Source organism: Bradyrhizobium sp. CCBAU 65884 (assembly GCF_028128835.1).
In the GTDB taxonomy this organism is placed as follows: Bacteria; Pseudomonadota; Alphaproteobacteria; order Rhizobiales; family Xanthobacteraceae; genus Bradyrhizobium; species Bradyrhizobium ottawaense.
In genome coordinates this window covers 56,742-112,409 of record NZ_LBJU01000112.1, presented here as the reverse complement: position 1 = coordinate 112,409, position 55,668 = coordinate 56,742, and the positions used below count along the sequence as shown (strand labels likewise).

The window sequence follows — 55,668 nt, the reverse complement described above, 5'->3', positions numbered from 1 at the left end:
ATGCCGCGCACCAGCACGCCCGAGGCGTTCCAGGGTGAGGACGCCAGCGCCTGGCCGTCCACCACGGGCGCGGCGAGCCGGATGCCTTTGACCTGGCTGAGGCGGTCGGCGACGTCTTTCCAGTCGGTCAGCGGCGATTCCAGCGGCTGCACCAGGATGTGCCCGTTCAGCCCCAGGATCTTGTCGAGCAGCTCTTTGCGGAAGCCGTTCATCACGGCCATGACGATGATCAGCGTCGCCACACCCAGCATGATGCCGAGAAAGGAGAACCCGGCGATGACCGAGATGAATCCCTCCTTGCGGCGCGCCCGCAAATAGCGCGCCGACAGCATCCACTCGAATGGCGCAAAAGGCGCGGTTTGCACGGTCTCGGTCATGGTCTCATCCATCGCTCGATAATCCCATGATTCGGGGTCAATTGTGGCCGGATTGGCGGCCGCGATATCGCGATGAACAATATTCAGCCGACCAGGCTTATCAGCCCACAAGTCTTGCGACCGCGTCCGCTGGCGACATAGTCTCGCGGGAGCCGTCACTGCGCCGCTTGATCTCGACCTTGCCGTCGGCGAGCCCCTTCGGCCCGATCATGATCTGCCAGGGGATACCGATCAGGTCGGCGGCGGCGAATTTGGCGCCGGCGCGCTGGTCGGTGTCGTCATAGAGCACGTCGACGCCCTTGGCCGTGAGCTCGGCATAAAGCTTCTCGCAGGCCGCATCGACCGCCGCATCACCCTGCTTGAGATTGAGGATCGACACGCGGAACGGCGCGACGGCCTCCGGCCATTTGATGCCGGCATCGTCATGGCAGGCTTCGATGATCGCGCCGAGCAGGCGCGAGACGCCGACGCCATAGGAACCGCCATGGATCGGCACGTCGACGCCGTCGGGGCCCGCCACCAGGGCCTTCATCGCGTCGGAATATTTGGTGCCGAAATAGAAGATCTGCCCAACCTCGATGCCGCGGGTGTTCACCCGCTTGTCCGCCGGCACTTCCTGCTCGAACCGCGCGGCGTCGTGGACGTCCTCCGTGGCGGCGTAGACCGAGGTCCATTGCTTGATGATCGGCGTCAGGTCGCTGTCGTAGTCGACGTCCTCGCCCGGCACCGGCAGGTCGAGCACGTCGCGATTGATGAAAACGCCGGATTCACCGGTCTCGGCCAGCACGATGAACTCGTGGCTGAGATCGCCGCCGATCGGGCCGGTCTCCGCGCGCATCGGGATCGCCTTCAGCCCCATCCGCGCAAAGGTGCGCAAATACGCCACGAACATCTTGTTGTAGGCGACGCGCGCGGCGGCTTCGTTGAGGTCGAACGAATAGGCGTCCTTCATCAGGAACTCGCGGCCGCGCATCACGCCGAAACGCGGACGTTGCTCGTCGCGGAATTTCCATTGAATATGATAGAGATTCAGCGGCAGGTTCTTGTAGGACTTCACATAGGCGCGGAAGATCTCGGTGATCATTTCCTCGTTGGTCGGCCCGTACAGCAGCTCGCGCTTGTGGCGGTCGGCGATGCGGAGCATCTCCGGACCATAGGCGTCATAGCGGCCGCTCTCGCGCCAGAGGTCGGCAAGCTGGAGCGTCGGCATCAACAGCTCCAGCGCGCCTGACCGGTCCTGCTCCTCGCGCACGATCTGCTCGATCTTCTTCAGCACGCGGAAGCCAAGCGGCAGCCAGGCATAGATACCGGCGGCCTCCTGCCGGATCATGCCGGCGCGCAGCATCAGCCGATGCGAGACGATCTCCGCCTCTTTCGGATTTTCCTTCAGGATGGGCAGAAAGAACCGCGACAACCGCATGGTAATACTCTGGGAATCAGTGATGGGTTGCAGTGAAACCGGATTGAGAGCGAAAACACAAGACCGGGAATGAGGAAAAGCCGCTAACGCAACGGAATTCCTGTCATTTTTCCGTCGGACTTCAGGTTCGGCCCAAGCTGCGTCTCACGGCGGCGTGACGTCGAGTTCATCTTCGAGCGTGATCTGCTCGAAGTCGGTCACCAGCGCGTCGATCCGCACGTGCCAGCGGCCGGCAAACGGCAGTTCGACCTTGCGCACATGCCAATAGCCGTCGGGCCCGAGCGAGGCCCTTCGCTCCATCGGCTCGATGCCGCGCTCGGGCAGGCTCAGGGTCAACGTCGCCTCCTTGGACGCCAGCGGCGTCCCCTCGCCGGTCATGAGCTGGAGCACGACATCATTGGCCCCCGCCTTGCCTGGCGAGACCAGGACCTGGAACATCGCCTTGTCGCTATGGATGTGGATCGCCAAGGGTGTCTCCGGCACGATCGTCCGCGGCGGCGGCGTGAAGCGCCAGCCGGCGACCACGGCCAGGATGGCAAGAGCAATCGTACCTTCCAGCACGATCGAGCGCTTGAGCGCGGGCGTCCCTGTCTCGTTCCGGGCCAGAGCCGGAGTCAGCCGGAACCGATTGAGCGCGGCCAGCGCCAGCAATCCCGTGACCAGAACTAGCTTGACCGAGAGGATTAGCCCGTAGCGGGTCCCGACCAGCGCTTCAGGCTTTTCGAGCTGCACGATCGCGAGTGCGAGGCCGGTCAAGGCCAACACGCCGACCGCGAGCGCAGCAATGCGGGAAAAGCGGTTCACAATCGCGAGCGTCGCAATCGTCGGCTTCGACACCAGCGCCACGAGCGGCGCGAGAGCACCGATCCAAATGGTGACACCGAGGCCGTGGAGAAAGATTGCAGGCCGGGTCAACGCCTCCGGCGGTGCCGTTGCGGCGTGCCCGGTCATGGCGAGCGACAGACCGACGCCGACCAACGCCATGATCGCAAGAGCACGCGCGTACCACGCACTGCGCAGCGCCATCAACGCGAATAGCATCGCAAGCAGAGCAACCAGCAGCGCAGGGCCGGCACTGGTCGCGAGCGCGACTTTCCAGGGAGCGGCGGTCGCAAGGGCTGCCAGTGGCAGCCCGAGGAGATCGAGGCCCAACGCGCCGACGGACGCCACCGCGCTTGGGATGCCGATGGCGAGCGCCATGCGCGGCACGGCCATGCCGGTCATCGACCACGCAACCCAGCGCGCGAAGAACACGCCGCCGACGCCAATGAACAGCCCAACGTACAGGCCAACGCGCGCCAGCCAGATCAGCGCGTTCAACCCGCTATAATCAGCGGCGGCAGGCTTCGTCGCGGTCGGCATGCCAATCGAGAAGATCACCGATCCGGTGACAGGATGGCCGTCCTGCGAGATCACGCGATAGCTGACGACCGCGGTGCCCTCAGGCAGATCCACCGGCATCACGACCGAAATCGTCTCGCCCGATGCGCTGACGCGCGCATCATTTCGTGCCCTGCCCGCGCCATCGATCAGCCGGATCGCGCCCGGCGTCACCGCCTCGTTAAAGCGCAGTTCCACCGCCTTGGGCGCGGCCTTGAGTATGCTGCCGCTCGCCGGCTCGACCGAGACCAGCGCCGCATGCGCCGACGCACCGTTTGCGAAGCCGGCAACGAGGAGCAGCGTCGCAAGCGCGGCGAAGAGGCGCATCAGGGTTTTGGCAACAGTTTCACGCCCGGCGCCGGCGACTTGCCCTCGGACTTGCCCTCATGTGAATGCCCTGCCCCCGCCGCCGGAATTTCGATCCAGCGGCTGACGCCGGCCTCGCATTCCTGAACGACGGGGAAGTACAGAACCGTGTTCGGCTTCAGGCTATCGGTCAGGAACGTGCTGAGGACGAACTCGTCATAGTTCTTGTCCGGCAGCTTGCCGCCGGACCACGCCACCTCCTTGACGCCGGAGGACAGCTTGTTGCCGTGATGGTCGTACTCCCCGGCATATTTGCCCTCGACGACATCGATGGTCCAGCCGGCCTTCGGCATCGGCTTCACTGCGATCACCCCTTCCGGAATCTGCACCCGGATCTTCACCGTCGGCGAGCCCGCGCAGCCATGCGGCACGGTGAAGACGGCCTTGTAGGACGTACCGACCGTGGCTTGCTTGGTCTCGATCGACACGTGCGCCGCCGCCGGCGAGGCGGCGAGCGCGGCAACCAGGATCAGGCAGGATTGCTTCGACATGTTCGGCCTCCCGAGAGTCCAGATCCGTTTCATTTCATCTTCATTCCCGAGTGATCCGGCATTTTCTTCATGTCCATATGACCTGAATGCCCGGCATCGCCAGGCGCCTGCGCGCCGACGCCCTGGACGTCGAGGGACACGGCGACCTTGCCGGCCTTCTCGAATTGCAGCGTCACCGGCACCTTGTCGCCCTGCTTGAACGCGCCCTTCAGCTCCTGGAGCATCAAGTGATTGCCGCCGGGCGCGAGCTTCACCGTCTTGCCGGCATCGATCGCCAGCCCCTTGTCGAGCGGGCGCATCTTCATCACGCCGTTGTCCATCGCCATCTCGTGGATCTCGGCCTTCCCCGCGATATCGGCGGACACGCTGACCAGTCTGTCGGCCGCAGTGCCCTTGTTCTCGATGGTCAGATAGCCGCCGGCGACCTTGGCACCGCCCGGCGTCGCCCGGCTCCAGGCCTGCGAAACGACGAGATCGCCGGCCTTGACGTCGTCGGCGACCGCCGGTGCTGCGGAGATCGTGAGAGCGAACGCAGCGAGCAGCACGTTTTTCGAGCTTGTCTTCATATCGGTATTCCTTTTGCAGTCTTTAACTTCAGTGTTTGGAGCGTTGTTGCGCCGACCACTTTTCGAGATCGGCAATTTCGGCCGAGCCTTCGATCGTCGTGACGGTCCCTTCCGGGGAGATGAGCATGGTCCTGGGGATGTCGCCCTGCCAGGCCGGATCGATCTCGAACCGCAAGCGCTCGACAAAGCCGTCGTTGAAGATGAAATTTTCGGTCGACGCCAGACCCGCCTTGTCGAGCATCGATTGCGTTGCGGCCGGCAGGTTCGGCACGAGATCGGCGCTGACCGTGACGACGTCGATCTCCGGATGCTCCTTTGCAAACCGCCCGAGCAGCGGCAGCTCGACCTTACAAGGCCCGCAGGTCACGCCCCAGAAATGCACGAGCACCGGGCGGCCGGCGTGCCCCCTCAGGACGCCTTGCCACGTGCCGCGTTCGAATGGCTTCAGAGCCGGAGATGCGCCGAGCGCCGCCGCCGATCCGATCAGAACAACAAGGCTGGCAATGCCTGCAAATCGAAATCTCATGGTTGGTCCTCGATTGCCGTGAGCCGATAGCCGTCCGCCTTTGTCATCCACGACAGGTAGGTCTGCTTGCCGTTGGAGACCAGCAAAGGGTGATCGGACGTGTCGGTCGTGCTCGATATCGCCTTCGGCGCCGACCACGTCTCGCCATCGTCGCGGGAGACCGTCATCTGGACCGAGGTCTTTTCACCGTCGAACTCCTTCCAGACCATCACCGTTCCCGCCGCGCCCGCGAGCACGAAGGGGCGCGTCGGATTACGATCCGGCCGCCCCAACGCCATCGGCGAAGAGAACGTGCGGCCTTCGTCGCGCGAGTGGGCGTAGAACAATCCCTTCCGCGCCTTCCCGTTGGTGTACCAGGCGACGTGATAGGTGCCGTTCGGGGCAACGGTGAGGCTCGGCCCATGATGTGGGCAGGCATTGATCTGCCAGTCGTCGTTGCTAACCCGACGGACTTCGCCTGGCGTCGCGACGTCCGTGAAGGTCATCACCGCGTGGTCGCGCACGCCGCCCTCAAATATGTTCCTGAAGATCACGACCGGCCGCCCGGACGCAGCGAATGCCAGCCCCAACCGGCAGCATTCGCAGGTGCCCTCACGCGCCAGCTTCGCTTCTGCGTAGGTGGTGCCGCCGTCGCTGGACGAAGTGAAGAACAGCCCGGCTCCCTCGTACTTCTGTCCCGCTTCCTTCGCAAAAATGCGATTGCGCTTGTCCAGCCACGCCGCAAATACTGTTCCATCCTGATCGAGCGCCAGCGCCTCGAAACGTTGGCTCTCGTTGCTGGCGGTGATCGGCTTCAGCTCGGCAAAGCTCCTGCCGCCGTCGGCCGAGCGCGTGGTGAGCACCTGACCGTTGAAGGCCTCGTCCCTGGAGGTCGAGAACGCGAGCGCAATGCCCCCCTTGCGGTCGACCACGATCTTCGGCCGCGCATCCGGCCCCCAATCGAGGTTCAGCCGCGTCGTCGTGACCTGCGTGGGCGTCGAGAAGCTTCGGCCCGCATCCTGCGAACTTGCGACCGAGACCTGCCCTCCCGCCATCCAGACCAGCCACAGCGTGCCGTCAGGACCGAAGGCAGGCGTCGCCTTGGTCGCACAGCGCAGCGTCGGCTCCTCGCACGCGGCTTCGGACGCGTGCTTGCCGTGCATCTGCCCCAGCGCCGCACCTTGCAGGCAGGCGAGAGCGGCTATCGCGAGCAAGCCAGTTCGGATCATGGCCCTATTCCCTTCGAGAGCCCGGATCATTTGAAGGCCACCTTCATACCTGCAACGAACAGGCGTGGCGAGCCCGCATAGATCGATCCGGGCGCCGTGCTTGCGAGCGTGCTCCCTGGAATTTGCAGGCCGGCCGCCGTCACAGTGTTTGCGATGTTGTTTGCCGACGCAACATAGGTGCGATCGAACACGTTCCTGACCTCAAGAAACAGATTGAGTGACTTGAAGGTGTCGGACACCAAGTCGGTCTTGTAATGGACGTTTACATTGACCAGCTCATAGCCCGGCGCCTTCAGCAGATTCGCGTTGTCCATGTAGAAAGAGTCCTTCCACTGGACCTCGACGAAGCCCCCGAGGCCTGCCAGCGGCCCGGCGAACTCGTCGTAGCCGATTCGAGCCGTCAGCTCGTTGGGCGAGATACCGGGAATTTTGTTGCCGGCACGGTTGAAGCTGAAGACGGCGCCATTGGTGATGTTCTCGACATATTCGGTGTAGACCTCGTCGAGATAGGTATAGGCCGCCATGAACCGCCAGCCCGGATAGAACTTCCAATCGGCTGCAAGCTCGATGCCGCGGTGCTCCGACCGCGGCGCGTTGAACGAATAGCTTACGCCCGCGACCGGCGTCGCCTGGTTGACGATCTCGTTACGGAAGAACTCGTAAAAGCCAGTCGCGCTGAGTTTGAGCGCGCTGTTCGGCGTCCAATCGAAACCGAGATCGTAGCCAAGATTCTTCTGGGCTTGGAGCTGGGTATTGTTGCCCGACAATCCTGTCTGAGCGACAAAGAGATTCGAGACCTGCGGTGTGCCATACCCCGTGGCAACGCGTGCCCGGAATAGCCATTCATTACTGAGATTGTAGAGCAGCGCCAACTCTGGTGCAGTATTTTGAAACTGCCGGTCCGCGGTCGTCGGCGTTGTCGTGGTGATGCCGGTTGGACCGGCGTACGAATAGGCCGTATTGGTGCCCTTGAGCAAGGTTGTCTCCCAACCGATGCCTGCAACGGCCGTTAGCGACGATGTAAGCTTGAGCTCTTCCCTGGCACGAACGCCATAATTGGTCGTCTCGCTGTAGAGATTGCTCGACAACCTGCCGAGTGTTGCGTTGCCTCCCGGCATCACGTTTCGCGTGTCGCTCGACGCCGTCAGGGTATTGTAGAAGGCGCCGAAGAACGCGGTGGACTCCAGGCCGAGAATCTCTCCGCGCTTGGTGAGATCACTCATGTAGTTGTACGACGGGAAGTCGCCGATCGAGCTGGTTGAGCCAGTTGGCTGATTGATGTTCCGGTCGTCGAACACGAACTGGTTGCGCCACGTCGTGTTGTTGTCGAAATCGTGCTCCCACCGGCCCCCGACGATGGTGCGGCGGTCGTTGCGGCCGAGCCCGGCCTGCACGGCCGTCTCCGTATCGGTTCCGGCGGTCGCGTTGAAGCCATTGTTGAACAGCCTGACCGTACCGCATCCGGGCGCGGCCGTGGCACCGGTCGCACAACCCTGCTGGAAGGGATTTTGATAGTATTGGTTCAGCGTGGAGCGAAGCGGCAGCCGCGCGCTGAGATCGTTGTTGATGATCTTGACCGTGAAACGGTCGTCCGGCGTCGCCTTGAGCGTGCCGAGGAAGTTGACGGTCTGCGTGTTGAACCAGCTGTTGCCGATATAGCCGTCGCCTCGCGTGTCGCTCGCGAACAGCGAGCCCTCGAAATTCCCGACCTTCTTGCCGGCCGCCAGGTAATTGTTGAGGTAGCCATAACTGCCGCCGTCGACGCCGTATTCGACACCGTCGATCGTGCCGCCCGGCCGCGTTCGAAAATTGAGCGCGCCACCGGTCGCGTAATTGCCGTAGAGCGCCGACGAGGGGCCGCGGATCACGTCGATCGCGCCATAGGCGTGGGGGTCGATCAGGTCGCTGCGCGACAGGCCGTCCGGCTGCGTGACGGGGAAACCGTCGTCGAAGATCACGAGATTGCGGATGCCGAAACCGTTCCGGGCGTTGGACCCGCGAATCGAGATGCCGAAGTCCCGGGGACCGTTGCCCTGCTTGATTGAAATGCCCGGACTGTCCCGCAAGACGTCGCTGACCGAAAACGAGGGCCGGTTGTCGAACTGGCTGCGATCGATGGTCGTCGCGGTCTGGCCGGCCGGCGCCTGATTGAGACCGGCTCGCACTGCGCCGGCGGACATCGTGTTGTTCTGCCCCTGGGCGCCATCGGTCCCGATCGGCGCGACCGGCCTCGCTGCGCGCGCCGCCGAAGCGGAACGCAGCCGCGCTGGCCGGGTGATTGGTTTGGGACGGGACGTCTTAGGCGCCTCGACCGTCACTGCGGGAATCGCTTCCGACGCAGCCTGGGCGAGCGCGTCTGAACCGATCGGGGACACCAGCCCGAAAAGCACGGGCAAGCCCGCACTTCCGATCGCACGAATGCGTAACATCTTTTGAATTCCTGACATCCGGCGCCTCGGCCGGTCCATTGAGGGCGCCATCGGCGGCAACGGCGCGCGCCAACGGTTCGGTTTGTCGCTACGTCAGGAAAATTGAGGTGGGGCGCGGGCCTGAGCGCTCGAACCCCTGGGAGCGGCGATGGCGGACGCATCCGCCGGCTGCCACACCACGCGCGCGGCATGGCGGAAGGGAATCGAGAGTGCCGCGTGCGTCGGCGAATCGAGCGACGCGCCCGCCTGGGCGAGGCAGCACAGGGCGCACGCGCCGGCATGCGCGGTCGGGGTGCCCGTCCGATCGTCGAGGCCACCCTGATCGCTCGCGCTGTGGCAGATGACGGCGGCAGACAGCGGATCGGCGATGGCTTGGCCCGTCGCCCAACAGGCGGCAATCGGCGCCAGCACCTGCATCACCAAGGCGAGCAGGACCAGGGGTAGGAATTTCTGTAACCGCGCGCGCATCTGCCGAACCGTTCGTTCGTCCGCTAACTAAACACCGTGCCGGGCCCAAGTCGAGATCGGTTCCGCCGCCTTCTTGGCCCAGCGCAAATTGGCGAAAACTGTGACCGTGGTACCCCAGCACGGCACCGAGCGGGGGCGTTTGAGGCAAATCAAACGGCCCGGCATCCACAGATTTCTTATATTTGTCATATACTTGCGGGGCCAAGAGCCCGATCATTTCGTCTATTGCTCGAATTTTGAACATTCGTTGCCGAAAATGATGACAAGTGAGAAAAGTTGATCTAGCATCCCCTTGCTCAGGCTGGCCGTGAGGTCGAAGTCTGGTGGTCCAAGTCTCGGGAGGAGCCCCTGGCGCGCAAAACGCAGCGTCGCCCCGTCAATCAAGAGCAAATCTTAGAATCGGGGATAATAGGGTCGACACAATTTTTGAGCGGGGCCAGGGCCCCGCTCTTTTTTTGTCTGCATGGCACTTTCGCCGATGAATATGCCCTCCAATCCAGTCGAACTCAGCTTTGAACTCGCCGCCTCGCGCTGCGCGGATCTCACGCCCCTCGTCTACCAGCGCCTGTTCGACGAGCATCCCGAAACGCAGGCGATGTTCCGCTCGAAGGGCAGCGACCTCGTGAAGGGATCGATGCTCGCGCTGACGATCGAGGCGATTCTCGATTTTGCCGGGATGCGTCATGGGCATTTCCGTCTGATTGCCTGCGAACTTGCCTCGCACGACGCCTATGGCACGTCGCGCCAGTTGTTCACCGCCTTCTTCACCATCATCAGGGATACGCTGCGCGATCTGCTCGGCGATGAATGGTCGATCGAGATTGCGCAAGCCTGGGACAAATTGCTCGTCGACATCGACGCACTCGCCGGATCGACCGCCTGACGCTTTGCGCTGCACCACGCGGCGTACTGCGATGGCGCGTGTGATTGCAGATTGAGTGGCATCAACTCTTGTGAGACACTTTCGACATCGGTTGCGCAATCAATGACGCGCCGACGATAAAATTTATGGGAGCGAGCGATGTCCGGGACGAAAGATTTCTCGACGACGAGGCGCGATCTTCTTCAGGCGGCTGCGACCGCCGGCGCCGGAGCTGCCCTCCTCGGCAGCATGGGCATAAACCCCGCATTGGCCGCCGAGGTCGGGCGAAGCGAGAAGCCGCTGAAGGCGGCGTTCTCCAATGCGGGCCTGCAGGCCACATGGTGCGCGCAAGGAAAGCAAGCCGCCGAATTCTGGGGCAAGCTGTTCAACGTCGAAGTCACCTGGTTCGACGGCCAGCTCGACGCCGTGAAGCAGCGCGCGGCGATCGACAACATGGCCTCGCAGAAATGGGACTTCGTCGCGATCCAGGCCTTCGGCATCGGCACCCTCACCCAGCCCGTGCAGAAGATGATCGACGCCGGCACGCCCGTGATCGACATGGACACGCTGATCGCGCCGCTCGACCAGATCAACGTCCACTCCTTCCTCGCCCCCGACAACGAGTTCATGGGCGCCTCGGTGACCCAGGCGCTGTGCAATGCCATGGGCGGCAAGGGCAAGATCATCATGACGCAGGGCGCGCTCGGGCATACAGGCGCGCAAGGAAGAGCCAAGGGCTTCACCTCTGTGGTCAAGCAATTCCCGGGGATCGAGGTGCTCGACACCCAGCCGGCCGACTGGGACGTCTCCAAGACCGCGCGCCTCTGGGAAACATATCTGACCAAGTATCCGCAGATCGATGCGGCGTTCTTCCACAATGACGACATGGCACTCGCGGCTGCCAACATCATGAAGGCGCGGGGCCGCACCAACATCCTGATCGGCGGCGTCGATGCCATGCCGCCGGCGATCCAGGCGGTGAGCGAAGGCCGCATGTTCGCGACCGTCCGCAATCCCTCCTGCCGCATCCATGGCGGCGCGATCATCGCGGGCGTGTCGGCCGTAGTTGGCGGCGAGAAGAGCGGCCAGGGCATCCCCAAGAACGTCGTCACCGACGGTCCGGTGGTGACCAAGGCCAACGCCGCCGGGATGCAGTGGATGCAGGATCACTTCCTGATCTGAGCTTTCATGCCCGAGGTGCGTTCGCCCATCCTTGAACTGCAGGGCATCACGAAGAGCTTCGGCGGCGTCGAAGCGCTTCGTGGTGTCGACTTCGCGCTCCATCCCGGCGAGATCCATGGTCTCGTCGGCGAGAACGGGGCTGGAAAAAGCACGCTGATGAAGATCATCGCCGGCGTGCACACCGAATTCTCCGGCCGCTTCCTGATCGACGGGAAGGAGACACATTTCCGCTCGGCGCGCGATGCGCATGCGGCCGGCATTGCCATGGTGCATCAGGAGCTCAGTGTCGCGCCTGATCTCACGGTCGCCGAGAATGTCTTCCTGGGCAACCAGCCAACCAACGCCCTTGGCCTCGTGCAGTGGCGGCGCATGGCGCGCGAGGCCGGCGAGCAGCTCGCCCGCTTCGGCATCGACGTCGATCCGATGAGCCGGCTGGGTGACTTGCCCATCGGGCTGCAGCAGCTGATCGAGATTGCGCGCGTGCTGTTCTCCGGGGCCCGCATCGTCATCCTGGACGAGCCGACCTCCGCCCTCTCTCCGCCCGAGGTCGAGCGGCTGTTCGCGACGCTGCGGCGGCTACGTGAAGAAGGCACCAGCATCGTCTTCATCTCGCATTTCATCGAGGACATCCTGCGCGTGTCCGACACGGTGACCGTGTTCCGCAACGGGCGGAAGGTCGCCGAGACGGCAAGCGCCGCAACCAGCAAGGGCGCGCTGATCGAGGCCATGATCGGGCGCGGCGGCGAGGCGCTCGAGCACAGCTACACCGACGACCTTATGCTGCCGCAGCCGAGCGACAGCTCGGTGGTTCTGAAGGTCGACCAGCTGTCACTGGCCCGTAGCCTGAAGGACATCTCCTTCGAGGCGCGCGCCGGCGAGGTGCTCGGCATCTACGGCTTCATGGGTTGCGGCCAGCAGGAGCTATCGAGAATCCTGTTCGGCAAGCTGAAGCCTGATAGCGGCGGGCTTCTCGTCGAGGGTAAGCCAAAAACCTTTGCCAGCACGGCGGCGGCGCGGCGCGCCGGCGTGGCGCTGGTGCCCGAGAGCCGCCGCGACATGCTGTTTCACCAGGAGCCGGTCTACAAGAACATCTCGATCAGCATTCTCGACCGCATCTCGGCGCTGCTGCTCAAGCCGGCGCAGGAACGCGACATCGCGCAGCGCCAGGTCGAGCAGTTGCAGATCCGGCCGCCGGTGGTCGGCCTCGACCTCGGCATGCTCTCCGGCGGCAACCAGCAGAAGGTGGCGCTGGCAAAATGGCTGACCTACCCGCCCAAGCTGCTGGTGCTGTGCGAGCCGACCCGCGGCATGGATGTCGGCGCCAAGAACGACGTCATCAACATCGTCCGCGACCTCCGCGCCAAGGGGCTTGCGATCATCGTGCTGTCGACTGAGCCTGAAACGGTGCTGTCGCTGGCCGACCGCATTCTCGTGCTCAAGCGCGGCGCACTGGTGCGGGAATTCAAGAACGAGCCGGTCAGCAAGGACCGCCTGCTGGAAGCGGCGTGACGGAGAAGCACATGAGCAGCGAAACGGCTTTGGCGGCGGGGCAGCGGGCGCGAGGCGTTGCGCCCTTCCTGCGCTCGCAGATGCGCAACATCGCCCCGTTCCTGACCCTGATCTTCCTGTCCGGCTTCTTCGCCTTCGCAAGCCCCTCCTTCGCGACGCTCGACAATCTCGGCAATATCCTCACGCAAGTGTCGGTCACGGGCATCATCGCGGTCGGCCTCACCTTCGTGATCCTCTGCGCCGAGATCGACCTCTCGATCGCCAGCATCGCCAACGTCACCGGCATCGCGGTCGCCTATTTCACGCTGCAGGAATCCTACGTCAACATCGCCAACATTCCCCTGCCAGGCGCGGTCGCGATCATCCTGTCGATCCTGCTCTGCGCCCTGCTCGGCCTCGTCAACGCGCTGGGGCTGACCGTGATCGGCATCCCCTCCTTCATCATGACGCTGGCGATGATGCAGATCGCCGCCGGCATCTCCGCGCTGCTGGTGCGCGGCCAGATCGCCTACAAGGTGCCCAGCCTGATCACCACGCTCGGCTCGGGCTCGATCGGCGGCATCCCCTGGCTCGTCATCATCGCCGCGCTGATGCTGCTCGGCGGCCATCTGGTGCTGACCTACACGCGCTTCGGCCGTTACGTCTACATGGTCGGCGGCAACCGCGAAGCGGCCGAATATTCCGGCCTCAACGTCAAGCTCATCCTCGGCGCCGTCATGGTGATCTCGGCGGTGTGTTCCGGCATCGGCGGCATGCTGGGCGTCGCCCATTTCGGCAGCGCGCAGCAGAACGAGTTCGACACCTATCTGCTCGACTCCATCGCCGCCGTCGTGGTCGGCGGCACCAGCCTGTTCGGCGGCCGCGGCGGCATCGGCAACACCATCGTCGGGCTTTTCGTGCTCGGTGTTCTCAACAACGGCCTCGACCACGTCAACATCGACAGCTTCCTGAAGATCCTGATCCGCGGCCTGATCCTCTTGGCAGCGCTTGTCATCAACGTCTATGCGCAGCGGCTGAGGGAAAAGGCGGCGGACTAGACGAGCCCAAAACAAAAAATGCGAAAACAACCCCAGGCACAGTAGAAACTGTAAGGAAGTTCAGCTGCTTATCGAAACGTCAAGTGAGGGACTGCCGCAGCGCTGACGTTTACTTGTCGGGCAAAGCAGGGGCAAGACGTCACAATCGCGGCGCGTGCGGGTTTGGAGCGTTCGACAGGAACGTCGCGATAGTGCGCGGCCCTCGATGTGAGTTAATGACGGACTCACCGCCTGCGAACGAGCCCCCGCCTAGCGCGTTTGCCAATCCACATAGCATGCCGGGCAAGGGCATAAGCGGTGAGTAGAACGATCAACAGGCCTATGATCCGGTGGCCAGCCGCAAACACTGCAATGCAGAGCAAGTAGACGACGAAGATCACGCAGATCCACGCCAGCGCGAAGCCCGCATAGGTCCGGCCAGTCGGGATGTTGCTTACGTTGCGTACCACGGCTTCCATTCCAGCCAGTCCCCCTATCTATACATCACGAGCCAGCAGACAATCGTCAGCGACGAACCGCGATAGGTTAAGAGCCGATGATCACAACTGTTAAAGTTGCTGCGCAAATCGCCTGGGCTGTTTCGATCATCGGCGTCTGTGTGGCGATCGGCGGCGACTATGGTTGGACTCACCACGCCTGGCCGGGCGCCATCGCGCTCGGGACTGTCGGATTCTGCATAGGAGCGGCGCTGGCAGCGTCACCTCCAGCGTTTCTCGAACTCCTGCACGGCGGATTTTGACGGGCAACACGCTTCTGCTTCTGCGTGCTAATCGGTCGACGTCAAAGCCATCCGCCCCGCAATCTCCTCACTCCGCCAGCACCTCACGCCATGTCCATCGGCTCGCGTCTCCAGCAGCGGCCCCGGCTCGCGGCGGCACACCGCCTCCGCATAACGGCATCTTGGGCTGAAGGCGCAGCCGTTCGGCGGATTGAGCGGGTTGGGAAGGTCGCCGCCGGTGGTCGCCAGCGGGGCATGGTGTAGCGGATCAGGAATCGCGGCGATCAGGGCCTGCGTATAGGGGTGCGCCGGACGTTCGAATATCTCGCGCCAGTGGCCGTTCTCGACGATGCGGCCGAGATACATCACCGCGACGCGGTCGCTCATGTGCTCGACGACGCCGAGGTCGTGGCTGATCATGATGTAGGACAGGCCGAGAGTGTCCTTCAGTTCCAGCAGCAGGTTGATGATCTGGGCGCGGATCGAGACGTCGAGTGCCGAGACCGGCTCGTCGCAGATGACGATTTTCGGGTTGAGGATCAGCGCACGGGCAATGCCGATGCGCTGGCGCTGGCCGCCGGAGAATTCATGCGGGTAGCGGCCCGACTGCTCGGGCCGCAAGCCGACATGCCGCAGCATGGTCGCGACGCGATCCTCGATCTCGCTCTTCGCGGTGACGCCGTGCACACGCAGGGGATCCTCCAGCGTGCGGCGAACGGTCTGGCGCGGATTGAGCGAGGCGTAGGGGTCCTGAAACACCATCTGCACGGTGCGCGCCAACGCCTTCCGATCGCCGGATTGCCTGCTCCTCACGACCTGCCCGTCCAGCACGATGCGGCCGCGCGTCGGCGTCAGCAGGCCAAGGATCGACAATGCGACCGTCGACTTGCCGGAGCCGGACTCACCGACGAGGCCGAGGCATTCGCCGCGCTTCAGCTTGAGATCGACGCCATCGACAGCCCGGAGCATCCGCTTGCCGCGGCCCAGCAGGCCGCCGCCGAGCGGAAAGTGAACCGCGAGATCCTCGACGCTGAGGATGAGGTCATCGTCCGGCCTTCGGTCACCCAGCATGCTTTGCGGCTCATGCATGGTGATGACACCTGACCAGACCGCCCGCGTCCAGTACATCCGTCTCCGGCACGACTGTCCGGCAGATCTCGGTCGCCTGCGCGCAGCGCGGATTGAACCGGCAGCCATCAGGGAAATTCGTGATCGCCGGGACGACGCCCGCGATCTCCTTGAGCCTGGTGCGCCCGAGCGCAGCGCGGCTGCCGAGCCGCGGCAGCGAGGCGACCAGGCCTTGCGTATAGGGGTGCGAGGGAGCTCGAAAAATATCGGCTGAGCCGCGCTCCTCGACGATGCGGCCGGCATACATCACGGCAACGCGGCGGCAGACGTTTGCGACCAGGCCAAGATCGTGGCTGATCATCAGGATGGCCGTTCCACGCTCGGCGCACAAATTCCGCATCAGCTCGATGATCTCGGCCTGCACGGTGACGTCGAGCGCCGTGGTCGGCTCGTCGGCGATGAGGAGATCCGGACCGCAGGCGAGCGCAATCGCGATCATCACGCGCTGTCGCATGCCGCCGGAGAGCTGATGCGGGTAATCGTGGACGCGGCGCTCGGGCGCGGGGACGCGGACGCTCGCCAGAGCCTCGACCGCCAGCCGGCTCGCTTCCCGCCAGCTCTTGCCCTTGTGCAGCACGAACATCTCGGCGATCTGCCGACCCACGGGCGAGACGGGGTTCAGCGCCGTCATCGGCTCCTGGAAGATCATGGCGATGCGGTTGCCGCGCAGCTCCCGCTGTTTGGCCGCCGAAAGGTGCTGGATCTCCTGTCCCTCGAACCGGATGAGGCCGCCGCCGATCGAGAGCGGCGGCCGCAACAGCCCGATCAAGGCGAGCGCCGTGATGCTCTTGCCGCAACCGGATTCGCCGACGAGGCCGAACGTCTCGCCGCGTGAGATGCGGAACGAAACGCCCTCGGCCGCCGCGACGCGCCTCGATCCGTCGTCGAGATCGATGCGCAAATCCTCGACTTCGATCAGCGGCGAGCCGGTCATGTCCGCCGGCTCCGCGATTGGGGATCGAGAATGTCGCGCAGGCCATCACCGAGCAGGTTGAGGCCAAGCACCGTCAGGAAGATGGCCAGGCCCGGAAACACCGAGAGCCACGGCGCCGTCGTGATCTGCTCGCGGGCCTCCGACAGCATGCTGCCCCAGCTGGGAAACGGCGGACGGACGCCGAGGCCGAGGAACGACAATGCGGCTTCGGACAACACCGCGCTGCCCATACCCAGCGTGCCGATAACGATGATGGGGCCCAGCATGTTCGGCAGCAGCTGCGTGATCATGATGCGCAGATCGCCGTAGCCCAGCACGGTCGCAGCCTGCACGTAACCCTGGCTCCTCAGCGACAGCGCCGAGGCCCGCGCGATCCGGCACGTAAAGGACCAGTTGGTCAGCCCGAGTGCGATCAGCAGGCTGGTCAGGCCGGGTCCGAGCACCGCCATGATCGCCAGCGCGAAGATCAGCGAGGGGATCGCGAGCATGAGGTTGGTCAGGGCGTTGACGATATCGTCCCACCAGCCGCCGAAATAGCCGGCGCTCAGCCCCAGGGCCACGCCGATGACGCTGTTGATGAGCTGCGAGATGATGCCAACCGTCAGCGAGACCCGCGCGCCGTACACGACGCGGGAATAGATGTCACGGCCCTGGTCGTCGGTCCCGAACCACCAGGTCCAGCTCGGGGGCTCCTCCGCGTTCATCAAATTCGCGTCCATGACGGGATCGGTGTGCGCCAGCCAGGGCGCGAGCAAACCGACCAGGATCGCCAGCGCGAACAACACCCCACCGATGACGAGATTGGCGCGGAGCTTCATGCGTATCTGATCCTGGGATCGATCACGCCGTAGAGCACGTCGATCAGCAGATTGATCGCGAGAAAGGCCAGCACCACCACGAGAATGGAGCCCTGGACCGCCGGAATGTCGCGCTGCAAGACACTGTCGACCAGCAATGAGCCGATGCCTGGCCACGAGAACAGTTTCTCGACCACGACCGCCTGCCCCATCAGCGCGCCGAATTGCAGGCCGACGGTGGTGAGAATGATGACGAGCGCGTTGCGCATCACGTGCCACTTCACCACCCGCGTCTCGCTCATGCCCTTGGAGCGCGCGGTGCGGACGAAATCGGCGGTCATGATCTCGAGGACCGCGGCGCGCGTCGTCCGGGCAAACAGCGCCATGGGCGAGACGCCGAGGGTCACGGCCGGCAGCAGCAGATATTTCAGTCCGCCGTCGCCATAGCCGAAACTCGGCAGCCAGCCGAGCTTCAACGCGAACAGGTACATCAGAACAAGTCCGAGCCAGAATTTGGCGATGGAAAGGCCCGATACCGCGACGACCATGGCAAGCGTATCGACGATTCCGCCCGGTCGCAGGGCCGCGATGAAGCCAAGCGGCACGCCGATCACGACGGAAAACGCCATGGCCGCGAAGATCAGTTGCAGCGTCGGCCAAGCCCGCTTGGCGATCATGGTCGTGACAGGCTCGCGGGTCCGGAACGAGGTGCCGAAATCACCGGTCGCGAGCTTGGCAATGTAGACGCCGAAACGCACGTAAACGGGATCGTCGAGGCCGAGCTGCTTCTTCATGCGCAGCTCGACCTGCGGATCGCTGTCGTCGCTCATGGAGGAGACGATGCTGCCGGGAACCACGCTGAACAACACGAAGACCAGCAGCACGACGGCAAGCACGGTCGGAACGGTCTGCAGCAGGCGACGGAACAGGAAGGAGAGCATCGGCACTTTTCCTCTCTCCCTCCATCGTCTGTGGCGACGGAGGGAGCGCGAGAGCGCATGTCACTTCGCGGGCGAGGTCTCGTCGACCCAGAGGTCTTCGACGTTCTGATGGGTCAGCTCCGTCGCGTTCAGCTGAATCCCCTTGAGCCATGGCTGAACCGCCATGACCGCCTTGTTGTAGTTGAAGAACCAGACCGGTGCCTCTTCATAGAGCAGCGCATTGGCCTTTTGCAGCAGCTGGGCGCGCTTTGCCGGGTCGTCGGCCTGCCCGGCCTCGTCGACGATCTTGTCGAAATCGGCGTTCTTGAAGATCATGTAGTTGCAGGCTGGCTGCGGCGTCGACGAGTGGAAGCATTTGAGGGCCGCCTGGGGATCGGGGCCGCTCGCCTGGGAATAGATGAAGGCCTGGTAGTCGCCGGTGCGAACCACCTCCGCCAGCACCGCGGTCTCAACCTGCTTGACCTTCGCCTTGATGCCGACCTTGTCCAGCATGGGGATCACGGCCGAGACGATCGGCAAGCCCCAGCTTTCGTTCTGGCTGGTGGTCCATTCGAACTCGAAGCCGTTGGGATAGCCGGCCTCGTTAAGCAGCTGCTTCGCCTTGGCGGGATCGTAAGCGTACGGCTTCATCGCCTTGTCGTAAGCGGGCGAGGTCAGCGGCAGCCAGCTGGTGGCGCGATAGGCCTTGCCCTTGACGAGCTTGTTGATGATCAGGTCGGTATCGATCGCGTAGTTGATCGCCTGTCTCACGCGCTTGTCGGCGAACGGCTTGAATGACGGATTCATCCCCATGTAGCGGGTGAAGACCTCGGCGACCTCGACGATGGTGCCCTTGAGATTGGCGTCGGACTGGTAGGCCACATACTGCGCGGGCCCGAGCACCGAGGTGTCGACCTCCTTGTTGCGGAAGGCGACATCGCGCGCCGCGGCCTCGCCCATGATCGACACGACGATCTTGTCGGCGTAGGGCTTGCCGGGCTTGTAGAACCGGTCCCACCGCTCCAGGACAATGCGCGATCCCGGTACGTGCTCGACGAATTTGAAGGGCCCGAGACCGATCGGCTTCTGGATAAAACTCTCCTTGGCACCCTCGTCGGCGGGATAGATCGAGGTCAGCGCGGTGAAGAAGTAGAAGCCGGGATCGACCTTCTCGGTCAGCTTCATCTCAACGGTGAGGTCGTCGATCTTCTTCAGCCCGGAGATCTCCTTGGCCTGGCCCTTTTCGACCGCGGCCGCGCCCTCGATCACGCGGACAAACCGCGCGCCGGGATAGGCCTTGGTGCCGTCCATGATGCGGGTGTAGGACCAGATGATATCGTCGGCCGTCATCTTGCGGCCATTGTGGAAATAGGCGTCATCGCGCAGTTTGAAGGTGTGAACGAGGCCTCCGCCCGAGACCACATCCTCCTTGGCAAGCTCCAGGACCGGCTTTCCTTCCGCGGAATTCCAGATGTAGAGCGAACGATGCAGCGCCTTGGCGTAGATCTCGTCCTGGGCGCGCTGTGTGGTGTGAATGTCCAGGCTGGTGAAACTCGAGCCATAGGGCGCTGTCATGCGGATGGTTCCGCCCTTGCGCGGCGTCTGGGCCTCCGCAGATCCATCGAGCGCCAGTCCCAAGCCCGCGACGATCGCCATCATCCTGAACATCATGTGTGTGTGTCCCCACCAGCGCAGGTATTCCGATCAGGGATTTGATCATTCGTTGCCCGTCGAGCGCAAGCTTCGTTTTTGATGGAGACCAATGTCAGTTGCGGAAGGCGGCTCTTCGATGGAGGACCCGGAAGTCAGGTTGCATCCGTCCGGCGATGCAAGCCGTCGATTGACGCGGTGCGTCATCCGGCGACCAGGGATAGTGAACATTTTCCGTGATCGACGCGACCAAGCTCAGGATCGTTATCTGAGCCCAAGGGATCGCGCAAAAAATGACCCGCCGAACGCTAGGTATTCTGCTCGCCGGCAGTCTGGTCGCCGCGACAGCGGCGATGGCGATCCCCGTCACGCTGGACCCTGCCCGCGACGGCGCGACGAAAAACATTCAAATCAATTGGTCCCACACCAAGCGGTCAAGCGGATTTGTCGACGATACATGGTGGGCGAAAAGGGACCGTTGCGCCCCGGACTATCTTGGCGAGCGCCTGCTCTGCGGCACTATCGGGCTTCTGACACAAGCCACGAGCCGGACATTCGAGGCCAAAATGTCCGACGACATGGGCCTGCCGCTGGTCGACCGTTGGGCCCTGATGACCGCGAAGAATTCGCCCTTCATGAGGTCGGCTCACGTCGAGACGCCGCTCGGTCTCGAGGCCGTTCTCGGCTTCTATCGCGCTGCACTCGAAAAGCGCGGCTGGACCGAGAACGACGGTGCGGTCGTCGAGCCAGACAGGGCCGTTGTCGCCTTCACGACGTCGGACGGGCCGGCGCTGCTCCGGCTCGTCCGTCAGGACAACACAACGATCGCGGACCTTGCGCTGCGCAAGCCGTTGGCCGCCACGGCCAAAATCCGGCCGGCGCCGGGACAAGTGATGTTGTTGCTCGGCAACAAGACCGATGAAGCGGCCGACATCACGGTCAATGAGCGAACCATCAGACTGGCGGCTCACGCCGGAGAGAACCTGATGGACTCCGACGCCGCCGCGGACAAATTGCCTAATGGCCAGAAGATCGATCTGCCGCCGGGCAAGTACAAGGTCACCCTCAAGCTCAAAGGCAGCGCGGCCCAGACGCGTGCGTTCGAGGTCGCGGCCAACGAGACCTGGGGGCTGCTGGTCGGACCCGAGGGCGTCCCGCTGCCGATGCGGCTGTATTAAGGGCCAGCCTGCGCTCCCTCCCCGTCATTGCGAGCGAAGCGAAGCAATCCAGAATCTCGGTGGCAGTCTGGATTGCTTCGTCGCATCAGCGCAAAATTGCTACGCAATTTTGTCGCGACTCCTCGCAATGACGGAGTATGCGGGTCCATCCTTCGCGACGTCGTCAACCCGCTAGCTCCGGCTGCCAATCCCGCAATCTTCGCGCAGCACCTGTAACATCGGCGATTGTCCGAAACGTCCCCGTCTCCACCATCATCGCCCGTGCGAGCCGCACCGCGCGGGCTTCGCTGACGGCGCGCTTCTTCGGGTCCTCGATCAGCTCGAAATCGATGTTGTGGGCAAGGCCGAAGATGCGGCGGATGGTCTTTGCGGCCGCGAAGCCGGCGGTGTCGGCGAACAGACGCTGCATGTAGACCTGCCGCTCGGCCTCCAGGCGCGCAGCGCCCTGCGCGCCGGCAAAGAGTGAGACCGGATAGGCATCACCGGTGCCATTCGCCCGCCAGAGGTCGAGGAACTTTCGTGCAAACTCGTTCCAGACCTGTTCGACCGTCTCCAGCACCCAGGCCTCGAACGCAGCCCGCTCGCCCGGTGAGCGCTCGTGGCCGGCGGAGGCAAAATAAGCCATCACGAGGTTGGCGATCACGGCGCCGACGTCGAACCCCATCGGACCATAGAACGCAAATTCGGGATCGATTACCCGCGTCTGGTGGTCTGTCACCATGATCGAGCCGGTGTGGAGGTCGCCATGGAGCAGCGCCTCGGGGCCTGCCATGAACTTCAGCTTCAGCCGGGAGATCGCGACATGCAACTCCATGTCATCGCGCAGGCTTGCAGCGAGCGCATCGAGATACGGCGCTGTCCAGCGGTTCTGTTCGGCGATGCGGTAGGGATCGGTGAAGATCAGATCCTCGGTGATCTTGCAGAGCGCATGGTTGCCGGCGAACGCGGCGATGCCCTGCTTCTTCTCGGCCGCGGACAGCGCGAGGTCGGAGGTGAAGAACAGCGTTCGCGCCATGAAGGTGGTGATGTCACCGACGAAGCCTGGATATTGCGTTCCCGCAACCAGCCCCTTGCGCATGATGATGTGGGGTTCGAGCAGCTCCATCACCGTCAGCGCCAGGGCCTCGTTGTGATGCAGCAAAGCCGGCACGAGGCCGGGCGCGAGCTGGGCCTGCCGGGACAGAGCCAGATATTCGTAATGGGCCCGCGACAGCGGCAGCGGCCAGCTTTCGCCGACGAGGCGCACATAAGGCAGCGCCTGCTTGACAGCGACGCCGCCGCGCGCGCCCTTCATGATGAAGACGAGATTGAGATTGCCGTCGCCGACCTCGGTGATCTCCCAGGAGGCCGGTTCGCCGCCCAGGAGTGCGGCGATATCAGGAAGGCCTGCCAGATAATCCCGCAGCGCCGCTTCATGCAGAATTCGATAGTCCGCTGCCCGGTCCCCGGTCATGACGATCCCACCCCATGCTTGGCATGGCCTGATCGCAATTCCCGCTCCTGGGAAGCTTGGGCGATCCCGGCCATTCTTTTGATCGGATCGTAATCGCAATCAAGGCGGTCCGCCACCTGAGTGTCGCCGGCGCACGCCAGGAGCAGTTGCAGGCAAAGTTCTCCGTGTCGGGCGACCAGGCCGGGCCGCGCGGCCGCGAGCCCACGATTTGCCGATTTTTGGAACACAAGCGGGCTGAGACAGTTTTGCGTTTCTGAGATTTTAAAGGAGTTGCCAATGAACCGCGGGATGCCCTCCATGACTGCCCTTCTGGCGATGCTGGCTATGGCTGGCTATCAGAACCGCGACAAGTTGGCTGAGCTGCTGAAAGGTGCGACCGGCGGCTCGTCCGCGGGCGGTCAGCAGCCCCCTGGGGGAGTGCTCGGCAACCTGGGCGGCATGCTCGGCGCGGGCGGGATCGGGGGCCTGCTCAATGGCGGCATTGGCGAGCTCCTGGAGCGGTTCAACCAGAACGGCCAGGGTGAAGTCGCCGATTCATGGGTGAAGCCCGGACCCAACAAGGAGATTTCGTCGCCTGAGCTGAGGAATGCGATCGGCTCCGACGTTCTGGAGAAGCTCGAACAGCAGACGGGGCTCTCGCAAGACGAGATCCTCACAAGGCTATCCCGGGAATTGCCCTCGGCGGTCGACAAATACACGCCGGATGGACGTCTGCCTGAGGCATAGCTGTTGCCGCTTAACCTGGAAGAGGTGTGGAAATGGGTCTTCTCTGGACAGTCATCATCGGCTTCGTCGCCGGCGTGATCGCCAAGTTCATCATGCCTGGCGACAACGAGCCGTCCGGCTTCATCCTGACGACCATCCTCGGGATCGTCGGCGCCTTCGTTGCGACTTATCTCGGGCAGGCGCTCGGCTGGTATCGTGCCGAAGAAGGTGCGGGACTGATCGGTGCAGTCGTCGGCGCGATCATCGTGCTGTTCGTCTACGGGCTCATCGCCGGCCGACAACGCCGAGCGATCTAGCCCGACTGCGTAAGCGGCCGATCGGGCGTGCGCGAACTCGCGCCGCATCGAGCAGGCGGCGGCGCGCTCATGCCTGCCAGCGCCGGATCGTTACTCCCGCTCCAAAAAGCTGGAGCCGATCTCGGCCTTTCTTTTGATCGGATCGTAATCACAATAGACGCTGTCCGCCACCAGCGTGTAGCTGGCGCTGACCGTGTATTTGTCCAGCTTGGCCGAGTTCAGGCCGATCACCGAGGTGCTCTTGCCCCCGTTCCATTTGAACGGCGTCGAGTTCTTGGCCTGCTCGCAGGCCATCACGGCTTTGTTGAAGACATAGCCCTCGACAAACGCCTTCAGGGTGCGCACCTGCGCGGCCATCCGCCATTCGAAATAGCCGATGGCGCCGATGCCGGCGACGATCAGCACCAGAAGTGCAATGACGATCCTCTGAAAAGCCATTCGTTCCCCCCAAACAATGTCGTCGGCAAAAACGTCTAGCAAGAACGTCTAGAAAGGCATTCCCATCAATTTCGACAGGCGCTCGATCGAGAGATAGCCGGCGTGATAGGCCGCGAGGCCGAGGCCGTAGATGATCGCCGAGATGATGGTGGTCCAGATCAGCTTGCGGCCCATCCGCGTCAGGATCGGCGCACCGGGGTCGGTGCCGGGCGCACCGACGCCATCCTCGTGCTGGCTGCGCACGCCGAACGGCAGCGTCAGGAACAGCGCGACCCACCAGATGACGAAGTAGATTGCGATCGCGGTTGAGATCTGGATGGCCATGGTTCGGCCCTATGCCTGCTCGATCTCGACCAGCGCGCCGGAAAAATCCTTCGGGTGCAGGAACAGCACCGGCTTGCCATGGGCGCCGATCTTCGGCACGCCGTCGCCGAGCACCCGCGCGCCCTCCTTCACCAGCGTGTCGCGCGAGGCGACGATGTCGACGACCTCGTAGCAGACATGGTGGATGCCGCCGTCGGCATTGCGCTCGAGGAATTTTGCGATCGGCGAGGTCTCGCCGAGCGGCTCGATGAATTCGATCTTGGTGTTGGGGAGCGTCGCGAACACGGTGGTCACGCCGTGCTCTGGCAGCGCGACAGCCTCCGAAATCTCGGCGCCGAACGCGGCGCCATAGATCCTGGCGGCCTTGACGGCGTCCTTGGTCGCGATCGCGACATGGTTGAGCCGGCCCAGCATGTGTCTTCTCCCCTAAGGCAAGATCCGGAAAAATGTGAAGCGGTTTTCCGAGAAGATCATGCCCAAATTATACTGTCAGTACGTGTACCAGACAGGGGGGCTTTTTGCCCCAATGTTCGTTGATCACGGCCCGGACAGCACGTCGCACAGACTCGCCCAATGCGTCGGGGTCGCGGCGGCGCGCCTTCGGCAGGCCCTCGATGGTGGAGACCACGGCATCGAAGACGAGGTCGTCGAAGGGCTCGCCTGCCCTGTTCTTATCGGGGATGCCGACCAGATCGACCTCGGGATCGTCGGCCAGCTCGCCCTGCTCGGTCATGGCGATGGCGACGAAGGCACAGCCGGAAAACGCCATGCGCCGCCGCTCGACCACGGCGCGGGACTTGGAATCCTCCAGGATCGTGCCGTCCTTGTAGAGGCGGCCGGAAGGCACTTCGCCAATGATGCCGGGATCGCCCGGGCCGAGCTTGATCAGGTCGCCGTTGCGGACCACCAGCACGCGCGGCACGCCGGCGGCGCGCGCCAGCTTGGCGTGCTCGTTCAGATGCAGCGCCTCGCCGTGGACGGGGATCAGGAGCTGCGGCTTCACCCAGCCAATCATGTCGCGCAATTCGTCGCGGCGGGGGTGGCCGGAGACGTGGACGAGATGGTCGCGATCGGTGATGATCTCGACGCCCTGCAGCACCAGATTGTTGATGATCGAGCCGACCGCCTTCTCGTTGCCCGGGATGGTGCGCGAGGAGAAGATGACGCTATCGCCGCGGTTCAGCGTGATCTCGGGATGGTCGTCATTGGCGATGCGCGCCAGCGCCGCGCGCGGCTCGCCCTGGCTGCCGGTGCACAGCGCCAGCACCTTGTCCTGCGGCAGATGGCCGTAGACTTCGGGTGAGCGGAAATTCTGCACGCCGTCGAGATAGCCGCATTCGCGCGCGACCTGCACCACGCGCTCCATGGCGCGGCCGACCACGACGACCTCGCGGTCGGCGGCCTTGGCAGCGGCAGCGACGGCCTTGATGCGCGCGACGTTGGAAGCGAAGGTCGTCACCGCGACGCGGCCCTTTGCGGCCTTCACCAGATCGATGATGGTGCGGGCGACCTCGGCCTCGGACGGCGAGCGGCCGTCGCGCACCGCATTGGTGGAATCGCCGATCAGAGCGAGCACGCCCTCCTCGCCGAGTTCGCGCAGACGCTTCTCGTCGGTCGGGCTTCCCAGGGTCGGGGTCGGATCGATCTTCCAGTCGCCGGTGTGCAGCACCGTGCCGGCTTCGGTGTGGATCGCCAGCGCATGCGCTTCAGGAATGGAGTGGGCGACGGGAATGAACTCGACGTTGAACGGGCCGACGTCGACGCGGCCGCCGGACGGCACCACCGTCACGGGGATCTTCGGCGCGTTGCGCTCGGCGGCGCATTTGGCCTCGAACAGGGCTGCACTGAACTGCGTCGCGTAGATCGGGCATTTCAGCTTCGGCCAGAGGTCGATGATCGCGCCGAAATGGTCCTCATGAGCGTGGGTCAGCACCAGGCCCATCAGGTTCTTGCGCTCCTTCTCCAGGAAGCTGATGTCGGGCATGATCAGGTCGATGCCCGGCAGGTGCTCTTCGTCGCCGAAGGAGACGCCGAGATCGACCGCCATCCAGGCGCGCTGCTGGCGGCTGCCGAGCCCATAGATCGACAGGTTCATGCCGATCTCGCCGACGCCGCCCAGCGGCGCAAACACCAGTTCTTCGGGCTTCGCCATCACGCAGCTCCTACGGACGCGGCCGAACCGAAGAACACCTCGCCCGCGGCCACCGGCACGCGGCGGCCCTCCGCAGTGCGGACGATCAGGCAGCCGGTGTCGTCGATCGTGTCAAAAATGCCTTCCAGCGTCATCGCTCCCGTGTGGATTGCGACCCGCTCGCCGAGCCCCGCGGCGCGCTCCAGCCACAGCTTGCGGATCGCGGCAAAGCCGCTTCCATTGTCCCAGATGCCGCGGAACTCGACCCAGGCGTCGGAGAGCGCCGAGAACAGTTCCTCCGCACTGATCTGCACCCCGAGCGCGGCCAGCGACACCGCAGGCGTCGGCATGCCCTCGGGCGCTGCGACGACATTGGTGCCGATGCCGACGACGACGGCAAGGCGGTCGCCGATGGCTTCGGCTTCGAGGCCAATGCCGACCAGCTTCTTGCCACCGGCCAAAACATCGTTCGGCCATTTCAGGGCGTAGCGCGGACGATCAGGGCCGAGGCGGATTGCGGCCTCGAGGCTGACCTTCTCCAGCGCGGCCTCCTCGGCTAGGCCCGCGGCGAAGCCGAGGGTGGCGGCGACGGCGGGAGCCACGTCCGTGACTTCGAGGATGCTGGCGGCGAGATTGCCGCGCGGCGCGATCCAGGCGCGCTGACGGCGGCCGCGGCCGGCGGTCTGCTCCGACGTGACGAACCACATCGGGCCGCGCTCGCCGCGCCTGGCTTGCTCGATCGCCTCGGTATTGGTCGAGCCGGTCCGTTCGAAGGCCGCGAGCCTGTAGCCCGCGGATGATGCGCGAGGACCGAGCGCGAACCCCATCCTAGAACAGCGACTTTGCCGCGGCGGAGGCGACGCTCACCACGGGACCTGCGAACAGCGCGAACAGGATGTTGAACAGGCCAAACACCGCCAGCACCGTCTTCACCTCGACGCGCACCGGATCGACCTGGCCGGCCGGCTCGTCGAAATACATCGTCTTGACGATGGCGAGATAGTAGTAGGCGCCGACCACGCTGGTCAGCACGCCGACGACGGCGAGCGTGAACAAATTCGCCTTGATGGCGGCGACGAACACGTACCATTTGGCGAAGAAGCCCGCGAGCGGCGGAATGCCCGCGAGCGAGAACAGCAGCATCGCGAACATGAAGGCGAGCAGCGGATTGGTGCGCGACAGGCCGGCGAAATCGCTGATCTGCTCGACCGCCTGGCCGTTGCGGCGCATGGCAAGGATGATCGAGAACGAGCCTAGCGTCATCGCAACATAGATCACGATGTACATCAGGACGCCCTGCGCGCCCTCGATCGTGCCGGAGGCAAGGCCGACCAGCGCGAAGCCCATGTGACCGATCGAGGAATAGGCCATCAGTCGCTTGATGTTGCTCTGGCCGATCGCGGCGAAGGAGCCGAGCGCCATCGAGGCGATCGCCACGAACACCAGGATCTGCTGCCACTGCGAGACGATGCCCGGGAAAGCGGTGAGCGTGACGCGGGTGAACACGGCGAGCGCGGCGACCTTCGGCGCCGACGCGAAGAAGGCGGTGACCGGGGTCGGCGCGCCCTCGTAGACATCAGGGGTCCACATGTGGAACGGCACGGCCGAAACCTTGAAGCAGAGGCCGACGAGCAGAAAGACCAGACCGAAGACGAGGCCGACATTCGAGACCGTCGCGGCCGCCGCGATACCAGTGAAGCTGACCGTGCCGGTGAAGCCGTAGATCAGCGAGGCGCCGTACAGCAGCATGCCCGAGGACAGTGCGCCGAGCACGAAATACTTCAGGCCGGCTTCGGTCGACTTGGCGTTGTCCCGGTTCGAGGCCGCCACGACATAGAGCGCCAGCGACATCAATTCGAGGCCGAGATAGAGCGAGATCAGGTCGCCGGCCGAGATCAGCACCATCATGCCGAGCGTCGAGAGCAGCACCAGGATGGCGTATTCGAAGATCCGGCGCGACGGGTCGGACAGGAATTCGGTCGACAGCACCAGCGTCACCGCCGAGCCGATCAGGGCCAGAATCTTCATGAAGCGGGCGAAGTCGTCGACGATGAAGCTGCCGCCGAAGGTCACCTGCTTGCCCGCAGGCAGCATGTATTCGAGCACGCCGACCACGACCAGAAGCACGACCGCCAGCGAGGTGACCGCACCGGTCGTCCCCTGCCCGCGATAGGCTCCCAGCATCAGCAGAGCCATGGCGCCGATCGCGAGCACGATCTCGGGCAGCACCGGCGCCAGTTGATAACCTGCAGTCTCAAAGCTCATGGCGATATCCTGACCTGCCCGATCACTGGAGCAGTGCGGCGGCCTTCACGGCCGTCACAGCGGTGTTGTAGTTGTTGACGAGTTGCTGGACCGAGGCGGCCGACATGTCGAGCACCGGCTTCGGATAGACGCCGAACAGGATCGTCAGCGCGATCATCGGGAACAGGATCACGCATTCACGCAGGGTCAGATCCTTCATGCTCGCCAGCGACGGCTTGACCAGCGCCCCGAACACGACCTTGCGGTAGAGCCACAGCGCGTAGGCCGCCGACAGGATCACGCCGAAACTGGCGAAGAACGCGGTCGGGATCGAGACCTTGAAGGTGCCGAGCAGCGTCATGAACTCGCCGACGAAGCCGCTGGTGCCGGGCAGACCGACATTGGCCATGGTGAAGACCATGAAGGTCAGCGCGTAGAGCGGCATCCGGTTGACGAGGCCGCCATAGGCCGCGATCTCGCGGGTGTGCAGGCGGTCGTAGACGATGCCGACGCAGAGGAACAGCGCGCCGGAGACGATGCCGTGCGAAATCATCTGGAACACGCCGCCGGCGACGCCCTGCATGGTGCCGGCGAAGATGCCCATGGTGACGAAGCCCATATGCGCGACCGAGGAGTACGCGATCAGCTTCTTCATGTCCTCCTGCATCAAGGCCACCAGCGAGGTGTAGATGATGGCGATGGCCGACAGCGTGAAGATCAGCGGCGCGAAGTCGTGCGAGGCCAGCGGGAACATCGGCAGCGAGAAGCGCAGGAAGCCGTAGCCGCCCATCTTCAGCAGGATCGCGGCCAGGACCACGGAGCCGGCCGTCGGCGCCTCGACGTGCGCGTCGGGAAGCCAGGTATGCACGGGCCACATCGGCATCTTCACCGCGAACGAGGCGAAGAAAGCGAGCCAGGCCCAGGTCTGCAGCGAGCGCGGCACGGCGGTGTGCATCAGGGTCGGAATGTCGGTGGTGCCGCCATTCCAGTACAGCGCCATGATGGCGAGCAGCATCAGGACGGAGCCGAGCAGCGTGTAGAGGAAGAACTTGAACGACGCGTAGACCCGGCGCGGACCGCCCCAGACGCCGATGATCAGGAACATCGGGATCAGGCCGCCTTCGAAGAACAGGTAGAACAGCACGAGATCGAGCGCCGAGAAGGTGCCGATCATCAGCGTTTCCAGGATCAGGAACGCCATCATGTATTCGCGGACGCGGTTGGTGATCGCCTTCCAGCTCGCGATGATGCAGAACGGCATCACGGCGGTGGTCAGGATCACCAGCGGCAGCGAGATGCCGTCGACGCCCATGTGGTAGGTGATGCCGGTCGCGAGCCAGTTCGCCTTCTCGACGAACTGGAAGTCGGGATTGGTCGGGTCGAACCGCATGACCAGGATCACCGACACCGCGAAGGTGATCAGCGTGGTCCAGAGCGCGATCCAGCGCGAGTTGCGCTTGGCCGCCTCGTCATCGCCGCGGCTGAGATAGACGATCAGCGCGCCGACCAGCGGCAGGAACGTCGTGACCGATAGGATGGGCCAGGTTGTCATTTACTGGCCTCCAAAGCCGAACATGAACCAGGTGATCAGGCCGGCGGCGCCGATCAGCATGGCGAATGCGTAGTGATAGAGATAGCCGGTCTGGATCTTCACGACGTTGCGGGTGACGTCCAGGACGCGGGCCGAAACGCCGTCGGGACCGAGGCCGTCGATGATGAAGCCGTCGCCCTTCTTCCAGAGCTGATAGCCGATCCACTTCGCCGGACGGACGAAGATGATGTCGTAGAGCTCGTCGAAGTACCATTTGTTGAGCAGGAACTGGTACAGCATCGGCTGCTCTTTAGCGAGCTGCACAGGGATGTACGGCCGGCGGATGTAGAACAGGTACGAGACGAGGAAGCCCAGCACCATCATCACCGTCGGCAGGACGGCGATGGTCTCGGGGATGTGGTGCATCTCCTCGATGATGTGCGGGTTCATCTTCACGGACTCGCGGAAGAACTCCTCGATGCCGTGACCTGCGAACAGCTCCTTGAACGGGAAGCCGGCGATGATCGAGCCGACCGCGAGCACGCCGATCGGGATCAGGATCCAGAGCGGGGCCTCATGTGCGGCCTCGTAGTGATGCTCGTCATGCGGCTCGCCGTGGAAGGTCTTGAAGATCAGGCGCCAGGAGTAGAACGAGGTCAGGCCGGCAGCGACGACCGTCATCAGGAAACCGTACATCGCAAACGGGTTGTGCGAGGCGTAGGCGGACTCGATGATTGCGTCCTTGGAGAAGTAGCCGGCGGTGAGCGGGAATCCGGTGAGCGCCAGCGTGCCGACCACCATCACCGCATAGGTGTAGGGGATCTTGCGCCAGAGGCCGCCCATGTTGCGGATGTCCTGCTCGTGGTGCATCGCGTAGATCACCGAGCCGGAGCCCAGGAACAGCAACGCCTTGAAGAAGGCGTGCGTGAACAGATGGAACATGCCGACCGAATAGGCCCCTGCTCCCATCGCCACGAACATGTAGCCGAGCTGCGAACAGGTCGAATAGGCGACGATGCGCTTGATGTCGTTCTGGACGAGGCCGATGGTCGCGGCAAAGAACGCAGTGGTCGCGCCGAAGAACATCACGACGGCCTGCGCGTTCGGGGCGAGCTCGAACAGCGGCGACAGGCGCGCAACCATGAAGACGCCCGCGGTGACCATGGTCGCGGCGTGGATCAGCGCCGACACAGGCGTCGGGCCTTCCATCGCGTCCGGCAACCAGGTGTGCAGCAGGAACTGCGCCGACTTGCCCATCGCGCCCATGAACAGCAACAGGCAGGTCAGAGTCAGCGCATCGGCGTGCCAGCCGAGGAAGTTGATGGTCTTGCCGGTCAGGCCGGGCGCGGCATGGAAGATGGTCTCGAAATCGGTCGAGCTGGTCAGCATGAAGATCGCGAAGATGCCGAGCGCAAAACCGAAGTCGCCGACGCGGTTGACCACGAAGGCCTTGATGGCGGCCGCATTCGCCGACGGCTTCTGGTACCAGAAGCCGATCAGCAGATAGCTCGCCAGACCCACGCCTTCCCAGCCGAAGAACAGCTGCACGAGGTTGTCCGCCGTCACCAGCATCAGCATGGCGAAGGTGAACAGGCTGAGATAGCCGAAGAAGCGCGGCCGGTTCGGGTCCTCGTCCATGTAGCCGATGGAATAGAGGTGCACGAGCGAGGACACGGTCGTCACCACCACCAGCATCACAGCGGTGAGCGTGTCGACCCGCAAGGTCCACCAGACCTGAAGATCGCCGGAGAAGATCCAGGGCAGCAGCTGGATCCTGATGTCGTGGTGCATGAAGCCGACATCGACCAGCGTCATCCAGGACAGCGCGGCCGAGACGAACAGCAACGCGGTGGTGATCAGCTCGGCACCGCGCGAGCCTGCCGCCGCCGGCTCGACCGGACCGTGGCCGTGATCGTCGTGGGCGTCGTCGTGATGGCTCTCGTGGATGACGGACGCATCCTCGTTGATCGTATCGGACGCATGGGCGTGCGCGTGGCCGTGGTCGCCATGATGCTCGACCTCGTCGCCCGAGGGGTTGCGGGCATGCGCGCCGAACAGCGCGATCAGCCCGGCCAGAATGGCGCCCAGCAGAGGCAGGAAAACGATTGCCTGAACCATTTGAGAGCTCAGCCCTTCATCAGATTGACGTCCTCAACCGCGATCGAGCCGCGGTTGCGGAAATAGACCACCAGGATGGCGAGACCGATCGCGGCTTCAGCGGCAGCGACCGTCAGCACCAGAAGCGCGAAGACCTGGCCGACGATGTCGCCGAGGAAGGTCGAGAACGCGACGAGGTTGATGTTGACCGAGAGCAGGATCAGCTCGATCGACATCAGGATGACGATGATGTTCTTGCGGTTCAGGAAGATGCCGAGGATGCCGAGCGTGAACAGGATCGCGCCGACCGCCAGATAGTGTCCGAGCCCGATCGTCATTTCACCCACTCCGCCGCGTCAGAGTCCTGGAGCCCCTGCCCCGGCGCCACCTTGCGCATCGCCATCGCCATGTCGGGCGTGCGCGCGTTCTGAACGTTGATGTCCTGCCGCTTCACGCTCGCCTTGTGCCGCAGCGTCAGCACGATGGCGCCGATCATGGCGACCAGCAGCACCATGCCCGAGAGCTGGAAGTAGTGGATGTACTTCGTATAGAGCACGAGCCCGAGCGCCTCGGTATTGGAGACGTTGGCCGGGATCGCCGCCGTGATCGTCTTGGCGACGCCGGGATTGATGACCCAGAAGCCGACGGTGAGCAGCAGCTCGAACAGGAAGATGCCGCCGATCACGAGGCCGACCGGCAGGTACTCGATGAAGCCCTCGCGCAGCTCGGTGAAGTCCACGTCGAGCATCATGATCACGAACAGGAACAGCACCGCGACCGCGCCGACATAGACGACGATCAGGATCATCGCCAGGAACTCGGCACCCATCAGCACGAACAGGCCGGAGGCGTTGACGAAGGCCAGGATCAGGTACAGCACGGAGTGCACGGGATTGCGCGAGACAATCACCATCACGGCCGAGGCGACACAGACGCCGGCGAAGAGATAGAAGAACAGCGCGGGAAGGATCATGCCCTCACCTCACCGGTACGGCGCATCGAGCTCGATCGCTTTCGCGATCTCGCGTTCCCAGCGGTCGCCGTTGGCGAGCAGCTTGGCCTTGTCATAGAACAGTTCCTCGCGGGTCTCGGTCGCGAACTCGAAGTTCGGACCTTCGACGATGGCGTCGACCGGACAGGCCTCCTGGCAGAGGCCGCAATAGATGCACTTCACCATGTCGATGTCGTAGCGCACGGTGCGGCGAGTGCCGTCGTTGCGACGCGGGCCGGCCTCGATGGTGATGGCCTGCGCCGGGCAGACCGCCTCGCAGAGCTTGCAGGCGATGCAACGCTCTTCGCCGTTCGGATAGCGGCGCAGCGCATGCTCGCCGCGGAAGCGCGGCGAGATCGGGCCCTTCTCGAACGGATAGTTCAGGGTCGGCTTCGGCTGGAAGAAATAGCGCATGGCGAGGAAGAACGCCGAGACGAATTCCGACAGCAGAAGCGAACGTGCAGTGGCGTTGACGTTGATACCCATGACGGCCCTCACTTCGGCGCGATGCCGGCGAAATGCAGCACGCCGGCCACTACGACCACCATCGCCAGCGACAGCGGCAGGAACACCTTCCAGCCGAGGCGCATCAGTTGGTCGTAGCGGTAGCGCGGCACGATCGCCTTTGCCATCGCGAACAGGAAGAACATGAAGAAGACTTTGAGCGAGAACCAGATGATCCCCGGCACCCAGTTGAAGGGCGGCAGGTCGACCGGCGGCAGCCAGCCTCCGAGGAACAGGATCGTCGCCATCGCGCACATCGTGACGATCGCGACGTACTCGCCGAGCATGAACAGCAGATACGGGGTCGAGCCGTACTCGACCATGAAGCCGGCGACGAGCTCGGATTCGGCTTCCACGAGGTCGAACGGCGGGCGGTTGGTTTCCGCCAGCGCCGAAACGTAGAAGATCACGAACATCGGGAACAGCGGCCAGACGTACCAGTTCAGGATCGTGAGCTGCGGCAGCCCGATCAGGCTGGCAAGGCCGCGGACATGCTGGGCCTCGACAACGGCCGAAAGGTTCAGCGTGCCGGCGCAGAGCAGCACCGTGATGATGACGAAGCCGATCGAGACTTCATAAGACACCATCTGCGCCGCCGAGCGCAGCGCGGCCAGGAACGGGTACTTCGAGTTCGACGACCAGCCGGCCATGATGATGCCGTAGATCGACAGCGACGAGATCGCGAAGATGAAGAGGATGCCGACATTGATGTCGGAGATCACCCAGCCGAGATTGGTCGGGATCACCGCCCAGGCGGCAAGCGCGAGCACGCAGGAGACCAGCGGCGCCAGCAGGAAGACGCCCTTGTTGGCGCCGGCCGGGATGATCGGCTCCTTCAGCACGAACTTCAGAAGGTCCGCGAAGGATTGCAGCAGGCCCCAGGGGCCGACCACGTTCGGGCCGCGCCGGATCTGCACCGCCGCCCAGATCTTGCGGTCGGCGAGCAGGATGTAGGCGATCGCCACGAGCAGGACGACGAGCACCAAGACGCTCTCCGCGACCATGATGATCAGCGGCCAGAGGAAACCGGTCCAGAATGCGCTTTCGAAGAATTCCATCAGATCACGCTCACTCCGCTGCGGTCAGCATGTGCCCGGAGGCGAGGCGCGAGCATTCCGCCATCACGGCGGACGCACGCGCGATTGGGTTGGTCAAATAGAAGTCCTCGACCAGCGGCTTGAACGGTGCCTTCTCGGGCGAACCGCCCTTCCCCGCCAGCTTCTTGATCTGGTCGGCCGAGCCGGCCTCGATCTGGTCAAGACGGATCAGGTGCGGCACGGCCTTGAAGATCGCCTGGCGCAGCGCCGAAAGCGAGTCATAGCCGAGCTTCTTGCCGAGCGCTTCCGACAGCGCCCGGACGATCGCCCAGTCCTCGCGGGCTTCACCCGGCGGGAACGCGGCGCGGCCCGTCATCTGAACGCGGCCTTCGGTGTTGACGTAGATCGCGGACTTCTCGGTATAGGCGGCCGCCGGCAGGATCACGTCGGCGCGATGCGCGCCGCGGTCGCCATGAGTGCCGATATAGACGACGAAGGTACCGTCAGGCGCGTTGATCTCGTCGGCGCCGAGCAGGAACAGCAAGTCGAGCGTGCCGAACGTCGTCATCTGCGCGGCGTTCAGGCCCCCGCCGGTGGCGAAGAAGCCGATATCGAGGGCGCCGACGCGCGAGGCGCTCTCATGCAGCACGCCAAAGCCGTTCCAGCCGTCCTTGACCGCACCGACGTCGAGCGCGAGCTTGGCGGCGCTGGCGAGAATGGCGGCGCCGTCGTGACGCGAAGCCGCGCCCGCGCCGACCAGGATGATCGGGTGCTTGGCGTTCTTCAGCACGTCCATGAAGGAATGCTTGCCGGCCGCGAGATCACCGAGCGTCTCGGTGCCCGCGCCGAGGTGATCGTAGTCGTAGGTCAGATCGACCTTGGCCCCGATCACGCCGACCTTGAAGCCGCCGGCGCGCCAGCGCTTGCGGATGCGGGCGTTGAACACGGCCGCCTCTTTCCGCGGGTTCGCGCCGATGATGAGCAGCGCATCCGCCTGCTCCACCCCCACCAGCGTCGGGTTGAAGATGTAGGAGCTGCGGCCGAGCGCGGGGTCGAAGGCGTCGCCGCCCTGCACCGCCATATTGGTCGAGCCGAACTTGGCGAGCAGATCCTTCAGCGCGAACATCTCCTCGACGCCGGCGAGATCGCCCGCGATCGCGCCGATGCGCTTGCCGTCGGTGCGCGCCGCCTTGGCGGCGATCGCGGCGAAGGCTTCGGTCCAGCTCGCCGCGCGCAGCTTGCCGGCTTCACGGATATAGGGCCGGTCCAGGCGCTGGGTGCGCAGGCCGTCGACGACGTGGCGGGTCTTGTCGGAGATCCACTCCTCATTCACGGCCTCGTTGATGCGCGGCAGCACGCGCATCACCTCACGACCGCGGGTGTCGACGCGGATTGCCGAGCCGACGCCGTCCATCACGTCGATCGACTGGGTCTTGCCGAGCTCCCACGGGCGCGCCGCGAAGGCGTAGGGCTTCGAGGTCAGGGCGCCGACCGGGCAGATGTCGACGAGATTGCCCTGCAATTCGGAGGTCAGCGCGTGCTCGAGATAGGTCGTGATCTCCATGTCCTCGCCACGGCCCGTGGCGCCCATCTCGGGCGCGCCGGCGACTTCCGCCGAGAAGCGAACGCAGCGCGTGCACTGGATGCAGCGGTTCATCGAGGTCTTGACCAGCGCGCCGAGATATTTGTCCTCGACCGCGCGCTTGTTCTCGGCGAAGCGGCTGGTGTCGACACCATAGCCCATCGCCTGGTCCTGCAGGTCGCACTCGCCGCCCTGGTCGCAGATCGGGCAATCCAGCGGATGGTTGATCAGAAGGAATTCCATCACGCCTTCGCGCGCCTTCTTCACCATCGGCGAACGCGTCGAGATCTCCGGCGGCTCGCCCTTGGGGCCCGGACGGCAGTCGCGCACACCCCAGGCGCAGCTTGCGACCGGCTTGGGGCCGCCCTTCACTTCGACGAGGCACATCCGGCAATTGCCGGCGATCGACAGCCGCTCGTGATAGCAGAAGCGCGGAATCTCGGCGCCGGCCGCCTCGCACGCCTGAAGCAGCGTGTACTCGGCGGGCACATCGATCTCTTTGCCGTCGATGATGAGCTTGGTCATTCTTCTTACTCCGCCGCGACCATGTTCACGGGATCGCGGACGCCGATATCGTCGATGTCGGCCCTGTGCGAATATTGGTCGATGCGCGCTTCGATCTCGTGACGGAAATGCGCGATCAGCCCCTGGATCGGCCATGCCGCAGCATCGCCGAGCGCGCAGATGGTGTGGCCCTCGACCTGCTTGGTCACCTCGAGCAGCATGTCGATCTCGCGCTTGTGGGCGCGGCCCTCGGCCATGCGGGTGAGGACGCGCCACATCCAGCCCGTGCCCTCGCGGCACGGCGTGCACTGGCCACAGCTCTCGTGCTTGTAGAAATAGGAGATGCGGGCAATCGCGCGGATCAGGTCGGTGGACTTGTCCATCACGATCACAGCCGCGGTGCCGAGGCCCGAGCGCAGCTTGCTCAGACTGTCGAAATCCATCGGCGTGTCGATGATCTGCTCGGCCGGCACCATGCGCACCGACGAGCCGCCGGGGATCACGGCCTTGAGGTTGTCCCAGCCGCCGCGGATGCCGCCGCAATGCTTGTCGATCAGCTCACGGAACGGAATGCCCATGGCCTCTTCGACGTTGCAGGGCCGCTCGACATGGCCGGAGATGCAGAAGAGTTTCGTGCCGACATTGTTCGGACGGCCGATGCCGGCGAACCACGCCGCGCCGCGGCGCAGGATGTCCGGAGCAACGGCAATGGACTCGACGTTGTTGACGGTGGTCGGGCAGCCGAACAGGCCGACATTGGCCGGGAACGGCGGCTTCAGCCGCGGCTGGCCCTTCTTGCCCTCGAGGCTTTCGAGCAGCGCGGTCTCTTCGCCGCAAATGTAAGCGCCGGCGCCGTGCGCGACGTAGATGTCGAACGGCCAGCCGTTGACGTTGTCCTTGCCGACCAGCTTGGCCTCATAGGCCTGGTCGATCGCGGCCTGCAGATGCTCGCGCTCGCGGATGAATTCGCCGCGGACATAGATGTAGCAGGCATGCGCGTTCATCGCGCAGCTCGCGATCAGGCAGCCCTCGATCAGGAGATGCGGATCGTGCCGCATGATCTCGCGATCCTTGCAGGTGCCGGGCTCGGACTCGTCGGCGTTGACGACGAGATAGCTCGGCCGGCCGTCGGTCGATTCCTTCGGCATGAACGACCATTTCAGGCCGGTCGGGAAGCCGGCGCCGCCGCGGCCCCGCAGGCCCGACGCCTTCATCTCGTTGATGATCCAGTCGCGGCCCTTGTCGATGATGTTCTTGGTGCCATCCCAGGCGCCGCGGCGCCGCGCACCCTCGAGCCCCCAATCGTGGAGGCCGTAGAGGTTCTTGAAGATGCGGTCCTTGTCCTCGAGCATATCAGTGCTTTCCGATCAACGAATGGTCTGCTTGTAGGCAAGTCCGGCGGCGCAGACGGCGAAGGTCAGCGCCCAGAGCAGACTGGATTCCAGCGACGCGTTCAGGCTGAAACGCTGCAGCAGGAAAATGAAAGCGGCCGCCACGGCGGCGTGCAACGCGATGAAGCCCCACTTCTTCATGGCACCACTCCCCTGCACCGAAGGCTGCGAGAGACCACCCATCAGGTGCTCTCCTTCAGCGTGGTCGGCCCGGTGATCGGCGCCGAGAACTGGCGGCCGTTCTGCGGACCGGGCTTGGGCGGATTGCCCGAAGCGAAACCGTCGAGCACCTTGCCGAAGCTTTCCTTGGTGAGGTCCTCATAAGTGTCCTTGCCGATCAGCACCATCGGCGCATTCACGCAGGCACCGAGGCACTCGACCTCCTCCCAGCTGAAATTGCCGTCCTTGGACAGGTGGAAGGGCTCGTGATGGATGCGGTGTTCGCAGACGTGGATCAGATCCTCGGCGCCGCGCAGGCGGCACGGCGTGGTGCCGCAGACCTGGACGTGGGCCTTCTTGCCGACGGGGGCAAGCTGGAACATCGTGTAGAAGGTCGCGACTTCCAGCACGCGGATGTAGGGCATGTCGAGCATGTCGGCGATGACGCGGATCGCGGCTTCCGAGACCCAGCCGTCGTGCTGCTCCTGGGCACGCCAGAGGATGGCGATGACGGCGGAGGCCTGACGTCCCGCCGGATATTTCGCGATCTGCTGCTTGGCGAATGCGAGGTTCTCCTCCGTGAACGCAAAGCTCGCGGGCTGGACTTCCTTCGGTGCTAATCGGCGAACGGACATCTCTTCAATCTCTCACTGCATGCGGCGCGCTGTTTTCGCATTCAGGGCTTCGATCCTGTCCTGCCAAAATGCGCTTGCGGTGCCGAAAACGTTGTAGCCGACGTGGGTCGAGACCTTGATGCGGTCGAGGATCGACAGCTCGGTCACGGTCTCCATCCGGTTGCTGCGCGGATCGAACACGATCAGCTTCAGCGGGGTCTGCTCGAGGATGAAGCGCGACACCGCATGAGAGCGGTCGCTGCCGTGCTCCTCGCACATGATGACGCTGTCGGCCTGGAGCAGACGCGCGCCGCCCTTGATCGCCTCGATCTCGACGCCCTCGACGTCGAGCTTGATCAGGTACTTGCCGGCGCTTGCGACCTTGCCGTCCTCGATCAGATTGTCGAGTGCGATGACCGGCACCTCCTCACCGCCCGCGGAGGGATCGCCGGCGATGCTGAAGGCTTCGTGCTTGGTGCCCGACAGACGCGCGGTGCCGCGGCTGGCGCCGATCGCGCATTTCATGGTCTCGAAGCGATTGCCGTTGACGCGGGCGTTGTTGGCGAGCTTCGGGTAGTTCTGCCCCGACGGCTCGATCGCGATCGCCTTGTGCGAGCCGAACGGCTTGCTCGACACCAGCACCGACCAATAGCCGTAATTGGCACCGCAATCGAGCAGCGTGTAGTCGACGTCGACGGAGTCGGCGAACAAGAGCTCGAGCTCGTCCTCATAATTGTACGAGCGGTTGAGCAGCTTGCTCCAATAGCCGTCGCCGTAAGGGAATTCGAACACGGCGTCGGGATTGAGCCTGATCGCGATGTTGCGCTCGGGCAGCGTCTTCCGCAGCAAATTCGCGCAGGCGATGTAACCCATATGCGAGAAGTGCGAGGAGATCTTCGATCCCGTCACCAGCGCCAAGGCAGCCGTCCGCTCCCACAGGTTGGCCCCTTCAAGGGCCCCCGAGGCGCGGTCAAACTGGATTGGCGCCTGCTGCCCCATCACCGATCGACCTCTCCGAACACGATGTCGAGCGAGCCGAGGATCGCCGAGACGTCGGCGAGCAGATGGCCGCGGCAGATGTGATCCATCGCCTGCAGATGCGCAAAGCCCGGCGCGCGGATCTTGCACTTATAGGGTTTGTTGGTGCCGTCGGAGATCAGATAGACGCCGAACTCGCCCTTCGGCGCCTCGACCGCGGCATAGACTTCGCCGGCCGGCACGTGGACGCCTTCGGTGTAGAGCTTGAAGTGATGGATCAAGGCTTCCATCGAGCGCTTCATCTCGCCGCGGCGCGGCGGCGCGACCTTGTTGTCGGCGACGACGACAGGGCCCTTCCCGTCGGGCGCGTTCAGCTTCTGGATGCACTGCTTCATGATGCGGATGGACTGGCGCATCTCTTCCATGCGGATCAGGTAGCGGTCGTAGCAGTCGCCGTTCTTGCCGATCGGAATGTCGAAATCCATCTCGGCATAGCATTCATAGGGCTGCGACTTGCGCAGGTCCCAGGCCGCGCCCGAGCCGCGCACCATCACGCCCGAGAAGCCCCACTCCCAGGCTTCCTTCAGCGGCACCACGCCGATATCGACGTTGCGCTGCTTGAAGATGCGGTTGGCGGTCAGCAGGCGGTCGAGGTCGTCCACGACCTTCAGGAACGGATCGCACCAGGCCTCGATGTCGTCGACCAGCTTCTGCGGCAAATCCTGATGAACGCCGCCGACGCGGAAGAAGGCTGCGTGCATACGGCTGCCCGAGGCGCGCTCGTAGAACACCATCAGCTTTTCGCGCTCTTCGAAGCCCCACAGCGGCGGGGTCAGCGCGCCGACATCCATCGCCTGCGTGGTGACGTTGAGCAGATGCGACAGGATACGGCCGATCTCGCAATAGAGCACGCGGATGAGCTGGCCGCGGCGCGGCACCTCGATGCCGAGCAGCTTTTCGGCCGCCATGCAGAAGGCGTGCTCCTGGTTCATCGGCGCGACGTAGTCGAGCCGATCGAAATACGGGATCGCCTGGAGGTAGGTCTTCTGCTCGATCAGCTTCTCGGTGCCGCGGTGAAGCAGGCCGATATGGGGATCGACGCGGGCGACGACTTCGCCGTCAAGCTCCAGCACGAGGCGCAGCACGCCGTGCGCGGCCGGATGCTGCGGACCGAAATTGATGGTGAAATTGCGAAGCTGTTCCGGTTGCTCGTTCATGATCAGACCTTCGGTCCCGCTTTTTCATCTCCCGGAAGGACCGGATAATCGGCTCCTTCCCACGGAGACAAAAAGTCGAACTTGCGGAATTCCTGGTTGAGCCGGACGGGCTCGTACACCACGCGCTTCTCCTGGTCGTCGTAGCGGACCTCGACGAATCCCGTGGTCGGAAAGTCCTTGCGCAGCGGGTGGCCCTCGAACCCGTAATCGGTGAGGATGCGGCGCATGTCGGGATGGCCGACGAAGAACACGCCGTAGAGGTCGTAGGCCTCGCGCTCGAACCAGTCGGCGCCGGGGAACACCTCGATCAGCGACGGCACCTGCGTGGTCTCGTCGGCCTGGGCCTTGAGCCGGATCCGCGCGTTCAGGGTCGGGGACAGGAAGTGATAGATCACGTCGAAGCGCTTCTCGCGCGACGGGTAGTCTGCGGCCGTGATGTCGGTGAAGTTGATGAAGCGGCAGTTCGGGTCGTCGCGGAGGTACTTGACCACCTCGACGATCTTGCTGGCTTCGACATCAACCGTCAGCTGGTTGAAGGCCACCGAATGACCGATGGCGGCGCCCGGAAGCGCGCTAACGATCGTCTGCCCCAGGGCGTCGAGCTTGGCGTCGTCCATGACGTAAAACCTTAGCGTTCAATGGTGCCGGTGCGCCGGATCTTCTTCTGCAGCAGCAGCACGCCGTAAAGCAGCGCTTCCGCCGTGGGCGGGCAGCCCGGCACATAGATGTCGATCGGCACGATGCGGTCGCAGCCGCGCACGACCGAGTAGGAATAGTGATAGTAGCCGCCGCCGTTGGCGCAGGAGCCCATCGAGATGACGTAGCGCGGCTCGGGCATCTGGTCGTAGACCTTGCGCAGCGCCGGCGCCATCTTGTTGGTCAGCGTGCCTGCGACGATCATCACGTCGGACTGGCGCGGCGAGGCACGCGGCGCGAAGCCGAAGCGCTCGACGTCGTAGCGCGGCATCGACACCTGCATCATCTCGACCGCACAGCAAGCGAGACCGAAGGTCATCCACATCAGGGAGCCGGTACGGGCCCAGGTGATGAGGTCGTCGGTCGCGGCCACGAAGAAGCCCTTGTCGGACAGCTCGGAATTGACCTCGAGGAAGAACGGATCATTGGCCCCGACCGGCCGGCCGGTCGACGGATCCAGGATGCCCTTGGGGGCCGGCGCGATAGCCGGACCTGTGGACGACACGGAGTTCAATCCCATTCGAGTGCTCCCTTCTTCCATTCATAGGCGAACCCGACCGTCAGCACGGCGAGGAACACCACCATGGACCAGAAGCCGGTCGCGCCAAGCTTGCCGAACGCCACCGCCCAGGGAAACAGGAACGCCACCTCGAGATCGAAGATGATGAAGAGAATGGCGACCAGATAGAAGCGGACGTCGAACTTCATGCGCGCGTCGTCGAAGGCGTTGAAACCGCACTCATACGCCGACAGCTTTTCCGGGTCCGGCTGCTGGAACGCCACGACGAAGGGCGCGATCAGCAGCACGAGGCCAATGAGGCCCGCTACCCCTATAAAGACGACGAGTGGAAGATAGTTCTGCAGAATGCCGCTCATGGCGAGCCCTTTTTCCCGCAGCCTCGGGACAGCCACGGATTCGTCCGATTTGGAATTATTCTGAGCCTTAGCGCAGTGCACCAATGGGCGCAAGACACGCTCTTTTTAGGCCCTTTGCCGCCCCCAGAACGGTGAAAATCCCGGAATCACCCCGCGCTGGTATGGAGCAGATCGCCAAGGCCAGCAAGGGCGGCCACCGTTTTGCAGGGCAGCCGTTCTGAGATTGCGGCCGCGCGAGCCAAGGCAGCTTTTTGCCATGCATTGCACGAGAAAAGCACCTGGTTTTTTGGTGCGGCAGCGCACCCAAACCGAGCTGCGGCCGCCATTAGGCCCCGACTGACTGTCACCCCGGCGACATAATGCCGAGCGCCCCGGAGCAAAGACACCTATCCACAGGCGCAAGCGATCAGACGAGCCATGCATCGCGGCAAGACCGGGCCTGCCTGCTGCGAAGACAACTCGGGCTTGCGATATATTGCAGCCCGACCGGTCGCGAGCGCGGCGGCGGCGACGTGGAGGGCCGTCGCGCGCGCCGCGCTCCGATGAGCTTCGGGCTGGGGGGCATAGCCCGGGTGCTCATCTATCTCGTGGTGGAGGACCTGCGGCACCAGATGTCAGCCGCCCTCACTTGTCCTCACCATTTGTAGGAAACGCTGGCGGTGACGCGCCGGCGGTCGCCGTAGAAGCAGGAGGTGGTCGACGCGCAACTCGCGACATACATCTTGTCGGCCACATTGATCACGTTGAGCGCCGTCCGCCAGTTCTGCCATTCGTAATGGACCGCGAGATCGCCGAGCACCACCGCGGGAACCTCGAGGGTATTGGCAGTGTCGGCCCAGGACGCGCCGATGTAACGAACGCCACCGCCGAAACCAAATCCTTCCAGCGGTCCGTCCTTGAAGGTGTAGTCGGCCCAGCCCGAGACCAGGAGCTCAGGCGTGTTGGTCGGTGTCTTGCCGACGAGCGTCGGATCTAGATCCTTGCTGTTGAAGAGATGATAGGCCGTGAAGGAGCCGATGAACTTCAGCTCCTTCGTGGCATTGGCCACCGCTTCGAGCTCGATACCGCGCGAGGTCACCTCGCCCGTCTGGTTCTGCAGGACTGGAACGCTGCCCGGCAATGTCGTCGCGACGTTCTGACGGACCAGATCGAACGCCGAGACCGTGAAATAACCGTCGAAGCCTTTTGGCGCGACCTTTACGCCGATTTCGGCCTGCTTGCCGGTCTCCGGCAGAAACAGCTGGTTCTGGGCGTTGAGCCCGATGATCGGATTGTAGCTCGTCGAATAGGAGACGTAGGGCGCGATGCCATTGTCGAAATTGTAGATCAGCCCGGCGCGGCCGCTGAACCTGCTGTCGTTGCGGCTCCCGACCGTGGCGCCGGTGTCACGCGTTTCCTGCGTCGTCTCGACCCAGTCATTGCGGCCACTCAGCACCAGCGTGAAGTTGCCGAGCTTCATCTGGTCCTGAAGATAAGTGCCGGCCTGCTTCTGAGTGATCAGGAAGTTCCGGAACGGAGCGGCCGGCAGTGCGACCTCGGCCGCCCCATAGGCGGGATTGAAGACGTTGATCGCGGGCACGCCGCCCCCGAAGGCCTGGTAGTCGTCGATCTGGTATCCCTTCAGATCGACGCCGAACAGCATCGTGTGCCTGACCGGGCCCGTATTGAAGCGATACTCGAGCTGGTTGTCGAGATTGGCCTGATTGGCAGTGTTCTTTGCATACCAATTGTACCGATTGAGCGTGGCCGTGTTGATGTTGGCCCAATCGTTGCCGACATAGCCGCGGTAGGTGATGTCGACATGCGCAAAGCGGGCGTTCTGACGGAACGTCAGGTCCTCGGTGAGATTGCGCGCGAACTGATAGCCAAGCATCTCCTGCTCGCGTGTGAACTTGTCGACGCTGGGATCGCCGACGAAGAAGCTGGTCGGAATCTTGCCGAACGGTGCGTTGGTCACCGTGCCCTGGTAGGGCAGGAAGTTGATGCCGCGGGTGTCCTGCTTCGAGGCCGAGGCCAGCACCGTGAAGCTCGTGTCGGCGTCCGGCTTCCAGGTGAACGATGGCGCGATGAAGTAGTTGTTGTCGGGCGTGAAGTTGACCTGCGTGCCGCCGTTCTGGACCTGGCCGACCACGCGGGCGAACAGCTTGCCGTTCTCGGGGCTGGTCGCGACCGGCCCGCCGAAATCGAAGCTGACATAGGCGTTGCCGAAATTGTTGACGCCGGTCTCGACGTAGCGGATCGGCTCGGCGGGCGGCAACTTGCTGATGACGTTGACGATGCCGCTCGGGCTCGATCCACCGTAGAGCACCGCGGACGGACCGCGCAGCACCTCGACCCGCTCCATGTTCGGCGTCTGGAGCTTCCAGCTCGCATAGGAGGTGTAGAACAGCTGCATGCCGTCGAGGAACAGTCCGATGTCCTCGGACTTGAAGCCGCGGATCAGCCACCAGTCGTTGCGGGTGTCGGTGCCAAACGTTCCCGCCCGCACACCGGCGGTGTAGCGCAGGACCTCATCGAGCTTGTTCGGCTTCTGGTCGCGGATCTGCTCGGCGCCGATGACGGACACCGACTGCGGCGTCTCGATGATCGGCGTGTTGGTCTTGGTGCCGGACGAGCTGCGACCCGCGACGTAGCCGTTCACCGGGCCGCGCGGCGTCTCGACGAAGCCGACGTTGCGCTGCAGCTGCGGCCTGTTCCTGTTGGCAGTCTGCTCCGACGACCGCGGCGCGCGGCGCTGAGGGGTCGTGGCGGCGCGGCGGCGCGCTTCCGGCGCGGTGACGGTCACCGGCGGCAGGCTCGCTGCGCCACCCTGCGCGGACGATTGTGCAAGCGATGCCTGCGGCATCAAAACCCAAGCGGACGCGGTCGCCAACACGGCCGACCGCAGCATTCCCAGACTGTTCAACGCGCCACCCCGAAGCTGCATGTTCGATGCGTCATGCCGCCTGTCCCCGGACGGCATGCGCTCACCGGCGACGCTTATGGGAGGGCGCGAGAATTCCCTAATTGAAAGCTTCTTAGAAGGACTCTTAGAAGGGATCCAACCTGTCGAGAGAGCGCTGCGAGATCAGCGTGCGTTCTTCTCGCTCTCGAGCATCTCGGCGGCGATCGCCGTGAGCCGATCGACTTGACCCAGCAGCGTGTGGAACTCGGCTTCGCTCAGCTGTTCCAGCAGGCGCCGGTTGCGCTCCTGCGCGCCGTCGACGATCGCATCATGCGCGGCGAGGCCCGCCGCCGTCAGCGAGATCAGCACTTCGCGGCTATCTTTCGGATTAGCCGATTTCACGATCAGCTTGCGCGAGAGCAGATTTGCCAGCGCGCGGCTGATCTGTCCCTTGTCCTGGCCGACGGCCTCGGCAAGCCGCGCCACGCTCATCGGCGGCCGGCGGCCGAGCGAGGCGACGAGACCGAACTCGACCGAGGACAATCCGGTGAGGCGCTTGTAACGCAGGATCGCACCGCGCTTGAGCAGATTGGCAAGCACCATCAGTCGCGACGACAGCATCACGGTGATCGGGGCCGACGGTTCGCTCTCGTCTGCGGGCGACGTCGCCCCGCCCCTGCTCTCGGTCTGGCTCATGATCCACCTCTGCCAAGAAAGCCCGAGCCTGCCAAGCCCCGCCGCCCGCCTCATCAAATGCGACTAAGAGGCATTTGGAAGATCGTTGACATTGTCATCGAATTATCTTTCTCTGGATCCAAGGCATCGAAAAGGCCCGGCCATCACGGGCCAAAGCGGGAGGACCAGCATGACCATCACCCAGCGGGATCGTGATCTCGGCACGGCCTATGCGATGAAGCCGGCGCACACCCGCACCGAGCTGACCTCGGTCGTGCGCGGCACGCCGATGGGCGAACTGCTGCGCCGTTACTGGCACCCGGTCGGGCTCGTCGGTGACGCCACCGACACACCGAGGAAGGTGCGCGCTCTGGGTGAGGATCTGGTGCTGTTCCGCGACAAGCATGGCCGCGCCGGCCTCTTGCACGCCCGCTGCTGCCACCGCGGCACTACGCTCTACTATGGCAAGGTCGAGGAGGACGGCATCCGTTGCTGCTATCACGGCTGGAAGTTCGACACCGAGGGCCACTGCCTGGAGCAGCCCTGCGAGCCCGACGGCGGCCAGTTCAAGGACAAGGTGCGCCAGCCCTGGTATCCGGTCGAGGAACGCTACGGACTGATCTTCGCCTATATGGGGCCGGCCGAGAAACGCCCGGTGCTGCCGGCTTACGAGTGCCTGGAGACAATGGACGACGGCGAGCTGGTCGAGGCCGATGATTCCTCGATCGGCGGCGGTGGCCCCGCCATCATTCCGTGCAACTGGCTGCAGCATTTCGAGAACGTGGTCGATCCCTATCACGTGCCGGTGCTGCACGGCTCGTTCTCGGGCCCGCAATTCACCAACATGATGGCGTCGATCCCGGAGGTGACGTTCGAGAAATCGCCGCGCGGCGTCCTCGTCCGCTCCGAGCGCAAGCAGGACGACGGCAAGGTGTTCTATCGCGTCAGCGAGGCCGCGCTGCCGACCTTACGCGTCGTGCCGAACCCGCGCGTCGCGCAGTTCGCGCGCGTCGAGTCGATCGGCTGGGTCCTTCCGATCGACGACGGCTCCTTCCGGATCTATGTCGCCGGCCGCGTCAAGGCTCCCGGCGACATCAGCCGCATGCGCTCGAAGTTCAACGGCAAGTTCTGGTGGGACATGACCGAGCAAGAGCACCAGCAATTTCCGGGCGATTACGAGGCCCAGGTCGGCCAGGGCGAGGTCACCGTTCATTCCGAGGAGCATTTCGGCCAGAGCGACCGCGGCATCCTGTTGATCCGGCGCATGCTGAGCGACCAGCTCGATGCGCTCGCCGCGGGCCGCGATCCGATCGGCGTCTCGTTCGATGCCGGCGCGCCTGCGGTCGCATTCGAAGCGGGGAATTACATCCGCGAAGGCTGATCTACCAGCTCCAAACGGAGCTGGACCGACAACGATAACAACGACAGATTGGGGGAAGCGATGGTCGATGTGACGTCACAGATGTCGGTGCAAACGGCTGCCGCGGCAAAGCCCCCGGCGCGGCGCTATTACGTGCTGGGGCTGCTCACCATCATCTACGCGCTGAACTTCCTCGACCGCACGATCTTCAACGTGCTGATCGAGCCGATCAAGAAGGAGTTTGCCCTCAGCGACACCATGATGGGCCTGCTCGCGGGCTTCGGCTTTGCGCTGTTCTATTCTCTGCTCGGCATTCCCATTGCGCGTGTTGCCGACCGGCTCAACCGCCGCAACATCGTGGCGTTGGCCTTTGCGTTCTGGAGCGCGATGACCGCGCTGTGCGGCGCGGCCACCAGCGTGACCTCGCTGGCGCTGGCGCGCATCGGCGTCGGCGCCGGCGAATCCGCGGGCTCGCCGGCCTCGCAATCGATCGTCGCCGACCTCTTCGCCAAGAACGAGCGCCCGCGCGCGCTCGGCATCTACGCCATCGGCACCTATCTCGGCGTCTTCCTCGGCTATTTCATCGGCGGCTACGTCAACCAGCACTATGGCTGGCGGATGGCCTTCTATGTCGCCGGCCTGCCCGGCATCCTGCTCGCACTGGTGCTGTGGCTGACGATCTCCGAGCCGAAGCGCGGCGCGATGCAGGAGAGTTTCGTGCCCGAGCCGCTCGGGCCGACGCTGCGCTTTCTCGCCTCGCAGCGCAGCTTCATCATCGTCCTGATCGGCTTCTGCCTCACCACCTACACGAACTACGCGACCGCGGCCTGGATCCCGCCGTTCCTGGCCCGCGTGCATCATCTGTCGAGCGCCGAGATCGGCACCTATGCCGGCACCTTCAAGGGCCTGGCCGGCATGGCCGGCACCCTGCTCGGCGGTTTCGTCGTGGCGCAGGTCAGCCGCCGCGACGACCGCTGGAAGCTGTGGGCGCCCGCGATCACCTCGGGACTCGCCGGGCCGGTGTTCGCGCTGTGCATGCTGACGCAGGATTTCGCGATGATGGTCGCCATGCTCGCGCTGACCTCGTTCCTGGTCGGCTTCCATCTCGGCCCGATCTTCGCGATCGCGCAGACGGTGGCCAAGCCCAGCATGCGCGCGCTCGCCTCCGCGCTGATTGCGCTCACCGCCACCTGCTTCGGCCAGGGCGTCGGCCCGCTCGCGGTCGGCATGGTCAATGACGCGCTGAAGGGCAGTTATGGCGCAGAGGCCGTGCGCTATTCCCTGCTCTCGGCGGCGGTCACGACCACGCTCGGCGCACTCCTGTTCATCTGGGCCGCCCGCGCGATCCGGGACGACATCGGCCGTGCCGCGGCCTGAGACCGGCCCGGTTGGGCCCGCCCGGCGAAACAGGCCGGGCGGCGAGATGAAACCATTTTGCGGAACCCGCGAAACCATCCGGAAACAGATGGTCCTTAAGACATGAGCCCATAGACGGCGGCAAAGCCCGTCGGGAGGCTCAGATGAACCACTCAATTCACTCTGCTGATCGTGCGACCCACCTGAAGATCGTGGTGGTGGCGCTGGTGGCTGGCATCACAGTGGCGGCCTTCGGGATCGCAGCCCGCACCAATGCCGATTACAGCCAGACCGCCCAGTCCACCCACGTGATCAAGGCCGGCAAGCCGGTGGTGGTGACGAGCGCCGGCACGTCCGAGATTCGCTGAAAGGTCCGCTTCCGGGCTGACCGATGGCCGCCTCCGGGCGGCCTTTTCGTTTTCCAGAGCAATGCTTAGCCGAGATACACCGTGCCAGCGCAACGTCCTTGACTTCACTCAGCCCCGCCTTTAATTCCCCCCTCGTTCCGCGCGCATCGAGCGAACCACGCGGGAGTAGCTCAGTTGGTTAGAGCGCCGGCCTGTCACGCCGGAGGTCGCGGGTTCGAGCCCCGTCTCTCGCGCCATTTTGGCAATCCCTTCATAGTCTTAGCTTGAACTTCTCGACTTCTGCCGCATCTGCGCCGGCGATTCCCTGCCGCTGGCGGGAACTCTCGGCATAGTCAGCCCGCGCCCGAATCGTCTACGTCTCAAAGGACTTAGAGGGATCCCCACGCATTCTCGGCTTTTCCAGGGATTCCCTGTCATTGGACAACCGGGGAGGCCAGTCATGGCTAAGAAGGATTCGGCCAAGAAGGATTCGGCGAAGAAGGCAGCCGCTCCCGCCACCATCACGCTCAAGCAGCTCGCCGCCGATATCGCCGAGAGCCAGGATCTGTCGAAAAAGCACGCCGAGGCGGTCCTGACCGACATGGTCGATTTGATCGCCAAGCACCTCAGGAAGGGCGACCGGGTCCGCATCGTCGGGCTCGGCATCCTCCAGGTCCGCAAGCGCGCCGCCCGAACCGGCCGCAATCCCGCCACCGGCGAGCCGATCCACATCAAGGCCAGCAAGAAGGTCACCTTCCGCCCGGTCAAGGAACTGAAAGAGGCGATCTGAAGCTACTCTTCGTTAAGCCTGATCCCACCTCCTTCCTGCCGCAACGCGGCCCGCTTTTCTGGTATACCGGCTGCTCCCCTGACCCCGGCGGTTTGACCAGAAATGTCCTCCCTCACCTTTTCGCATACCGTGACCGAGCGCTTCCTGCGCTACGTCACCATCGACACCCAGTCCGATCCTGAATCCCCTCACTCGCCCTCGACCGAGAAGCAGAAGGATCTCGGCCGCGTGCTCGCCGCGGAGCTGAAGGCCATGGGCGTCGAGGACGCGCATCTCGACGATTACGGCTACGTCTACGGAACGATCCCGGCCAACACCGACAAGAAGGTGCCGGTGATCTGCTTCTGCTCGCACATGGACACTTCGCCCGACGTCACCGGCAAGGACGTGAAGCCGCAAGTTCTGAGGAACTATCGCGGCGGCGACATCACCCTGCCGGGCGATGCCAGCCAAGTGATCCGCTTCAATGAGCATCCCGCGCTGAAGAACCAGATCGGCAACGACATCATCACCACCGACGGCACCACGCTGCTGGGCGCCGACAACAAGGCAGGCGTTGCCGAGATCATGGATGCAGCGCACTTCTTCATCAACAATCCCGATGTGAAGCACGGCACCATCAAGATCCTGTTCACGCCGGACGAGGAGATCGGCCGCGGCGTCGACAATGTCGACATCAACAAGCTGGGTGCCGATTTCGGCTATACCATGGACGGCGAAAGCGCCGGCTGCGTCGAGGACGAGACGTTCTCGGCCGACGGCGCCACCATCACCATCAACGGCGTCAGCGCCCATCCCGGCTACGCCAAGGGCAAGATGGAGCACGCGATCAAGATCGCGGCCGCCATCGTCGAGCGGCTGCCGAAGGAAGGCTGCTCGCCGGAGACGACCTCGGGCAAGCAGGGCTTTCTGCATCCGATCGGCATCGAGGGTGCGCTGGAACAGGCGAGGCTCTCGTTCATCGTCCGCGACTTCACCGAGGAAGGGCTGAAGGAGAAGGAGGTCCTGCTCGAGACCATCGTCAAGGACGTGATGAAGGACTATCCGCGCTCGACCTACACGTTCGAGGTGCGGGAGCAGTACCGCAACATGAAGCAGGTGATCGACCGTCACCCGCACGTGCTCGAATACGCTATCGAGGCGATCCGCCGCGCCGGCCTGCGCCCGATGCGCACCGCGATCCGCGGCGGCACCGACGGCTCGCGCCTGTCTTTCATGGGCCTGCCCTGCCCCAACATCTTTGCCGGCGAGCACGCGTTTCATTCGCGGCTCGAATGGGTCAGCCGGCAGGACATGGAAAAAGCCGTGCAGACCATCGTGCATCTCGCGATGATCTGGGAGGAGAAAGCCTGAAACTTCCTGCAAGCGTCCGTTATGGCCGGGCTTGCGCCCGGCCATTTGTTTTGGAACCTACGGCACCGGCATTGCGCGCGGGCTGCGGTGGAAGCGATTTGAGCTCGCCATCCAGTTCGGCAACGGCTCTCCGTCACGATGCCGTCCGCCAGCGACAGCCGCAGCCCAAGCCACCGCGGCGCCGATCAGGGTCGCGGCTGCGACCGAGAAGGCCACGATGATCGCGTTGCGCCGCGCGCGGTTGATGGCCGTCTTCGAGTCTGCGATCAGCACATCGACGCGCCGTTCGGCATCAGGGGCCGCCAGTCCCGTTACTGCGGCAACCTGCTGCACGAGGTAGGTCCGGTCATCGGCGCTGACGCCGCTGTGGCTGGATGACGTCATGAGGACACGCCCCGCTTCGGCGCGGGCTTCCCTCAGATCCGTGTTTGGCGCGCGGCGGGGCGCGCGGAACAGCTTGTCGAGCTCATAGCTCAGCAGCGGCTCGGCTGCGGAGGTATTGCTCGCGGAGCTGCGCATCGGCGAACGGTCGATCGCAGCAGCGCCAAGAAGCGCCAGCAGAGCTGCGCCAGCCAGCACGGCCAATGCCCAGGCGGTCAGGCCATGCAGCCCGTCGCGCCGCTCGCCATCATCCTCGATCGTTGCAAGCGCAGGCGCCGGTCGCGTCGTCCGGCCAGCGATGTAGCCGCCGAAGCCGAAGCTGATGATCGCCTGGACGATCAGATAGAGCCCGGAGAGCAGCGCCAGCGCCGCCGAGGCATCGCGCCAGGTCGGCGAGGCCGAACTGACACCCAGGCCGACCGCGACACCGAAGCCGACCAGAATGAACGACATTGCGCCGGCGGCGAGAGCGCCTGCGAGCACCGAGCTCCACTGGATGGTCCGGCGGTCGTCGGCAGCCGTGGCACCGCGCTCCATCATGTTGTCGCGTACGAGGGTTTCCATTGCCGTTCTCTCAGCGCAGGCCGAAGAACGACAGGATCGCCATGACCACGACGATCAAGCCGATGAGATAAATCAGTCCGTCCATAGTCCCGTCCTCCTCAGTTTCTCCTGCTCGCTAAATCGCGAGATATGAGGAACGTTCCTAATTCGGCATCAATTGCGGAACGAACCGGCGAGACGGGCGTTGCCTGTTCGAGTCCCAAGGATGAAGATTGTGAGCACGAAGGCCTAAGCCGGTCAGCCCCGGGCTGGGGCCTTCCTTTTGCGCTTCCTGTCCTATGTTAGCGACGCCGGCTCTGCGATCATAAAGGATGCCACCGGGGCGGAACCTCCGGATCGGGGAGAGCCGCGTGGACCGCAGAACGGCGTGCCTTCATCGGGCAGATGCATTTCGGGAAAAGGCGATCGCCGATCCCGAGCAGCACGACAGATGGGTCGATGAAGCCATCAAATGGCTGGAGCGGGCGATGGAAGCCGGCCGTTGCGCAATCGTCTCGGCCGAAGCCGGTGACACCGGCGATCTTCCAGAGGTGGCATGCGAAGCAGCAGCCGACGCTCAACTGGGCCTGATCACGCGCCAATGAGACGCGTGTTGGCGTTTGCGGCCAGCACTGCGGCAATTCTTCAAGGGACGTAACAATGTTGCAGGTCGACACTGTTCCCACCCCCATGCTAGGCCGGGCATAGACCGCAACCAGAGTGACGTCGTGCCCGCGAACCGCCAGCCCTCAGGAACTTGCCGCCGGCGCAACTGGCGCGGGCTGCTGTCTGTGCTGATCGCGGCTGTCTACCTGCTGGCGAGCGCGCTGCATGGCTCGCACGACATCGACGTCACCACGCCGGGCGGCGGCTCGGAGATCGCAGCGGTCCTCGATGGCCCCACGGGCCACAGCGACCACAAGGCCATCGGCGGACATCATTGCCATGGCTGCTTCTCGCTGACGGTGACACAGCCGGCGCCGGCGGCCGTTTCGGTCGCGCTTGCATCCGCATCCAGCCCGCAGCCTGCACCCCGGCTCGCCGGAATTACCCCCGATACCGATTCCCCGCCTCCCAAACATATTGCCTGAACGGATTGGTCGGGGCGTCCGCGCCCATTAGGTTCATCCTTCACAGGTCGGTTTTATGTTGCGCAGGAGAATGGCCGCGCGCCTGGCGTGCGCGGTGGCGTGTCTGATTGCTGGATCGGCGATTGCGCCGTCGCACGCCCAGACTTTGACGATGCGGAGCGCGCTGTCGCGCGCGCTGGCCGCGAGCCCACGGCTGACGGCGGCGGAGCGCGACGTCGGCATCGCCACGGGCCAGCGCATCCAGGCGGGCGCCCTGCTCAATCCGGAACTGTCCTACGAGCAGGACGATTCATTCGGCTCCGGCAAATATCGCGGGACCCGATCGGCCGAGACCACGCTCCAGATCAGCCAGGCCTTTGAGCTGTTCGGCAAGCGCGACGCGCGGATCGCGGCCGGCGCGGCCGGGATCGAGGTCGCCGCGATCCAGCGCAAGGCGGTCAGGCTGGAGGTGCTGTCGGAGACCGCGATCGCCTTCCTCAGCGTGCTCGGCGCGCAGCGGCGCATCCAGATCCTCGACGAGCAGATTGCGGCGATCGACCGCTTGACGCCGCTGCTGCGCCGCCGCGTCGAGGCCGGCGCCTCCTCGCCGGCCGAGACTGGCCGCGCCGAAGTGGCCTCCGCCCTGGTGAAGGCCGACCGCGAACGCTTCAAGGCAACGCTGGCCAGCGCCCGGCGCGAGCTTGCCGTGCTGATGGGCGACGCATCCGCGAAATTCGGCGAGGTCTCCGGCCGTCTCGACACCATGGGCAAGCCGCCGACGTTCCAGTCGGTGGTCGCCGCCATCGACGCCAATCCGCAGCTGGTGCGCTGGACCGCCGTCTTCGCCCAGCGCAATGCCGAGCTGCTGCTGGCCCGGCTCAAGCCCTATCCGGACGTGCGGATCGCCGCAGGCTGGCGCCACTTCAACGAGACCAATGACGATGCGGTGCGGCTCTCCCTCTCGGTGCCGATCCCCGTGTTCGACCAGAACCAGGGCAATATCCTCTCGGCGCAGGAAAGCCTCGCCAAGACCAAGGCCGAGCGCGAGGCCAACCGCAACACCTTGATCGTGATTGCCGGCCGCGCCTACGACTCGTTGCAGGGCTCGCTGCGCGAGCTCGCCGTGCTGCGTGAGATCGCCATTCCCAAGGCCGTCGAGGCGTCCGAGGCGATTTCGCAAGGCTACGGCCAGGGCCGCTTCACCCTGCTCGAGGTGCTCGACGCCGAGGCGAGCGTCACCCAGGCGCGGCTGCGCGAGCAGGAGGCGCTCCAAAATTTCCACGCAGGCGTTGCGACCATCGAAGGTCTCGTCGGCAATCCCTTCACGCTGGCGCGGGAGAGCGCACGATGAAGACGTCCTCCACCATTCTCGTCGCCATCGTTGCCGCCGCGCTCGGCGCTTACGGCTATTCCCTGCTCGCGCCGGCCACGCCCGCGCATACCGAGCACACTGAGCATTCCGAAAAGAAGCCGAACGACCATGTCGAGCAGGATGAGCACGGTGCCGACCGCATCCGCATCTCCGACGTCAAGCTGGCGGCCGCGGGCGTCACGCTCGCCGAGGCCGCGAGCGCGACCCTGACCGACACGCTCGCCTTCAATGGCATTCTGCGTGCCAACCAGGAAGCCGTGGTGCAGGTGACGCCGCGCTTTCCGGGCCTCGCCAAATCGATCCAGAAGCGCATCGGCGACAAGGTCGGCAAGGACGATCTGCTCGCCGCGATCGAGAGCAACCAGAGCCTCACCGTCTACGAGCTGAAAGCTCCCATTGCCGGAACCATCATCGAGCGACAAATCTCGCTCGGCGAATATGCCTCCGAACAGAAGCCGGCCTTCGTCGTCGCCGACCTCTCGACCATCTGGGTCGACCTGTCGATCTATCGGCAGGATCTCCGGCGCGTCCACCTCAACGACGAGGTGCTGATCGATCCCGACGATGGCCGCGGCGAGATCAAGGGCACGATCTCCTACATG

At 64.2% G+C, this 55,668-nt stretch carries 57 protein-coding genes and 1 tRNA gene (2 of these 58 running past the window's edge); 18 read left to right on the top strand and 40 right to left on the bottom strand.

Going from position 1 to position 55,668, the window contains the following annotated elements; translation table 11 throughout:
* The 9 genes from XI03_RS15705 to XI03_RS15665 all read right to left on the bottom strand — a co-directional run.
* Positions 1 to 389, bottom strand: partial view of a lipoprotein-releasing ABC transporter permease subunit gene (locus tag XI03_RS15705; RefSeq protein ID WP_028141494.1) — the 5' end (the start) only. The gene continues 892 nt to the left of window position 1, outside the view; 389 of the gene's 1,281 nt are visible here — the first part of the coding sequence; the start codon lies at positions 387 to 389; its stop codon lies beyond the left edge, outside the window.
* A gap of 88 nt (positions 390 to 477) precedes the next feature.
* Positions 478 to 1,797 carry a proline--tRNA ligase gene (gene proS / locus XI03_RS15700; protein WP_028141493.1) on the bottom strand — a complete coding sequence of 440 codons (1,320 nt, stop codon included), beginning with the start codon at positions 1,795 to 1,797 and terminating at the stop codon, positions 478 to 480.
* A 144-nt stretch (positions 1,798 to 1,941) separates the two neighbouring features.
* Positions 1,942 to 3,504 carry a copper resistance CopC/CopD family protein gene (locus XI03_RS15695; RefSeq protein WP_271592595.1) on the bottom strand — a complete coding sequence of 521 codons (1,563 nt, stop codon included), beginning with the start codon at positions 3,502 to 3,504 and terminating at the stop codon, positions 1,942 to 1,944.
* Complete coding sequence (locus XI03_RS15690) at positions 3,504 to 4,034, bottom strand: YcnI family protein (protein WP_271592594.1); 531 nt, start codon at positions 4,032 to 4,034, stop codon at positions 3,504 to 3,506. The genes XI03_RS15695 and XI03_RS15690 overlap by 1 nt, the downstream gene beginning before the upstream one ends.
* A 29-nt stretch (positions 4,035 to 4,063) precedes the next feature.
* On the bottom strand, positions 4,064 to 4,600 hold the full coding sequence (locus XI03_RS15685) for a copper chaperone PCu(A)C (protein WP_028141490.1): 537 nt from the start codon (positions 4,598 to 4,600) through the stop codon (positions 4,064 to 4,066).
* Between the two features lie 28 nt (positions 4,601 to 4,628).
* A complete protein-coding gene (locus XI03_RS15680) occupies positions 4,629 to 5,126 on the bottom strand; it encodes a TlpA family protein disulfide reductase (protein WP_271592593.1) in 498 nt (165 codons plus the stop codon).
* Positions 5,123 to 6,334: a sialidase family protein gene (locus XI03_RS15675; protein WP_271592592.1), complete on the bottom strand. Its 1,212-nt coding sequence runs from the start codon at positions 6,332 to 6,334 to the stop codon at positions 5,123 to 5,125. The genes XI03_RS15680 and XI03_RS15675 overlap by 4 nt, the downstream gene beginning before the upstream one ends.
* A gap of 26 nt (positions 6,335 to 6,360) precedes the next feature.
* The gene (locus XI03_RS15670) at positions 6,361 to 8,763 is read right to left on the bottom strand and encodes a TonB-dependent receptor family protein (protein WP_271592591.1); all 2,403 of its coding nucleotides are present in this window, start codon (positions 8,761 to 8,763) and stop codon (positions 6,361 to 6,363) included.
* Positions 8,764 to 8,856: 93 nt separating this feature from the next.
* The gene (locus XI03_RS15665; protein ID WP_271592590.1) at positions 8,857 to 9,231 is read right to left on the bottom strand and encodes a DUF2946 domain-containing protein; all 375 of its coding nucleotides are present in this window, start codon (positions 9,229 to 9,231) and stop codon (positions 8,857 to 8,859) included.
* A gap of 478 nt (positions 9,232 to 9,709) precedes the next feature.
* Here XI03_RS15665 and XI03_RS15660 point away from each other — a divergent pair, with 478 nt between their 5' ends.
* The 5 genes from XI03_RS15660 to XI03_RS15640 all read left to right on the top strand — a co-directional run bounded on the left by XI03_RS15660 (position 9,710) and on the right by XI03_RS15640 (position 14,560).
* Positions 9,710 to 10,114: a globin gene (locus tag XI03_RS15660; RefSeq protein ID WP_271592589.1), complete on the top strand. Its 405-nt coding sequence runs from the start codon at positions 9,710 to 9,712 to the stop codon at positions 10,112 to 10,114.
* Between the two features lie 138 nt (positions 10,115 to 10,252).
* The gene (locus XI03_RS15655) at positions 10,253 to 11,275 is read left to right on the top strand and encodes a sugar ABC transporter substrate-binding protein (RefSeq protein ID WP_028141484.1); all 1,023 of its coding nucleotides are present in this window, start codon (positions 10,253 to 10,255) and stop codon (positions 11,273 to 11,275) included.
* Positions 11,276 to 11,281: 6 nt separating this feature from the next.
* Positions 11,282 to 12,784 carry a sugar ABC transporter ATP-binding protein gene (locus XI03_RS15650; RefSeq protein WP_038971444.1) on the top strand — a complete coding sequence of 501 codons (1,503 nt, stop codon included), beginning with the start codon at positions 11,282 to 11,284 and terminating at the stop codon, positions 12,782 to 12,784.
* Between the two features lie 11 nt (positions 12,785 to 12,795).
* A complete protein-coding gene (locus XI03_RS15645; RefSeq protein ID WP_028141482.1) occupies positions 12,796 to 13,821 on the top strand; it encodes an ABC transporter permease in 1,026 nt (341 codons plus the stop codon).
* A gap of 535 nt (positions 13,822 to 14,356) precedes the next feature.
* Entirely contained in the window at positions 14,357 to 14,560 is a 204-nt protein-coding gene (locus XI03_RS15640; protein WP_038971442.1) for a hypothetical protein, read from the top strand.
* Positions 14,561 to 14,587: 27 nt separating this feature from the next.
* On the opposite strand, the gene XI03_RS15635 is transcribed toward XI03_RS15640, so the two are convergent.
* Genes XI03_RS15635 through XI03_RS15615 form a run of 5 tightly spaced genes read right to left on the bottom strand, consistent with a single transcriptional unit; the run spans position 14,588 to position 19,989 of the window.
* Entirely contained in the window at positions 14,588 to 15,628 is a 1,041-nt protein-coding gene (locus XI03_RS15635; RefSeq protein ID WP_271592588.1) for an ABC transporter ATP-binding protein, read from the bottom strand.
* On the bottom strand, positions 15,621 to 16,601 hold the full coding sequence (locus tag XI03_RS15630; RefSeq protein WP_271592587.1) for an ABC transporter ATP-binding protein: 981 nt from the start codon (positions 16,599 to 16,601) through the stop codon (positions 15,621 to 15,623). Before XI03_RS15630 ends, XI03_RS15635 begins: the two co-directional genes overlap by 8 nt.
* Positions 16,598 to 17,419 carry an ABC transporter permease gene (locus tag XI03_RS15625; RefSeq protein WP_038948725.1) on the bottom strand — a complete coding sequence of 274 codons (822 nt, stop codon included), beginning with the start codon at positions 17,417 to 17,419 and terminating at the stop codon, positions 16,598 to 16,600. Before XI03_RS15625 ends, XI03_RS15630 begins: the two co-directional genes overlap by 4 nt.
* Entirely contained in the window at positions 17,416 to 18,339 is a 924-nt protein-coding gene (locus XI03_RS15620; protein ID WP_038971434.1) for an ABC transporter permease, read from the bottom strand. The genes XI03_RS15625 and XI03_RS15620 overlap by 4 nt, the downstream gene beginning before the upstream one ends.
* 60 nt (positions 18,340 to 18,399) lie before the next feature.
* Positions 18,400 to 19,989: an ABC transporter substrate-binding protein gene (locus XI03_RS15615; RefSeq protein WP_271592586.1), complete on the bottom strand. Its 1,590-nt coding sequence runs from the start codon at positions 19,987 to 19,989 to the stop codon at positions 18,400 to 18,402.
* Positions 19,990 to 20,261: 272 nt separating this feature from the next.
* Between XI03_RS15615 and XI03_RS15610 the strand changes: the two genes are divergently transcribed.
* Entirely contained in the window at positions 20,262 to 21,146 is an 885-nt protein-coding gene (locus XI03_RS15610; RefSeq protein WP_271592585.1) for a hypothetical protein, read from the top strand.
* 163 nt (positions 21,147 to 21,309) lie between these two features.
* Here the strand turns inward: XI03_RS15610 and mtnK are convergent, their stop codons facing one another.
* Positions 21,310 to 22,599 (bottom strand): S-methyl-5-thioribose kinase, encoded by a 1,290-nt coding sequence (mtnK, locus tag XI03_RS15605; RefSeq protein WP_271592584.1) that lies wholly within the window; start codon positions 22,597 to 22,599, stop codon positions 21,310 to 21,312.
* Complete coding sequence (locus XI03_RS15600; RefSeq protein WP_271592612.1) at positions 22,596 to 22,898, bottom strand: hypothetical protein; 303 nt, start codon at positions 22,896 to 22,898, stop codon at positions 22,596 to 22,598. The genes mtnK and XI03_RS15600 overlap by 4 nt, the downstream gene beginning before the upstream one ends.
* Here XI03_RS15600 and XI03_RS15595 point away from each other — a divergent pair.
* The gene (locus XI03_RS15595) at positions 22,876 to 23,325 is read left to right on the top strand and encodes a YidB family protein (RefSeq protein WP_152102881.1); all 450 of its coding nucleotides are present in this window, start codon (positions 22,876 to 22,878) and stop codon (positions 23,323 to 23,325) included. The genes XI03_RS15600 and XI03_RS15595 overlap by 23 nt on opposite strands.
* Positions 23,326 to 23,357: 32 nt before the next feature.
* A complete protein-coding gene (locus tag XI03_RS15590; protein WP_271592583.1) occupies positions 23,358 to 23,621 on the top strand; it encodes a GlsB/YeaQ/YmgE family stress response membrane protein in 264 nt (87 codons plus the stop codon).
* Positions 23,622 to 23,711: 90 nt separating this feature from the next.
* Here the strand turns inward: XI03_RS15590 and XI03_RS15585 are convergent, their stop codons facing one another.
* The 23 genes from XI03_RS15585 to XI03_RS15475 form a co-directional block, all read right to left on the bottom strand.
* Entirely contained in the window at positions 23,712 to 24,059 is a 348-nt protein-coding gene (locus tag XI03_RS15585; protein ID WP_271592582.1) for a hypothetical protein, read from the bottom strand.
* Positions 24,060 to 24,107: 48 nt separating this feature from the next.
* A complete protein-coding gene (locus XI03_RS15580; protein ID WP_028141469.1) occupies positions 24,108 to 24,383 on the bottom strand; it encodes a DUF1467 family protein in 276 nt (91 codons plus the stop codon).
* Positions 24,384 to 24,392: 9 nt separating this feature from the next.
* Positions 24,393 to 24,797 (bottom strand): methylmalonyl-CoA epimerase, encoded by a 405-nt coding sequence (gene mce, locus XI03_RS15575; protein ID WP_028141468.1) that lies wholly within the window; start codon positions 24,795 to 24,797, stop codon positions 24,393 to 24,395.
* A gap of 67 nt (positions 24,798 to 24,864) precedes the next feature.
* Positions 24,865 to 26,535, bottom strand: coding sequence for a ribonuclease J (locus XI03_RS15570; RefSeq protein WP_038971428.1), 1,671 nt, complete (start codon positions 26,533 to 26,535; stop codon positions 24,865 to 24,867).
* Positions 26,535 to 27,341 carry a biotin--[acetyl-CoA-carboxylase] ligase gene (locus tag XI03_RS15565; RefSeq protein ID WP_271592581.1) on the bottom strand — a complete coding sequence of 269 codons (807 nt, stop codon included), beginning with the start codon at positions 27,339 to 27,341 and terminating at the stop codon, positions 26,535 to 26,537. The genes XI03_RS15570 and XI03_RS15565 overlap by 1 nt, the downstream gene beginning before the upstream one ends.
* Before the next feature lies 1 nt (position 27,342).
* Entirely contained in the window at positions 27,343 to 28,779 is a 1,437-nt protein-coding gene (gene nuoN, locus XI03_RS15560; RefSeq protein ID WP_271592580.1) for an NADH-quinone oxidoreductase subunit NuoN, read from the bottom strand.
* A gap of 22 nt (positions 28,780 to 28,801) precedes the next feature.
* Positions 28,802 to 30,310: an NADH-quinone oxidoreductase subunit M gene (locus XI03_RS15555; protein WP_152102880.1), complete on the bottom strand. Its 1,509-nt coding sequence runs from the start codon at positions 30,308 to 30,310 to the stop codon at positions 28,802 to 28,804.
* A complete protein-coding gene (gene nuoL / locus XI03_RS15550) occupies positions 30,311 to 32,407 on the bottom strand; it encodes an NADH-quinone oxidoreductase subunit L (RefSeq protein ID WP_271592579.1) in 2,097 nt (698 codons plus the stop codon).
* An 8-nt stretch (positions 32,408 to 32,415) separates the two neighbouring features.
* Positions 32,416 to 32,724, bottom strand: a complete 309-nt coding sequence (gene nuoK / locus XI03_RS15545) for an NADH-quinone oxidoreductase subunit NuoK (RefSeq protein ID WP_008547737.1) — start codon at positions 32,722 to 32,724, stop codon at positions 32,416 to 32,418.
* A complete protein-coding gene (locus XI03_RS15540) occupies positions 32,721 to 33,359 on the bottom strand; it encodes an NADH-quinone oxidoreductase subunit J (protein ID WP_018320150.1) in 639 nt (212 codons plus the stop codon). Before XI03_RS15540 ends, nuoK begins: the two co-directional genes overlap by 4 nt.
* A gap of 9 nt (positions 33,360 to 33,368) precedes the next feature.
* Entirely contained in the window at positions 33,369 to 33,863 is a 495-nt protein-coding gene (gene nuoI, locus XI03_RS15535) for an NADH-quinone oxidoreductase subunit NuoI (RefSeq protein WP_191093171.1), read from the bottom strand.
* An 8-nt stretch (positions 33,864 to 33,871) separates the two neighbouring features.
* Positions 33,872 to 34,939, bottom strand: a complete 1,068-nt coding sequence (gene nuoH, locus XI03_RS15530) for an NADH-quinone oxidoreductase subunit NuoH (protein WP_038948735.1) — start codon at positions 34,937 to 34,939, stop codon at positions 33,872 to 33,874.
* Between the two features lie 10 nt (positions 34,940 to 34,949).
* Positions 34,950 to 37,025, bottom strand: a complete 2,076-nt coding sequence (nuoG, locus tag XI03_RS15525; protein ID WP_271592578.1) for an NADH-quinone oxidoreductase subunit NuoG — start codon at positions 37,023 to 37,025, stop codon at positions 34,950 to 34,952.
* Positions 37,026 to 37,030: 5 nt separating this feature from the next.
* On the bottom strand, positions 37,031 to 38,356 hold the full coding sequence (gene nuoF, locus XI03_RS15520) for an NADH-quinone oxidoreductase subunit NuoF (protein WP_028141460.1): 1,326 nt from the start codon (positions 38,354 to 38,356) through the stop codon (positions 37,031 to 37,033).
* A gap of 15 nt (positions 38,357 to 38,371) precedes the next feature.
* Positions 38,372 to 38,578, bottom strand: coding sequence for a hypothetical protein (locus tag XI03_RS15515; RefSeq protein ID WP_028141459.1), 207 nt, complete (start codon positions 38,576 to 38,578; stop codon positions 38,372 to 38,374).
* Positions 38,578 to 39,189, bottom strand: a complete 612-nt coding sequence (gene nuoE / locus XI03_RS15510; protein WP_018320144.1) for an NADH-quinone oxidoreductase subunit NuoE — start codon at positions 39,187 to 39,189, stop codon at positions 38,578 to 38,580. Before nuoE ends, XI03_RS15515 begins: the two co-directional genes overlap by 1 nt.
* A 12-nt stretch (positions 39,190 to 39,201) precedes the next feature.
* Complete coding sequence (locus XI03_RS15505; protein ID WP_271592610.1) at positions 39,202 to 40,167, bottom strand: FkbM family methyltransferase; 966 nt, start codon at positions 40,165 to 40,167, stop codon at positions 39,202 to 39,204.
* A complete protein-coding gene (locus XI03_RS15500) occupies positions 40,167 to 41,363 on the bottom strand; it encodes an NADH-quinone oxidoreductase subunit D (protein WP_038971425.1) in 1,197 nt (398 codons plus the stop codon). The genes XI03_RS15505 and XI03_RS15500 overlap by 1 nt, the downstream gene beginning before the upstream one ends.
* A 2-nt stretch (positions 41,364 to 41,365) precedes the next feature.
* Entirely contained in the window at positions 41,366 to 41,980 is a 615-nt protein-coding gene (locus XI03_RS15495) for an NADH-quinone oxidoreductase subunit C (RefSeq protein WP_028141456.1), read from the bottom strand.
* 11 nt (positions 41,981 to 41,991) lie between these two features.
* On the bottom strand, positions 41,992 to 42,579 hold the full coding sequence (locus tag XI03_RS15490) for a NuoB/complex I 20 kDa subunit family protein (RefSeq protein ID WP_271592577.1): 588 nt from the start codon (positions 42,577 to 42,579) through the stop codon (positions 41,992 to 41,994).
* A complete protein-coding gene (locus XI03_RS15485) occupies positions 42,570 to 42,935 on the bottom strand; it encodes an NADH-quinone oxidoreductase subunit A (protein WP_018320139.1) in 366 nt (121 codons plus the stop codon). Before XI03_RS15485 ends, XI03_RS15490 begins: the two co-directional genes overlap by 10 nt.
* 634 nt (positions 42,936 to 43,569) lie before the next feature.
* Positions 43,570 to 45,825, bottom strand: a complete 2,256-nt coding sequence (locus tag XI03_RS15480; RefSeq protein WP_271592576.1) for a TonB-dependent siderophore receptor — start codon at positions 45,823 to 45,825, stop codon at positions 43,570 to 43,572.
* Between the two features lie 177 nt (positions 45,826 to 46,002).
* The gene (locus tag XI03_RS15475) at positions 46,003 to 46,515 is read right to left on the bottom strand and encodes a MarR family winged helix-turn-helix transcriptional regulator (RefSeq protein ID WP_038948739.1); all 513 of its coding nucleotides are present in this window, start codon (positions 46,513 to 46,515) and stop codon (positions 46,003 to 46,005) included.
* A gap of 169 nt (positions 46,516 to 46,684) precedes the next feature.
* Between XI03_RS15475 and XI03_RS15470 the strand changes: the two genes are divergently transcribed.
* The 6 genes from XI03_RS15470 to pepT all read left to right on the top strand — a co-directional run bounded on the left by XI03_RS15470 (position 46,685) and on the right by pepT (position 51,700).
* Positions 46,685 to 47,875 (top strand): aromatic ring-hydroxylating dioxygenase subunit alpha, encoded by a 1,191-nt coding sequence (locus XI03_RS15470; RefSeq protein WP_271592575.1) that lies wholly within the window; start codon positions 46,685 to 46,687, stop codon positions 47,873 to 47,875.
* A 60-nt stretch (positions 47,876 to 47,935) separates the two neighbouring features.
* On the top strand, positions 47,936 to 49,231 hold the full coding sequence (locus XI03_RS15465; RefSeq protein ID WP_271592574.1) for a spinster family MFS transporter: 1,296 nt from the start codon (positions 47,936 to 47,938) through the stop codon (positions 49,229 to 49,231).
* Between the two features lie 143 nt (positions 49,232 to 49,374).
* Positions 49,375 to 49,578 (top strand): hypothetical protein, encoded by a 204-nt coding sequence (locus XI03_RS15460; RefSeq protein ID WP_018320134.1) that lies wholly within the window; start codon positions 49,375 to 49,377, stop codon positions 49,576 to 49,578.
* Between the two features lie 159 nt (positions 49,579 to 49,737).
* Positions 49,738 to 49,814: transfer RNA gene (locus tag XI03_RS15455), tRNA-Asp, on the top strand.
* 203 nt (positions 49,815 to 50,017) lie between these two features.
* Complete coding sequence (locus tag XI03_RS15450; RefSeq protein WP_028141450.1) at positions 50,018 to 50,347, top strand: HU family DNA-binding protein; 330 nt, start codon at positions 50,018 to 50,020, stop codon at positions 50,345 to 50,347.
* A 102-nt stretch (positions 50,348 to 50,449) separates the two neighbouring features.
* Positions 50,450 to 51,700, top strand: coding sequence for a peptidase T (pepT, locus tag XI03_RS15445; RefSeq protein WP_271592573.1), 1,251 nt, complete (start codon positions 50,450 to 50,452; stop codon positions 51,698 to 51,700).
* 57 nt (positions 51,701 to 51,757) lie between these two features.
* On the opposite strand, the gene XI03_RS15440 is transcribed toward pepT, so the two are convergent.
* The gene (locus XI03_RS15440) at positions 51,758 to 52,645 is read right to left on the bottom strand and encodes a hypothetical protein (protein ID WP_038948746.1); all 888 of its coding nucleotides are present in this window, start codon (positions 52,643 to 52,645) and stop codon (positions 51,758 to 51,760) included.
* Between the two features lie 350 nt (positions 52,646 to 52,995).
* On the opposite strand from XI03_RS15440, the gene XI03_RS15435 reads away from it, so the two are divergent.
* From XI03_RS15435 to ihpB, 4 genes are all read left to right on the top strand, one after another.
* Complete coding sequence (locus XI03_RS15435) at positions 52,996 to 53,229, top strand: hypothetical protein (RefSeq protein ID WP_271592572.1); 234 nt, start codon at positions 52,996 to 52,998, stop codon at positions 53,227 to 53,229.
* 123 nt (positions 53,230 to 53,352) lie between these two features.
* On the top strand, positions 53,353 to 53,715 hold the full coding sequence (locus tag XI03_RS15430; protein WP_028141446.1) for a hypothetical protein: 363 nt from the start codon (positions 53,353 to 53,355) through the stop codon (positions 53,713 to 53,715).
* A gap of 55 nt (positions 53,716 to 53,770) precedes the next feature.
* Entirely contained in the window at positions 53,771 to 55,045 is a 1,275-nt protein-coding gene (ihpA, locus tag XI03_RS15425; protein ID WP_038971419.1) for a divalent metal ion exporter subunit IhpA, read from the top strand.
* Positions 55,042 to 55,668 carry the 5' portion of a divalent metal ion exporter adaptor subunit IhpB gene (ihpB, locus tag XI03_RS15420; protein ID WP_028141444.1) on the top strand. The gene runs 348 nt beyond the window's last position, so only the first 627 of its 975 coding nucleotides appear in the window; it begins with the start codon at positions 55,042 to 55,044; its stop codon lies off the right edge, out of view. Before ihpA ends, ihpB begins: the two co-directional genes overlap by 4 nt.

Bases quoted from the DNA above. Each gene is read 5' to 3' on its own strand.
- proS (WP_028141493.1), bottom strand. From the start codon at position 1,797: ATGCGGTTGTCGCGGTTCTTTCTGCCCATCCTGAAGGAAAATCCGAAA.
- XI03_RS15695 (WP_271592595.1), bottom strand. From the start codon at position 3,504: ATGCGCCTCTTCGCCGCGCTTGCGACGCTGCTCCTCGTTGCCGGCTTC.
- XI03_RS15690 (WP_271592594.1), bottom strand. From the start codon at position 4,034: ATGTCGAAGCAATCCTGCCTGATCCTGGTTGCCGCGCTCGCCGCCTCG.
- XI03_RS15685 (WP_028141490.1), bottom strand. From the start codon at position 4,600: ATGAAGACAAGCTCGAAAAACGTGCTGCTCGCTGCGTTCGCTCTCACG.
- XI03_RS15680 (WP_271592593.1), bottom strand. From the start codon at position 5,126: ATGAGATTTCGATTTGCAGGCATTGCCAGCCTTGTTGTTCTGATCGGA.
- XI03_RS15675 (WP_271592592.1), bottom strand. From the start codon at position 6,334: ATGATCCGAACTGGCTTGCTCGCGATAGCCGCTCTCGCCTGCCTGCAA.
- XI03_RS15670 (WP_271592591.1), bottom strand. From the start codon at position 8,763: ATGTTACGCATTCGTGCGATCGGAAGTGCGGGCTTGCCCGTGCTTTTC.
- XI03_RS15665 (WP_271592590.1), bottom strand. From the start codon at position 9,231: ATGCGCGCGCGGTTACAGAAATTCCTACCCCTGGTCCTGCTCGCCTTG.
- XI03_RS15660 (WP_271592589.1), top strand. From the start codon at position 9,710: ATGAATATGCCCTCCAATCCAGTCGAACTCAGCTTTGAACTCGCCGCC.
- XI03_RS15655 (WP_028141484.1), top strand. From the start codon at position 10,253: ATGTCCGGGACGAAAGATTTCTCGACGACGAGGCGCGATCTTCTTCAG.
- XI03_RS15650 (WP_038971444.1), top strand. From the start codon at position 11,282: ATGCCCGAGGTGCGTTCGCCCATCCTTGAACTGCAGGGCATCACGAAG.
- XI03_RS15645 (WP_028141482.1), top strand. From the start codon at position 12,796: ATGAGCAGCGAAACGGCTTTGGCGGCGGGGCAGCGGGCGCGAGGCGTT.
- XI03_RS15640 (WP_038971442.1), top strand. From the start codon at position 14,357: ATGATCACAACTGTTAAAGTTGCTGCGCAAATCGCCTGGGCTGTTTCG.
- XI03_RS15635 (WP_271592588.1), bottom strand. From the start codon at position 15,628: ATGCATGAGCCGCAAAGCATGCTGGGTGACCGAAGGCCGGACGATGAC.
- XI03_RS15630 (WP_271592587.1), bottom strand. From the start codon at position 16,601: ATGACCGGCTCGCCGCTGATCGAAGTCGAGGATTTGCGCATCGATCTC.
- XI03_RS15625 (WP_038948725.1), bottom strand. From the start codon at position 17,419: ATGAAGCTCCGCGCCAATCTCGTCATCGGTGGGGTGTTGTTCGCGCTG.
- XI03_RS15620 (WP_038971434.1), bottom strand. From the start codon at position 18,339: ATGCTCTCCTTCCTGTTCCGTCGCCTGCTGCAGACCGTTCCGACCGTG.
- XI03_RS15615 (WP_271592586.1), bottom strand. From the start codon at position 19,989: ATGATGTTCAGGATGATGGCGATCGTCGCGGGCTTGGGACTGGCGCTC.
- XI03_RS15610 (WP_271592585.1), top strand. From the start codon at position 20,262: ATGACCCGCCGAACGCTAGGTATTCTGCTCGCCGGCAGTCTGGTCGCC.
- mtnK (WP_271592584.1), bottom strand. From the start codon at position 22,599: ATGACCGGGGACCGGGCAGCGGACTATCGAATTCTGCATGAAGCGGCG.
- XI03_RS15595 (WP_152102881.1), top strand. From the start codon at position 22,876: ATGAACCGCGGGATGCCCTCCATGACTGCCCTTCTGGCGATGCTGGCT.
- XI03_RS15600 (WP_271592612.1), bottom strand. From the start codon at position 22,898: ATGGAGGGCATCCCGCGGTTCATTGGCAACTCCTTTAAAATCTCAGAA.
- XI03_RS15590 (WP_271592583.1), top strand. From the start codon at position 23,358: ATGGGTCTTCTCTGGACAGTCATCATCGGCTTCGTCGCCGGCGTGATC.
- XI03_RS15585 (WP_271592582.1), bottom strand. From the start codon at position 24,059: ATGGCTTTTCAGAGGATCGTCATTGCACTTCTGGTGCTGATCGTCGCC.
- XI03_RS15580 (WP_028141469.1), bottom strand. From the start codon at position 24,383: ATGGCCATCCAGATCTCAACCGCGATCGCAATCTACTTCGTCATCTGG.
- mce (WP_028141468.1), bottom strand. From the start codon at position 24,797: ATGCTGGGCCGGCTCAACCATGTCGCGATCGCGACCAAGGACGCCGTC.
- XI03_RS15570 (WP_038971428.1), bottom strand. From the start codon at position 26,535: ATGGCGAAGCCCGAAGAACTGGTGTTTGCGCCGCTGGGCGGCGTCGGC.
- XI03_RS15565 (WP_271592581.1), bottom strand. From the start codon at position 27,341: ATGGGGTTCGCGCTCGGTCCTCGCGCATCATCCGCGGGCTACAGGCTC.
- nuoN (WP_271592580.1), bottom strand. From the start codon at position 28,779: ATGAGCTTTGAGACTGCAGGTTATCAACTGGCGCCGGTGCTGCCCGAG.
- XI03_RS15555 (WP_152102880.1), bottom strand. From the start codon at position 30,310: ATGACAACCTGGCCCATCCTATCGGTCACGACGTTCCTGCCGCTGGTC.
- nuoL (WP_271592579.1), bottom strand. From the start codon at position 32,407: ATGGTTCAGGCAATCGTTTTCCTGCCTCTGCTGGGCGCCATTCTGGCC.
- nuoK (WP_008547737.1), bottom strand. From the start codon at position 32,724: ATGACGATCGGGCTCGGACACTATCTGGCGGTCGGCGCGATCCTGTTC.
- XI03_RS15540 (WP_018320150.1), bottom strand. From the start codon at position 33,359: ATGATCCTTCCCGCGCTGTTCTTCTATCTCTTCGCCGGCGTCTGTGTC.
- nuoI (WP_191093171.1), bottom strand. From the start codon at position 33,863: ATGGGTATCAACGTCAACGCCACTGCACGTTCGCTTCTGCTGTCGGAA.
- nuoH (WP_038948735.1), bottom strand. From the start codon at position 34,939: ATGGAATTCTTCGAAAGCGCATTCTGGACCGGTTTCCTCTGGCCGCTG.
- nuoG (WP_271592578.1), bottom strand. From the start codon at position 37,025: ATGACCAAGCTCATCATCGACGGCAAAGAGATCGATGTGCCCGCCGAG.
- nuoF (WP_028141460.1), bottom strand. From the start codon at position 38,356: ATGCTCGAGGACAAGGACCGCATCTTCAAGAACCTCTACGGCCTCCAC.
- XI03_RS15515 (WP_028141459.1), bottom strand. From the start codon at position 38,578: ATGGGTGGTCTCTCGCAGCCTTCGGTGCAGGGGAGTGGTGCCATGAAG.
- nuoE (WP_018320144.1), bottom strand. From the start codon at position 39,189: ATGTCCGTTCGCCGATTAGCACCGAAGGAAGTCCAGCCCGCGAGCTTT.
- XI03_RS15505 (WP_271592610.1), bottom strand. From the start codon at position 40,167: ATGGGGCAGCAGGCGCCAATCCAGTTTGACCGCGCCTCGGGGGCCCTT.
- XI03_RS15500 (WP_038971425.1), bottom strand. From the start codon at position 41,363: ATGAACGAGCAACCGGAACAGCTTCGCAATTTCACCATCAATTTCGGT.
- XI03_RS15495 (WP_028141456.1), bottom strand. From the start codon at position 41,980: ATGGACGACGCCAAGCTCGACGCCCTGGGGCAGACGATCGTTAGCGCG.
- XI03_RS15490 (WP_271592577.1), bottom strand. From the start codon at position 42,579: ATGGGATTGAACTCCGTGTCGTCCACAGGTCCGGCTATCGCGCCGGCC.
- XI03_RS15485 (WP_018320139.1), bottom strand. From the start codon at position 42,935: ATGAGCGGCATTCTGCAGAACTATCTTCCACTCGTCGTCTTTATAGGG.
- XI03_RS15480 (WP_271592576.1), bottom strand. From the start codon at position 45,825: ATGCTGCGGTCGGCCGTGTTGGCGACCGCGTCCGCTTGGGTTTTGATG.
- XI03_RS15475 (WP_038948739.1), bottom strand. From the start codon at position 46,515: ATGAGCCAGACCGAGAGCAGGGGCGGGGCGACGTCGCCCGCAGACGAG.
- XI03_RS15470 (WP_271592575.1), top strand. From the start codon at position 46,685: ATGACCATCACCCAGCGGGATCGTGATCTCGGCACGGCCTATGCGATG.
- XI03_RS15465 (WP_271592574.1), top strand. From the start codon at position 47,936: ATGGTCGATGTGACGTCACAGATGTCGGTGCAAACGGCTGCCGCGGCA.
- XI03_RS15460 (WP_018320134.1), top strand. From the start codon at position 49,375: ATGAACCACTCAATTCACTCTGCTGATCGTGCGACCCACCTGAAGATC.
- XI03_RS15450 (WP_028141450.1), top strand. From the start codon at position 50,018: ATGGCTAAGAAGGATTCGGCCAAGAAGGATTCGGCGAAGAAGGCAGCC.
- pepT (WP_271592573.1), top strand. From the start codon at position 50,450: ATGTCCTCCCTCACCTTTTCGCATACCGTGACCGAGCGCTTCCTGCGC.
- XI03_RS15440 (WP_038948746.1), bottom strand. From the start codon at position 52,645: ATGGAAACCCTCGTACGCGACAACATGATGGAGCGCGGTGCCACGGCT.
- ihpA (WP_038971419.1), top strand. From the start codon at position 53,771: ATGTTGCGCAGGAGAATGGCCGCGCGCCTGGCGTGCGCGGTGGCGTGT.